The organism is Streptomyces sp. NPDC043908 (genome assembly GCF_056435525.1).
In genome coordinates this window covers 216,845-274,515 of sequence record NZ_JBWKEI010000012.1, presented here as the reverse complement: position 1 = coordinate 274,515, position 57,671 = coordinate 216,845, and the positions used below count along the sequence as shown (strand labels likewise).

Below are 57,671 nucleotides of genomic sequence, written 5' to 3'. Positions count from 1 at the left end.
GGATGTGGGTCATGCCGGGCGTGCCCTGGAGGATGTAGCCCTTCTTGAAGAGCTCGTAGTACGCCTCGAACGCGGCCTTGACGGCCGGGTGCTCCCAGGCCTTCGGCTCCAGGTTGTCGATGGCGTCCAGGACCTCCCGGCCGCCGATCTTGGCGATGAACGGGTAGAGCGAGAACGGCAGGTAGTACGGGTACTTGCCCGGGTAGGTCCAGCCCGCGATGCCCTGCTTCTTCGCCTTCGCGCACAGCGCGAGCATCTCGTCCCAGGTCTCGGGGTACTTCGCGTCGAGCTTGTCGAGCGCGGTCTGCGAGTACCACACGCCGTACACGGTGTACGCGTAGTAGAAGATCCAGCACTGGTCGCCGTCGAACTGGCCCATCTCGACGATGCCCGGCCGCAGCGTGTCGCGGACCTTCTTGTTCGGGTCGTCGATGGAGGGCGCGTCCAGGAGCGGGGTCAGATCGGTGAGCTGGCTCTTTCCGACCAGGACACCCATGTCCATCTGCTCGGCGCCCGAGTTGTCGATCAGGTCCGGCGGGGTGCCGCCGTTGAACTTCGGCTGGAGCTCCGACTGGATCTTCTGGGTCTTGTGGAAACTGATCTTCGCCTTCGGGAACGCCTTCTGGTAGACGGCGTTCGCGTCGGTGGCGTACTTGGTGCCGAAACCGCCGTCGAAGATGACGACGTCGAGAGGGGCCGACTCATTCACCGCGAGCGGGTTCTTGTCGGATTTGGTGCCCTTCTCTACCTTCTTGTCGCCGCCGCTGTCGCCGCTCGCGCAGGCGGACAGGAAGCCCATCGCCGGAACGCTGATCAGACCGAGCGCGGCGGACCGCTTGATCAGATCGCGACGGCCCAGGCCCTCATTGCTCTCGTGGGCGGAGGTGGATCCCATGCTCAAGTCCTCGCCTTCTCCAGGACTCAGGCGGTGTACCGGTCGCCCGTACCGAATCGCCTACAGGCGAAGGGCCCCGCCACCGCGGTCAGTTGTGCCGAAGCTTGGGTAGTGCAGGGTACGCAGCGGATACGTCGGATGTGCGGAGGATGACGTGCCGTTGCTTCCCCGACGTCCCCCGTCCCCGAGCACGCCGGTTTCCCGGCGGAGCGGACGCCGACAGGTATAGTCCACTTTCCGTCAACTGAGCAAGATCGAAAGCACGGTTGGACGGCATCCTTTCCCGAGTTGAGACCTCTTGGATATCTGATGGCGGAGCGCGGCGGGCCGGACCCCCGCGAGCCCCTCGCGGCGTCCAGGAACGCCCGGGCCATTTGCCCTCAACGCCCTTGACAGCACCGTCGACTTGCCTTCCTACTGGATCCTGCATTTTCTCTCTGACAACGTTGTCCAGATCGTATGACCGGTGCGCACCGGCCTTCGGCGCGCTGCCCTCTGTCATGCGCCCGCCAATGGAAAGGCCCCGTATGCTGCCCAGATCCCGGCTCCGCCAAGGGCCGACGGCCGCCCTCGCGGCGGCCTCCTTCCTGCTCGTGGTGACGGCCCAGGGAGCCGCGACCGCCCAGTCCGCCGCCGCCCAACCCTCCCGGGCCGGCCAGGAGTTCCGTACCTCGTTCGAGAACGGCCAGCCGCAGCCCGACTGGCGCGACACCGTGGAGAGGGGCCCGGACGGGAGCAAGCGCGCCTCGGGCGTCGACGGCGGCTTCGCGAGCGGTATACCGGGCAGTGTCACCGACCGGGTGACGGCGGTCCGGGCGAGCGCCGAGAACGACGGGTCGGGCGAGGTGAAGGAGAACCTCGTCGACGGCCAGCCGAGCACCAAATGGCTCGCCTTCCAGCCCACCGCCTGGCTGGAGTTCGACCTCGACAGCCCGGTCAAGGTCGTCACCTACGCCCTGACCTCGGCCAATGACGCGGCCGCGCGCGACCCCCGGGACTGGACGCTGAAGGGCTCCGCCGACGGCGCCACCTGGACGACGCTGGACACCCGCTCGGGCGAGACGTTCGCCTCCCGCTTCCAGACCCGGACGTACGGCTTCACCAACTCCACGGCATACGCGCACTACCGCCTGGAAATCACCCATAACAGTGGCGCCGACCTCACCCAGCTGGCCGATGTGCAGTTCTCGAACGGCGACACCAGCACCCCGGTCCCCGCGGACATGCGGACTCTGCCGGACCGCGGCCCCGGCGGCTCCCCCACCGCCAAGGCCAACGCCGGATTCACCGGAAAGAGGGCCCTGCGTTACGCCGGTACGCACAAGGCGGACGGCCGCGCCTACTCGTACAACAAGATCTTCGACGTGGACACCCGGATCGGCCGGGACACCGTGCTCGACTACAAGGTCTTCCCGTCGATGCCGGAGACCGACCCCGGCTACCCCGCCACCAACGTGTCGGTGGACCTCGCCTTCACCGACGGCACCTATCTGAGTGACCTCGGGGCCCTCGACGCGCACGGCGGACGGCTCACCCCCCAGGGCCAGGGCGCGGCGAAGACCCTCTACGTCAACCAGTGGAACGAGGTGTCCTCGCGCATCGGCGCGGTGGCCGCGGGCAAGACCGCGGACCGGATCCTGGTGGCGTACGACTCGCCCAAGGGGCCGGCGAAGTTCCAGGGCTGGATCGACGACCTCTCGATCGCCCCGAAGAAGCCGGAGAAGCGCCTCGCGCACCTCTCCGACTACGCGCTGACCACCCGCGGCACCAACTCCAGCGGCTCCTTCTCGCGCGGCAACACCTTCCCGGCGACGGCCGTCCCCAACGGGTTCAACTTCTGGACCCCGGTGACCAACGCGGGCTCGCAGGACTGGCTGTACGACTACGCGCGGCGCAACAACGCCGACAACCTGCCCACCCTCCAGGCGTTCTCCGCCAGCCACGAACCCAGCCCGTGGATGGGCGACCGGCAGACCTTCCAGCTGATGCCGTCGGCGGCGGCCGGGATCCCGGACGCCTCGCGGACCGCGCGCGCCCTGCCGTTCCGGCACGAGAACGAGAGCGCCAAGCCGTACTCCTACGGCGTCACCTTCGAGAACGGCCTCAAGGCCGAGATGGCGCCCACCGACCACGCGGCGGCCATGCGGTTCACCTATCCCGGTGACGACGCGAGCGTGCTCCTCGACAACGTGAACAACAACGGCGGCCTCACCCTCGACCCGTCGACCTCGTCCTTCACCGGCTACTCCGACGTGAAGAGCGGTCTCTCCCAGGGCGCCACCCGGCTCTTCGTCCACGGCGTCTTCGACGTACCGGCGACCGCGGGCGGAAAGCTGCCCGGGGGCGGCGGCGCCGACGTCACCGGCTATCTGCGGCTGAAGCCCGGCAAGGACCGCACGGTCACCCTGCGCCTGGCGACCTCGCTCATCAGCGTGGACCAGGCGAAGGCCAACCTCGCCGCGGAGATCCCGGCGGGCACGTCCTTCGAGCGGGTGAAGCGGCAGGCCCAGCGCGCCTGGGACCGGATCCTGGGCCGGGTGGAGGTCGAGGGCGCGAGCCACGACCAGCTCACCACCCTCTACTCCTCGCTCTACCGGCTCTACCTGTACCCGAACTCCGGCTTCGAGCGGGTGGGAGCCAAGGACGTCTACGCCAGCCCCTTCTCCCCCGGCACCGGCCAGGACACGCCCACCCGCACCGGCGCGAAGATCGTCGAGGGGAAGGTGTACGTCAACAACGGCTTCTGGGACACCTACCGCACGACCTGGCCCGCGTACTCGCTGCTCACCCCGGGGCGGGCCGGCGAGATGGTCGACGGGTTCGTCCAGCAGTACAAGGACGGCGGCTGGATCTCGCGCTGGTCCTCGCCCGGTTACGCGGACCTGATGACCGGGACCAGCTCGGACGTGGCCTTCGCCGACGCGTACGTGAAGGGCGTGAAGTTCGACGGCGAGGCCGCCTACGAGGCCGCGCTCAAGAACGCCACCGTCGCCCCGCCGGCCGCGGGGGTCGGCCGCAAGGGCATGGACACCTCGCCCTTCCTCGGCTACACCCCGACCTCGACGCACGAGGGCCTGTCGTGGTCCCTGGAGGGCTACCTCAACGACTACGGCCTCGCGAAGATGGGCCAGGCGCTCTACGACAGGACCCACAAGTCCCGCTACAAGGAGGAGGCGGCGTACTTCCTGGGCCGGGCCCGCAACTACGTGAAGCTCTTCGACTCCCGGGCGGCGAGCGCCGGGGCGGGCGCCCCCGGTTTCTTCCAGGGCCGGGACACCCAGGGCCGGTGGCGCGTGCCCAGCGCCTCCTACGACCCGCGGGTCTGGGGCTACGACTACACCGAGACCAACGGCTGGGGCTACGCGTTCACCGCCCCGCAGGACTCCCGGGGCCTGGCCAACCTCTACGGCGGGCGCGCGGGCCTGGCGAAGAAGCTCGACGCGTACTTCACGACGCCCGAGACGGCCTCCCCCGACCTCGCCGGTTCGTACGGCAGCGTCATCCACGAGATGACCGAGGCCCGTGACGTCCGGATGGGCATGTACGGCCACTCCAACCAGGTCGCCCACCATGTGACGTACATGTACGACGCGGCCGGGCAGCCCTGGAAGACGCAGGAGAAGGTCCGCGAGGTGATGAACCGCCTCTACACGGGCAGCCCCATCGGGCAGGGCTACCACGGCGACGAGGACAACGGCGAGCAGTCGGCCTGGTACCTGTTCTCCGCGCTCGGGTTCTACCCGCTGGTCATGGGCAGCGGCGAGTACGCCGTCGGCTCGCCCCAGTTCACCAAGGCGACCGTGCACCTGGAGAACGGCCGCGACCTCGTGGTCAGGGCGCCGGCTAACAGCGCGCGCAACCTCTACGTCCAGTCGCTGAAGGTGAACGGCAAGGCGTGGAACTCCACCGCGCTCCCCCACTCCCTGCTGGCCCGGGGCGGCACGCTGGACTTCGCGATGGGGCCGCGTCCGTCGGCCTGGGGCACGGGCGAGAAGGCGGCGCCGGTGTCGATCACGCAGGACGGCAGGGTTCCGGTGCCGCCCTCCGACGCGACCGAGGGCGGAGGTCCGCTCTTCGACGACACCTCGGCGACATCCGCCTCGTTCGGCTCCGCCGAGCTGCCGGTGGCGTCGGCCACGCGCGCGGCGCAGTACACCCTGACGTCCGCCGACCGGTCGAAGGCCCCCAAGGGGTGGGTCCTCCAGGGCTCTTCGGACGGGACGAAGTGGGTCGATCTGGACCGGCGCTCGGGCGAGTCGTTCGCCTGGGACCAGCAGACCCGGGTGTTCACCGTGGCTCGGCCCGGCACGTACGGGCACTACCGCCTGGTGCCGGCGGACGGACCGGTGACGCTGGCCGAGATCGAGCTGCTGCGCTGACGGTCCCATCCGGGGGCCCCACCCCGTGGGCGCGCGTATCGAGTTGGCTGCTTTTACCTCAAGCCGATTGACATGTAAAGGAGTCATGGCAGGATTCCGGTGAAACCCGTGGCGCGTCTCGTCTGCTGAGGCGCGCCACGTCGCATCTGAGCCTCATGGATCATGGAGAACTACGTGGCCAAGAATCTGGCCAAGGATTCCGCGACTCGCGGGACTTCCGGGACCTCCGGCAGCAAGCGCAGCCGCATAGCCGCGCGGCTCGGCGCCGTCGTGGCCGCCGCCTCCCTCGTCGGCGCCGGTGCGACCGCGGCCGCGGCGGTCGATCCGCCCAAGCCCTTCAAGGCCGCCCCGAAGCCCTCCGCGCCGTCGCTCACGCGCTCCGGCGCGGTCGTTGCCGCGCCCAGCCCCGAGGCCCCCCAGTTCGACCTGTTCGCCGCGGACCGCGCCAACACGCTCTACGGCTACATCCGCGACGGCGGCGGCGCCCTCAGCCCGCGCGCGAAGATCGACACGGGCTGGGACGCCATCAAGTGGTCGGCCCAGGTCGACCACGACGCCGACGGGTACGCCGACGGCTGGTGGGAGTGGGACAAGAACGGCACGATGTACTACGCCGCGGACGACTCCGACACTCCGTGGACGGTCGGCGGCGGCTGGAACACCTACAACCTGGTGCTCTCCCCCGGCAACCTCGGCGGCGCCGCCGCGGGCGACCTGCTCGCCCGCGACAGCGCGGGCACGCTCTACGTGTACCTGGGGTACGGCAACGGCAAGCTGGCGACCCGCTACAAGGTCGGCGGCGGCTGGAACGCCTACAACCAGATCGCCGGCAACGGCGACCTGACGGGCGACGGCAAGAACGACCTCGTCGCCCGCGACGCCTCGGGCACGCTGTGGCTCTACAAGGGCACCGGCGACTACAAGGCGCCCTTCGAGGGCCGCACCCGGATCGGGGGCGGCTGGAACACGTACAACGCGCTGTTCTCCATGGGCGACCTGGACCTGGACGGCACGACCGACCTCGTCGCGCGCGGCACCGACGGCTCCCTGTGGCGCTACTCGGGCACGGGCAACGCGGCGGCGCCGTTCGCGGGCCGCAAGAACATCGGGACGAGCGGCTGGAACACCTACCGGCTGTTCTTCTGACGTCCTGACGTCCTGACGTGTGACGCGAGGGCCGCACTCCCGGAGACGGGGGCGCGGCCCTTCGCCGTTGCCCCTCCGCACTCAAACAGGTTGACACGTAAGGGAGTTGTGTAAGGATCTCGCTGATCACGTGACGTGTCCGGCGCGCGGTTCCACAGGCGCGCCCCGGGCCGCGTCATGGCTCATCGACCCCATGGAGAGACACGTGGCCAAGTCTTCAGGCCGTACGCCCGGGCGGACGGCTTCCCGTCTCGCCGCCGCGGCCGTCGCCGCCGCCCTCGTCGGCACCGGCGCCACCGCGTTCGCGGCCGATCAGCCGGCCCCCTCGGCGAAGGCCTCGGTGAAGGCCGCGACCGCCAAGGCCGTCGCGCTCGCCGCGGCCAAGGGCAAGCGCGGTGTCACCACCTCCGACGACCCCAACGGCGCCTACCCGGTCTTCGCGCTCATCGGCGTGGACCGCTCCGGCAACAGCTTCTCCTATCTGCCCGACTCCGAGGGCGGCTTCGCGTCCCGGATGCTGTTCGAGGAGGGCCAGGGCGGGGTGAAGAACGGCGCCCAGGTCGACAACGACGCCGACGGCGTCGCGGACGGCGTCTGGAAGTGGGACGCCAACGGCACGATGACGTACGAGCCGCTGCTCGAAGTGGAGACCACCACCGTCGGCGGCGGCTGGAACATCTACGACACGCTGCTCTCCGCGGGCAACCTCGGCGGCGCGGACGGCGGCGACCTGCTGGGCCGCGACGCCTCCGGCACGCTCTATCTGTACCTGGGCTACGGCAACGGCAAGCTGACCTCGCGCTACAAGGTGGGCGGCGGCTGGGGCCAGTACACCGCCCTCGCCGGGAACGGCGACCTCACCGGTGACGGCAAGGCCGACATCGTGGCGCGCGGCGGCGACGGCACCCTGTGGCTCTACAAGGGCACCGGCAACTACAAGGCCCCCTTCGAGGGGCGCACGAGGATAGGCGGGGGCTGGAACATCTACAACGCCATCGTCTCCTCGGGCGACGTGGACCTGGACGGCACCACCGACCTGCTCGGCCGCGACGCCTCGGGTGCGCTGTGGCGCTACTCGGGCACCGGAAACGCCGCGGACCCGTACAAGTCGCGCGTCAAGATCGGGAGCGGCGGCTGGAACACGTACCGGCTGCTGTTCTGACGCCGTTCCGGCGGCTTCGAGCCACACGCGATAACCGGAGGGCCGTATTCCCGTAGGGGAAATGCGGCCCTTTTGGGCGTTTTAGGGATACGGATGGTGAACGAGGGGCGAGAAATAGCTGTTGTCTTGATCCCCTTTGTCGCCAAGCGGGTTGACAGGTAAAGGAGTCGTGAAACGATTCCGCTGAACTCGTGACGCGACTCGACACCCGAGTCGCACCACGTCTCATTCACGACCAATGGAGACATACGTGGCCAATATCTCTGGCCGTAAGCGTGGACGCATAGCTTCGCGTCTCGCTGCCGCGGCGGTCACCGCCGCCCTCGTCGGCACCGGCGCCACCGCCTTCGCCGCCGACAACCCCTCGGCGAAGCCGTTCAAGGCCCCGACGGCGAAGCCGGCCAAGCGCGCGCTGACCGGCGCCCAGGCCGCGGACCCGGGCGACGCGCCGGTCTTCGGCCTGTACGGCATCGACAAGTCCAACACCGCCTGGTACTACGCGCCGGACGGCAACGGCGGCCTCGAGTCGCGCACGGGCTTCGAGGGCAACGCGGGCTGGGCGTTCAAGTGGGTCGGCCAGGTCGAACAGGACGGCGACAACGTCGTGGACGGCGCCTGGCAGGCCGACTACAACGGCAACCTGTACTACGCCCCGGCCGACGGCTCCAACCCGATCACCATCGGTGGCGGCTGGAACACGTACAACGCCCTGCTCTCCCCGGGCAACCTGGGCGGCGCGGGCGCCGGTGACCTCCTGGGCCGCGACTCGTCGGGCAACCTGTACCTGTACCTGGGCTACGGCACCGGCAAGATGACGTCCCGCTACCTGGTGGGCGGCGGCTGGGGCCAGTACACGGCCCTCGCCGGCAACGGTGACCTCACGGGCGACGGCAAGGCCGACATCGTGGCGCGCGGCGGCGACGGCACCCTGTGGCTCTACAAGGGCACCGGCAACTACAAGGCGCCCTTCGAGGGCCGCACGAAGATCGGTGGTGGGTGGAACACCTACAACACGATCTTCTCGCCGGGCGACCTCGACCTCGACGGCAAGACCGACCTCGTCGGCCGCGACGCCTCGGGCGCGCTGTGGCGCTACTCGGGCAACGGCAACGCCGCGGACCCGTACAAGTCGCGCGTGAAGATCGGTACGGCGGGCTGGAACACCTACCGACTGTTCTTCTGATCGACCGGTCTGACCAACTCGGTCTGATCCAACTCGGTCTGATCCGATCCGGTCCGATCCGGTCTGATCGGGTCTGATGGGATCTGGCGGAGGGCCGTACCGCTTCGGCGGTGCGGCCCTTCGGCGTTGCGGGGACGGCGCCGAAGCGGTCGTGACGATTCCCGCACATATCTGTTTGGAAGATGTGAGAAAGCCGTGAAACGATCTCACTGATCCTATGGCGGGCCCCCCTGGTGGGACGCGCCATGTCTCAACAACTCCATGGAGAAATACGTGGCCAACACTTCTGGCCGTAAGGGCGGGCGCATAGCCGCCCGTCTCGCCGCCGCGGCCATCACCGCGGCGCTCGTCGCGACCGGCGCGTCCGCGGTCGCGGCGGAGAACCCCGCCAAGTCGGCCGGCTCGGCCGCCCCGGCGGCGAAGGCCCCCTCCTCGCTGCGCTCCGGCGCGGTGGCGGCGACGGCGCCTTCCCAGTTCAGCCTCTACGGCATCTCCAGCAACGGCACCCAGTACGGCTACGGCCCGGACGGGAACGGCGGCCTCGGCAACCGTGAAGAGCTCGGCCACGGCTTCGGCACAGACCGCGACGTCGTCCAGGTCGACAGCGATGGCAACGGCGGCGACGCGACCGGCGTCTGGTTCCGTGGCGCGGACGGCTACCTGGGCTACATGAAGTGGAACCAGTCCCCCGAGCTCGTGGGCGGCGGCTGGAACACCTACAACCGCATCTGGTCCGTGGGCAACCTCGGCGGCGCGGCCGCGGGTGACCTGCTGGCCCGTGACGGCAGCGGCAACCTGTACATCTACCTCAACTACGGCAACGGCACGCTGACGTCCCGTTACAAGGTCGGCGGCGGCTGGGGCCAGTACACGCAGATCGCCGGCAACGGCGACCTGACCGGTGACGGCAAGGCCGACATCGTGGCGCGCGGCGGCGACGGCACCCTGTGGCTCTACAAGGGAACGGGCAACTACAAGGCCCCGTTCGAGGGCCGCACCAAGATCGGGGGCGGCTGGAACACGTACAACAGCCTCGTCTCCATCGGTGACATGGACTTCGACGGCAAGACCGACCTGGTCGCGCGCGGCAACGACGGCACCCTGTGGCGCTACTCGGGCACGGGCAACGCCTCGTCCCCGTACAAGTCCCGCGTCCAGGTCGGCAGCGGCGGCTGGAACACCTACCGCATCCTGTTCTAGTCCCACCGGCACTTCTCTGAAGCGCCACGCATGACGATGGGCCGCACCCCTCACGGAGTGTGGCCCATCGTGTTTTCTCAAGGAAGCCAGGAGGTCAAGAGACCTGACGCCACAGGGATACGCCGTCGACGAAGGTGGACTGGCCAGTGCCCTTGTAAAGCTTCAACGACTGCGACGCGATCCACAGTCTCACCAGGTCGGGCTTGCCATCTCCGTTGACGTCTCCGCCGAGCAGAATGCTTGTGTTGCTCCACGACGTATCCGGCCATACGGAGACGCCATTGTCGAACAGCCCCTGCGTATTCCCGTGGTAACCGCGCAGTCCGCCGTCGCTGGTGATGGCCACGATGTCATCGCGACCGTCCTGGTTGAAGTCGCCGGTGGCGATCTGCTTCGTGGGCTTCCATGTGCTGTCGCGCCACACCTGGTGCCTCTGCCCAGCGAGGACACCGTCCGGGTTCGTGGCATACGTGTACAGCGAACCGTCGCCCGAGACGCCGATCAGTCCATCACGAGTCGAGCCGTTCGCCCTGTACCGGGCGACCTGAAGCATGCTCTTCCATGAGGTGTCCGGCCACATTTGCTTCCCCTCTGCAAGGCCGCCATCCGCCCTACCCAGGTACAGCTTCAGAGCCCCGTCGCCGCCGACAGCCGCGATATCGGACACACCGTCGCCGTTGTAGTCACCGGCGATAATCCGCTTGTTCGACCCCCAATTTCCATCCCACCGCCACAACGGACGACCGTACTCGAGATTGCCATTGGCGCTCGCATAGAAGGCATTGAGCGATCCGTCATCGAAGACCACCGCTATGTCCGTGCGGCCATCACGGTTGAAGTCCGCAGTCGTCGTCAGGGTGTTCAGATTTGGAGGCTTGGGACGCTGGCGGGTCTTCTGGACCCAGTCATTCATATCGTCAACCCGAGTCTCAAGTGCTCCCGTACGGGCCTCACTCTCACCCAGGCAACCACCCTGCCAGGAGCGGCTGTTGATGCCGACCAATTCGACCTTACCGTCCGCCTCGCGGAAGGCCGGTGCGCCGGCATCGCCCTTACAGAGACTGGCGTCAGTCCCGCTCTTCTTGTCGATACCGAAGTTCACGCCGTCAGTGGATCCCACCGTGAAGGAACCAGTGTGGGGGCGGTCAGGCACCCACTCGCCCTTTGTCCGGCCGAAGCCCACCACTCGCAGTGACTCGCCGTCGACCGGGGCGGTGGTGGCGAGCTGAATCGGGGCGGCCCCCTCGCCGCGGCGGAGTGCCGGCTCGAACCCGGTGTACTTGCCGCCGCCATTGATGATGCCCGTGTACATCCTGGCCATAACCAGGTCGCGCCCCTTGGCAGGAACCAGCTCGGCGATGGTTCCCTCGACATTGAGGATCGGTCTGGGGCTACCACCCTCCTGGGTGACCCTGGTTTTCATCTTGGGGGCACCTGCGGGGATATCAAATCCCTGCTGCGGGTTCTCGGCAAAACAACTGGCCGCAGTCAGCACCCATTGCGGGTCCACCAAAGCACCGGAACAGGTCCGCTGGCCTTCTCCGATATGAATCTTGACAGCGAACGTGTACGTCCCGTCATCGATGGGTGTTCCTGCTAACGCCTCAGCCTGGGGGCTGAGGAGTGTTCCGGCAAACACAACCGCAGCCGAAAGACCCGTTACCCAGGTCCAGTGCGAACGTCTGGCAGTCATCTTCATCTTTCTCGTCAAATGCTTGATTCGGCGTTCTACAGCCGACCGACGGCAGGACTGAGGCACTCAGCCAGTCACCCGCAGCTCAAGGAGCGCGGTGGGCTCAGCACCGGCCCCCTCGCCCACAGACTCGAAGTGACCGGGCTGCACATCAACGGTCTGATGTGTCTTGCCGCCATCCGCTGTCAGGTCGGCGGTGACAGGGTGGTCCTTGGTCTCCACGGCCCAGACATCCGCGATTTTCATGGCCAGGTAGCCGCTCTTACCGATGACACGGAAGCAAACATCCTTACTGTCGTTGCTCCGTGTCCACACCCTGATTTGCTGCGGTGAGCCGTCACAGGAGTCGGCGAGCACGATATGACCGTCCCCTTTTATCAGGGTGATCTTCCTGTCCGCCTCGATCCTGGCGGAGCCGGGGTACGCGAAGTCCTCGACCCCCGAGGGCGGCAACTCGCTTGTGGCCTGCACAGCGGGAGCAGACGGGGAGCTGGCTGACGCCAGGGCGGGAACGCTGACCACAGCCGCCAGCGCAACAGCACTTCCAGCCATTATCAATCTACGAATAAGAGAGGTCACCGGTGTCCTTTCAGGCATGGGTGACCATGGACTGCGCCCCCCACGCACTTCTGTCGAAATAGAATCCCCGAGCCAATATCCGGCGCGCAACCCACAGTGTCAAGGTGATCTGATTCACACGGCTTCGCGACTACCTGAATCTAGCCATTATTGGAACCAGTAACTCCCCCCTCCAGCGCATAGGACTCGCCTCATTCAAGCCAACCTTACAGCTGTTCCTGCCAACAAGCAGGGAGCGGCGAACAGGCCTCAGATGAACGGCTAAGCTCTCGGCGCCGGAATACGGCAACTGACGATCTCAGTAACCGAAATGAGTGTCGCCTTGAAACGAAAAGCGGGCCGGAAGGCCGGAACCCGAAGTCCCTCCGTCGTGATACGCGCCTTAAGTATCAGCCTGTTGTCCACGCTCCTCGTGACTGCTCTCGTGGAACCCGGATCAGCGGGGGCAGCTGCGGCCACCACCGAGACGGACCCCGGACCCATTGCTCCTACGGCGCGAGGACAGGTCCTGGAGCTGTGGAAGACCGGTGGAACCGGGATGAAGGCGGCAGCGGAAGTCGCGCTCCTCGGTAGCGACTCTGACGTCAAGTACTTTCTTGAACAGGTTAAGGACAAGGAAGAGTTCGCAGATAATCGGGTCGCAGCCGGCCAGCTCATAAGCGTCGGCGGGCGAGGAGTGCAAGAGGCGGCTCTCAAAGCACTCAACGGCACCCCCGAGGAACTCAAGTCTTTCTTGAAGGATGGCTGGAAAGACCCCTGGGAGCAGGACCAGAGAGTGCGAGTGGCCCAAGTCGTCAACTCCGGTGGCCGTGGAGTCCAAGAAGCCGGACGAAAAGCTCTCAATGGCACGGCTGAGGACATCAACGCCTTCCTGGAACAGGGTCAGTACTCCCAGCGCGACCAAGACGACCGTGTCCAGCTGGCGCAAATCCTTAGCACGGGTGGCGCCAATGTGGTGGCTGCAGGCCGTGTCGCGTTGAATGGGACACCGGAGGACATCCGCGAGTTCTTACAGGTCGGGCAATACGTGGCCCGGACACGCGACCAGGAGCACGCCAGCGTCGCTCAACTCGCCGACCAGGCCCGGGAAGCAGGCCGCCAAGCCGCAGCGGAGACGGAAGCAGCCAAGGATGCGTCGGCCCGCGCTGTCACCGCATCAAAACAGGCGAAGAAGGACGCCGAGAAGGCCGCCGCCGAGACGGCGCTCGCCAAGAACGATGCCGTTAAGGCAGCGGCGAAGGCGAAGGAGGCGGCCAATGCAGCCAATCAGGCTGCCTCGGCTGCGCAACAGGCAATCGACGCAGCCCGAGCAGCCAATAGCTCCGCTCGCATAGCGGCCAATGCGGCGTCTCAGGCTGCAGCCGCGGCGGCAGGTGCGGCTCAGGCCGCCTCCAGAGCTCAGAGCGCGGCCGCTGCGGCAGCCTTGGACAAGACCAAAGCCTCGGTTGCACGCCAGGCAGCTGAGAGCGCGCGCACTGCAGCCAAAGGCGCGCACTTGGCGGCAGATGCGGCCAGCCAGGCGAGCGTCGCCGCGTCAGCGGCTGGGGATGCCGCTCTTGTTGCTCTGAGTGCGGGCGGGAATGCCGACGCTGCGGCTACAGCCGCAGAGGAAGCCAGCCAATATGTCAACCAGGCCGACAGCAGCTCGGCCGAGGCGAAGGAAGCTGCCGCAGCGGCCCGCCGACACGCGAGTGAGGCCAACCGCGCCGCTCTCGCCGCCGAGTCGCTGGCACGTAAGGCTGCTTCTGCAGCCGGCCAATCACGCGATGCTGCGAACTCAGCCGCTGCACACGCCGAGAACGCGGCCAAAGCAGCTGACGACGCAGCCACGCATGCCGGTGAGGCGGACACAGCGGCTACACGGTCAGAAGCCCATGCAAAGGCAGCGACCCAAGCCGCTAACTCAGCTAGCACAGCTGCGGCCCGGGCCCAGTCCACTCATGATCTGGCACGGCAGATCGAAGCCGAGGCGTTGACCGCTCGCACGAACGAAGGTATCGAACGCGCGAGAGACCTCACAACTCAGGAGGAGAAGCGCTCGAAGGACCGGGAAAAGAAGGCTAAAGAAACTGAGGACCTCGAGCGTGAGGCTCTGCGCTTGGCAGACGAAGCCGCCCGGCCCGATGCCGACCCGAAGGATGTTGCTGGCCAGGGCCGGAAAAGTGCGTTCTTGGCGATGCGACTGCGCGGCCCGTGGAGTGTAGCTGCCGCTGAAGCTGCGCTCGCAGGTTCAGGCGAGGACGTCGCCGAGTATGTCCGCAGTGGCTGGAAAGATGCGGCCGCAGACGATCAGCGCTTCCAGGTCGAGGAACTGGCCGAGGAAAGCCCTCTCGCATCGGTACGCGCCGCCGCCGAATCGGCACTCAAGGGTGATTCCACAGAAATTGCCGAGTTCCTGGCTACCGGCCAATACCGGGTATCTGCCCAGGACCTCAGGGTCCACATCGCTCGGATCATCAACGGTGCTGGGCCCGGCGTGCAGAGGGCTGGCCGAGCAGCGCTGGAGTCCGGGGACTTCCTGAAGTACCGAGATTTTATTGCGACAGGGCAGTACGCCGCCCGCACTCAGGACGAACGAGTTCGTGCTGCCGTACTGATTGACCATGCTGGCCCGCAGGTCAAGGCGGAAGCCCGGATCGCCTTGGAGGGCCCAGCTCAGCAACTGCATGCCTTCATCGAATCCGGGCAGTACAGAGCACAGCAGCAGGATCTGCTCGCTACTACCCACATTGCACGGGTACAACAGCTGATCGCGGAGGCTGCCAAGGTCGCGGCCACCGCGCAACAAAATGCCGCCGAAGCCCGCGAAGCCGCCTTGCTGGCCAGAAAAGCGTCCGATGAAGCGCAGATCGCTGCCCAGGAAGCCGAACAGAAAAAGCGTGAGGCTCGATACTACGCCGATCAGGCTTCCAAGTCCGCCAAGGAAGCCGAAGCCTCCGCAGCGCAGGCAGCCGCCTCCGCGAAGTCGGCACGCCAAGCCTCCGACGAGGCACAGGGAGCAGCGAGCAGGGCAACCACGTCATGGGTGGAGGCTGCGGTATCTGCCGAGCGGGCACACGCTTCCGCCGCCAGCGCGTGGACAGCAGCCACCGAAGCCCGGGCCATCGCCAATGCAGCAGGCAAGGATGCCAAAGCTGCTATGGATGCGCTTAAGGACGTCTTCCACACTGTCAAAGTAAAGCTCCAGACCGAAGAAGAAGCACGCCGAAAGGCCCGAGCGGAAGGGCGAGTTTCCCCGGAAAGATACCGATGTGGATTCGACGGATGCGAGCAAGCCCGCAACAATCCCGCCCGCTTCTGCCAGCACCACGAAGTGGCCTGTGAAATCATCAACATGGGGCCTGCCTTCGAAGCTGCGATGAACAAGGCAGCGTACTACGCCAATTTCATCTTGCATCTCAGTTCACTGGCTAGTTGCGTGGACTATGACCTCGACGCCTGCGGAGAACTGACTCAGCAGCTCACCTTCAAGTCCAAGATGGCGGCACTCCTCAGGTTCACGGACGAACTCCGCAGCAAAACCGGAGGAAGGCCAAGCGGCTGCCTCAATTGCTTCGTCTCCGGCACCAAAGTCCTCATGAAGGGCCGCCAGACTAAGGCCATCGAAGACGTTCGACCTGACGACGAGGTCCTCGCCACTAATCCACTTACGGGCAAGACGGGCCTTCGTAAAGTCACCCGACTGATCATCACTCAGGATGACAAGCTTTTCAATGAGCTGACTCTCTCGACCGCCAGTGGGCCCCACAAGATCATTGCCACCTACGAGCACCCTTTCTGGAGCCCATCTGAAGACCGCTGGGTCAAGGCGAAAGATCTCACACCTGGCTCAACCCTCCTGAGCATCCACAGGAAAACGGTCCGGGTGGCGTCCAACCGTCCATTCAGCCAGCATGCACGTACGTACAACCTGACCGTAGCCGACCTGCATACGTACTATGTACTCGCCGACGACACGCCGGTGCTGGTGCATAATTCCAACTGCGATCACATCGCGCTCGGCCTAAGCGCAACACGGGATAACCCCTGGGCGCTCGAGGAATTCGCCATGGAACGGGGAGCAAGCGCCTACTCCGATTGGCCCGGTAAAGGCCCCTGGTACAAGAAGCTGGAAGAGTTCCTGGCGCCAGAATCTAATACGCGCATATCATTCAACCTGGACGACATCACGGATCCCATCGCGTCTGCACGCGCTGGCGATTCAGTTGACCCGAGCGGATTTGAGGGTCTGACGAACTGGGAACTCTCCCGGATCAGAAATTCCCCTCACGCATGGAACAGAATCACTTGGTATCGAAAGGGGCGCATCGTTGACAACCCATTCCACTAGGAGTGCCGACCGTGAGGTCTGGTTCAGGTCCGAGCGCACCTTCACCCTCTGGCGCTATGGGGTGGGGCACTCACAGCTACTCCTTCGATCGGTACCGGACGGCATGGACACGACCCGTCTGGACCTGCTTTTCGAAGGGGTACGTGCTGTCCAACTGGTCACGCGCTACGAAACGATGGAGATTCGCCCCACCGGCGAAGAAGAAGCCCGACAGATCCTAGAACTGGTCAAGATGGACGACCGGTGGCGGGAGAAACACCTCGTCGTCTCGCTTCGCTCCAGGAGCGGATCCGGGTTCGTCGTGTGCCGGAAAATCATCGCCGTGGACAGCGGAGCGGACCCTGCTCAGCCGGATGGGGAAACCGGAGAGCCCATCACCGTCTGGACTACCTAGCGAAGGCCAAAGGGCCGCACCCCCGGGAGGGGGTGCGGCCCTTCCTGCTGGCCGGGTCCGCTAGCCGCGGATCAGGTTCCGCAGCACGTACTGCATGATGCCGCCGTTGCGGTAGTAGTCCGCCTCACCGGGGGTGTCGATGCGGACCACCGCGTCGAACTCCACGCCCGTGTCGGTGGTGACCTTCACCGTGCGCGGGGTCGTGCCCTCGTTCAGCTCGGTGACGCCCGTGATGGAGAAGGTCTCCTCGCCGGTCAGGCCCAGGGAGGCGGCCGTGGCGCCCTCCGGGAACTGGAGCGGCAGGACGCCCATGCCGATGAGGTTCGAGCGGTGGATGCGCTCGTAGGACTCGGCGACGACGGCCTTGACGCCGAGCAGCGCCGTGCCCTTGGCGGCCCAGTCGCGGGACGAACCCGAGCCGTACTCCTTGCCCGCCAGGATCACCAGCGGGATGCCGGCGGCCTGGTAGTTCTGCGACGCGTCGTAGATGAAGGAGACGGGGGCGTCCGCCTGGGTGAAGTCGCGGGTGAAGCCGCCCTCGGTGCCCGGCGCGATCTGGTTGCGCAGGCGGATGTTGGCGAACGTGCCCCGGATCATGACCTCGTGGTTGCCACGGCGCGAGCCGTAGGAGTTGAAGTCGCGGCGGTTCACGCCGTGCTCCGTGAGGTACTTGCCGGCCGGGGTGTCGGCCTTGATCGCACCGGCCGGGGAGATGTGGTCGGTGGTGACCGAGTCGCCCAGCTTGGCCAGGACGCGCGCGCCCGTGATGTCGGTGACCGGCGTCGTCTCCATCTGCATGCCCTCGAAGTAGGGGGGCTTGCGGACGTAGGTGGACTGCGGGTCCCACTCGAAGGTGTTGCCGGTCGGGATCGGCAGCGACTGCCACTGGGCGTCGCCCGCGAAGACGTCCTGGTAGGACTTGTTGAACATGTCCTCGCCGATGGCGTTCGCCACGACGTCGTTGACCTCGGCCTCGGTGGGCCAGATGTCCTTGAGGAAGACCGGGTTGCCGTCAGTGTCCGTGCCGATGGCCTCGGTGGTGATGTCGACCTTCATCGAGCCCGCGATGGCGTACGCGACGACCAGCGGCGGGGACGCCAGGTAGTTCATCTTGACGTCGGGGTTGATCCGGCCCTCGAAGTTGCGGTTGCCGGAGAGCACCGAGGTGACCGCGAGGTCGTGCTCGTTGACCGCCTTCGAGATCTCCTCGTCGAGGGGGCCCGAGTTGCCGATGCACGTCGTGCAGCCGTAGCCGACGAGGTTGAAGCCCATCTTGTCGAGGTAGGGCGTCAGACCGGCCTTGTCGAAGTAGTCGGTGACGACCTTCGAGCCCGGGGCGAGCGTGGTCTTGACCCACGGCTTGCGGGTCAGGCCCTTCTCCACGGCCTTCTTCGCGACGAGCGCCGCGGCGACCATCACGTACGGGTTCGAGGTGTTGGTGCAGGAGGTGATCGCGGCGACGGTGACGGCGCCGTGGTCGATCTCGTAGGTCGAGCCGTCGGCGGCGGTGACCGTGACCGGGTTCGACGGGACGGCGGCACCGGTGCCCTCGGCGTGCTGCGGGGCGCCCGCGCCGTTCTCCTGGCTGCCGTAGGCCGGGGCGTCGGAGGCCGGGAAGGACTCGTCGCTCGCCTCGTCCACCGGGGAGGCGGCGGTGCCGGCCTGGGTGGTGGGGACCTCGACGTAGTTGAGGACGTCCTTGGCGAACTGCTCGGCGGCGTTGGCGAGGACGATGCGGTCCTGCGGGCGCTTGGGGCCGGCGATGGAGGGGACGACCGTGGAGAGGTCGAGCTCCAGCTTCTCGGAGAAGTCGGGCTCGGCGGCCGGGTCGAGCCAGAGGCCCTGCTCCTTGGCGTACGCCTCGACGAGCGCGACCTGCTGGGCGTCGCGGCCGGTCAGACGCAGGTACTTCAGCGTCTCGTCGTCGATCGGGAAGATCGCGGCGGTGGAGCCGAACTCCGGCGACATGTTGCCGATGGTGGCGCGGTTGGCGAGGCTCGTGGCCGCCACACCCTCGCCGTAGAACTCGACGAACTTGCCGACGACGCCGTGCTTGCGCAGCATCTCGGTGATCGTGAGGACCAGGTCGGTGGCGGTGGTGCCCGGGTTCAGCTCACCGGTCAGCTTGAAGCCGACGACGCGCGGGATGAGCATCGAGACCGGCTGGCCGAGCATCGCGGCCTCGGCCTCGATGCCGCCGACGCCCCAGCCCAGCACACCGAGGCCGTTGACCATGGTGGTGTGCGAGTCGGTGCCGACGAGGGTGTCGGGGTAGGCCTGGCCGCCCCGGACCATGACGGTGCGGGCCAGGTGCTCGATGTTGACCTGGTGGACGATGCCGGTGCCCGGGGGGACGACCTTGAACTCGTCGAAGGCGGTCTGGCCCCAGCGCAGGAACTGGTAGCGCTCCTTGTTGCGGCCGTACTCCAGCTCGACGTTCTGCGCGAAGGAGTCCTTCGTGCCGAACTTGTCGGCGATGACCGAGTGGTCGATGACCAGCTCGGCCGGGGCCAGCGGGTTGATCTTCGCCGGGTCGCCGCCGAGCTCCTTGACGGCCTCACGCATGGTGGCGAGGTCGACGACACAGGGCACGCCGGTGAAGTCCTGCATGATCACGCGGGCCGGCGTGAACTGGATCTCCTGGCTGGGCTGCGCCTGGGAGTCCCAGCCGCCGAGCGCCCGGATGTGGTCGGCGGTGATGTTCGCGCCGTCCTCGGTACGGAGCAGGTTCTCCAGCAGCACCTTCAGGCTGTAAGGGAGGCGCGCGGAGCCCTCGACCTTGTCCAGCCGGAAGATCTCGTACGACTCGTCGCCCACCTGCAGCGTGCTGCGGGCGTCGAAGCTGTTCGCCGACACGACAGTCTCCTTCATATATGTGCGCGTTCCACCGCATCCTGCCGCCACGCGGGATAGCCAGTCCGCTAAGGTAAGGCTAAGTTAGGTCACCCTTACCGCCACAGGGGCGATATGTACGGCCGCGGTGCGCCTCGGCAGATATCTCGATGTCGAGATAACTCTAGTACATGGGCGCCCCCTGGTCATGCGTGGGCACGCGCTCCGGCATGCCCCGGGGGCCCGGGGCGCGTCCCGCGCACGGCGCGACACGCCGGGCACGTGGCCGATGGTGACAGCAGGCCGTCACCGTCGGCCGCCATCGCGACGAACATCACGTAAGGACAGACGACGCAGAGCGGGACGAGTGCGGCGAAGTCGCACGCGTTCCTCGGCATGGGCCGGGCGGACGGGGGTACCGGCACCCGGGTGGAGTCGGACGCGCGCCCTCCGGTTGCCGGGCGGCGGCCGTGGCCGCAGCATCGGAACTGACGGTGTTTCACCCGGACCGCGCACACGGCCTTCACTCCAACCCCACCCGGACGGCGCACCCCAACAGCACTCTCATCTCATATGTGAGATAACCTGTCGCCATGTCAGACGACTACCTCGTACGCATCGGCAAGCTCATCCGTGACGCCCGTCAGCATCGGGGCTGGACACAGACGCAGTTGGCCGAGGCTCTGGGAACGAGCCAGAGCGCCGTGAACCGTATCGAGCGCGGCAACCAGAACATCAGCCTTGAGATGATCGCCCGCATCGGTGAAGCACTCGACAGCGAGATCGTCTCGCTCGGCTACGCCGGGCCCATGCATCTGCGGGTCGTCGGCCGGCGCCGGCTCTCCGGCTCCATCGACGTCAAGACCAGCAAGAACGCCTGTGTGGCACTGCTCTGCGGCTCGCTCCTCAACAAGGGCCGCACGGTCCTGCGCCGGGTCGCGCGCATCGAGGAGGTCTTCCGGCTCCTGGAGGTCCTCAACTCCATCGGCGTGCGCACCCGCTGGATCAACGACGGCGTCGACCTCGAGATCGTGCCCCCGGCCGACCTCGACATGGACGGCATGGACGCGGAGGCCGCCCGCCGGACCCGGTCCATCATCATGTTCCTCGGTCCGCTGCTGCACCGCATGGACCACTTCCGGCTGCCGTACGCGGGCGGCTGCGACCTCGGTACGCGCACCATCGAGCCGCACATGATCGCCCTGCGCCGCTTCGGCCTGGACATCACCGCCACCGAGGGCATCTACCACGCCGAGGTCACGCGGACCGCCCCCGACCGCCCGATCGTCCTGACCGAGCGCGGCGACACGGTGACCGAGAACGCGCTGCTGGCCGCCGCCCGCCACGACGGCGTCACCGTCATCCGCAACGCCTCCTCCAACTACATGGTCCAGGACCTCTGCTTCTTCCTGGAGGCCCTGGGCGTACGGGTCGACGGCGTCGGCACCACCACGCTCACCGTGCACGGCGTGCCGAACATCGACGTCGACGTGGACTACTCGCCCTCCGAGGACCCGGTCGAGGCGATGAGCCTGCTCGCCGCCGCCGTGGTCACCGAGTCGGAGCTGACGATCCGTCGGGTGCCGATCGAGTTCCTGGAGATCGAGCTCGCGGTCCTGGAGGAGATGGGCCTGGACCACGACCGCTCCGCGGAGTACGCCGCCGACAACGGCCGCACCCGGCTGATCGACCTCACGGTCCGCCCCTCCAAGCTGGAGGCGCCGATCGACAAGATCCACCCGATGCCGTTCCCCGGGCTCAACATCGACAACGTGCCGTTCTTCGCGGCGATCGCGGCGGTGGCCCAGGGCCAGACCCTCATCCACGACTGGGTCTACGACAACCGCGCGATCTACCTCACGGACCTCAACCGCCTCGGCGGCCGCCTCCAGCTGCTCGACCCGCACCGGGTACTGGTCGAGGGCCCGACCCGGTGGCGCGCGGCGGAGATGATGTGCCCGCCGGCCCTGCGCCCGGCGGTGGTGGTCCTGCTCGCGATGATGGCGGCCGAGGGCACGTCCGTGCTGCGCAATGTGTACGTCATCAACCGCGGCTACGAGGATCTGGCGGAGCGGTTGAACTCGGTGGGCGCGCAGATCGAGATCTTCCGGGACATCTAGGAACATCCGATGCCATCGCGGGGCCGCGTGGTCCCCGGTCCCTGAGAGCGTCCCCGCCGGGCGGTCTCAGGGGCCGGGGGTCGTTCCGCCCTGGAGGCGTTCCAGGTCCGCGGGGCGGACCTGGATGGCCAGCAGGGCGATCACCGCCGCCACGATCGCGAAGACCGCGGCCACGATGAAGGCGGTGGAGACCCCGGAGGTGAGCACCTGGTCGCTCCAGGGGCGCGGGAGCTCTCCGGTGCGCCGGAACGTCAGCCGCTCGGCGGGGCTCGCCTGGCGCAGGAACTTCGCCACCTGGCCGTCCGCCTCGTTGCGGCTCGCCGTGCCGAAGACGGTGACCAGGATCGACAGGCCGAGCGAGCCGCCCACCTGCTGGGTGGCGTTGAGCATGCCGGAGGCGGCGCCCGTCTCGTGCACGGGCACGCCCGAGACGGCCATCAGCGTCAGCGAGACGAAGTTCAGGCCCATGCCGAGGCTGAAGACGAGCATCGGGCCCAGGATGCTGCCCGCGTACGTGGAGTGGATGTCGGTGAGCGTCAGCCAGGACAGGCCCGCCGCGGCCAGCACCGAACCCGTCACCATGAACGGCTTGGGCCCGTACTTCGGCAGCAGTTGCGAGGCGATGCCCGCGCCCACCGCGATGACGGCGCTGACCGGCAGGAAGGCGAGCCCGGCCTTGAGGGGGCTGAAGTCGAGCACGTCCTGGACGAACAGGGTGAGGAAGAAGAACATGCCGAAGATCGCGGCGGCGAGGCTCAGCATGATGCCGTAGGTGCCCGCCCGGTTGCGGTCGGCGAACATGTGCAGCGGGGTGATGGGCCGCTCCGAGCGCCGCTCCACCAGGACGAACGCGACGAGCAGCAGCACGGCGGCGCCGAAGGACCCCAGGGTGTACGGGTCGCGCCAGCCCTCCTGGGCGGCCCGGATGAAGCCGTAGACCAGCGCGGTCATCCCGAGGGTGGAGGTGAGCGCGCCCAGGAGGTCGAAGTGGCCGGGGTGGCGCTCGGACTCCTTGATGTGGCGGGGCGTGGCGAGCACGATGAGCGCCGCGATCGGCACGTTGACGAAGAACACCCAGCGCCAGTCGAGCCATTCGACGAGCATGCCGCCCGCGAGCAGGCCGATCGCGCCGCCGCCCGCGGAGACCGCGGCGAAGACGCCGAACGCCCGGTTGCGCGCGGGCCCTTCGGTGAAGGTGGTGGTGATCAGGGCCAGCGCGGTCGGTGAGGCGATGGCTCCGCCGACGCCCTGGAAGGCGCGCGCGGCCAGCAACTGGCCGGAGTTCTGGGCGAGTCCGCCCAGCAATGAGGCGATGGCGAAGAGCACGACGCCGAAGAGGAAGACGCGGCGCCGGCCGAGGATGTCGCCGGTCCGGCCGCCGAGCAGCAGCAGCCCGCCGAAGGTGAGGGTGTAGGCGCTGACCACCCAGGCCAGTCCGGTCGTGGAGAAGCCCAGGGCGCTCTGGATGTGCGGGAGGGCGATGTTCACGATGGTGATGTCCAGCACGACCATCAACTGGCACGAGGCGATGACCAGGAGCGCGATCCCGTTGCCGCCGCCCGTGCGGTCGGGGGCGGCGGCGTCGGTCGTGGGTGCCGGCTGTGGACTCGTCATGGCAGGCCTTGCCCTCGGGTGAGGGACCCCTCGCTGAGGGGAAGTGGACGGTCCCGTCCACTTTTCGACCGTAAACCCGGCCCGGGGCCGTGACCAGTCGATCAAGGCGCGCGCCCGGTCCGGGCTGCGCGGGTCAAGGCCCGGCGCGGGCGCGGGTCTTCACCGCCGCGAAGCCGTTTCCGTACGGCGTCACCAGGCGCTCGTCACCGTCCGGGCGTCAGCGGTTGCCCAGCGTGCGCTTGGGGCGCGGCTCCACCGGCTCGTCGCGCGCCTGCGCCCAGAGCGAGCGGACGTGGCCGAGGTGGCGGGCCATGCACTCCTCGGCGCCGCTTTCGTCGCCCGCCACCATCAGGTCCAGGAGTTCGAGGTGCTCCTCGGCGGAGGAGATGAGCTGGCCGCGCTCGTCGAGCCGGGTCAGTCCGTACAGGCGGGAGCGCTTGCGCAGGTCGCCGACGGTCTCCACGAGCCGTTCGTTGCCCGCGAGGCCGAGGAGCTGGAGGTGGAAGCGGCGGTCGGCGTCGAGGTAGCCGATGAGGTTGTGCTCGCGCGCGTGGGCGACGATCTCCTCGGCGACCGGCCGCAGCGCCTCCAGCTGCTCCACGGTCGCAAGCCGCGTCACTCTGCCCACGGTGGGCACTTCGATCATCGCGCGGAGTTCGGTGTACTGGTCGAGGTCGCGCTCGCTCACCTCGGTGATGCGAAAGCCCTTGTTGCGTACGGGTTCGACGAGCCCCTCGCGCGCCAGGTCCAGCATCGCCTCGCGGACCGGGGTGGCCGAGATGCCGAAGTCGGCGGCCAGTCCCGGGGCGGAGTAGATGGCGCCGGGGCGCAGTTCACCGGCGACCAGGGCGGCGCGCAGGGCGTGGGCGACCTGGTCGCGCAGCCGCTCCTGGGCCGTGATGAGATTGCGCTGCTTCAGGTCGCCCATGGCACTTCCTCCGTGAATCCGCGGAGGCTCAGCGTACAATGTCACGTTGCCCTGTCGGGCTGCCCCGTACGCTCCCGTGCGCGGTGCAGCGCCGCCGCCACGGCCAGATCCTCCCAGGCCATGCCCACGCTTTTGAAGAGGCGGGGACGGTCGGAGGGAACCGTCACCCGCCCGTGGACGAGGTCGGCGAGGGTCGCCGCGATCCGGCCGGGCCCGATCGCCCCCTCGGTCAGCGGGATCAGCAGGTCCCCGGCCTCGCGCAGGGCCGCCGCGCGCGACTCCACATAGACCGCCGAGCGCCGCACCAGGGCCGTGTCGGTCTCGCGGGCGTCCGGCTCGTGCGAGCCGACCGCGACGACGGTGGCCCCGTCCGCGACGAGCCGGCCGTCGAAGAGCGGCTCGCGGGCGGTGGTGCAGCAGATGACGAGATCGGCGTCGCGGACGTCGTCCGCGGTGCCCGCGTCCGCGTCGACGCCCAGCGTACGGGCGTACGCCACCAGCGCCGCGCGGGCCCCGGGGTCGCGGGCGACCACGGTGACGGCCTTCACCCCGGCCACGGCCAGCGCCGCCCGCAGATGTCCGTACGCCTGCGGACCCGCGCCGAACAGGACCAGGCGGGCCGCGTCCGGCGCCGCCAGGTGGGCGAGGGCGACGGCGGAGACGGCCGGGGTGCGCAGGGTCGTCAGGGCCGCGCCGTCCAGGAGGGCGAGGGGCAGCAGGGTCGCGCCGTCCAGGAGCAGATAGCCGCCGGTGATCCGGGGCAGGCCGTGCGCGGGGTTGGCCGGGGCCACGCCCGCGATCTTCACGCCCGCGTACGCCCCGGAGGCGGCGGGCATCAGGAGCAGTTCGCCCGCCGCGACCGGCAGGTTGACGCGCGGCGGGGCCGACTCGGGGTCGAACCCGTCGCGCAGGGCGTCCGCCACCGCCTCGGCGGCGGCGAGGGGCGTGAGCAGGCGCGCGATCTCCTCGGCACCGACCAGGGCGGGGGCCTGCGGCTGTGCGCCGGTCACAGCAGGAAGCCCGCCGGGAACGGGTCGGACGGATCCAGGAAGTACTGGGCCGTGCCGGTGATCCAGGCGCGTCCGGTCACCGTCGGGACCACCGCCGGAAGTCCGCCGACCGTGGTCTCACCGACGAGCCGCCCGGTGAACTCCGTACCGATGAAGGACTCGTTGACGAAGTCGCGGTGGAGCGGCAGTTCGCCGCGGGCGTGCAGCTGCGCCATCCGGGCGGAGGTGCCGGTGCCGCACGGGGAGCGGTCGAACCAGCCCGGGTGGATCGCCATCGCGTGCCGGGAGCGGACCGCGTCCGAGCCGGGCGCGGCGAGGTAGACGTGCTTGACCCCGCCGATCTCCGGGTTCCGGGGGTGCACCGGGCGGTCGGTGGCGTTGATCGCGTCCATGATGGCGAGTCCGGCGGCGAGCAGGTCGTCCTTGCGCGCCCGGTCGAAGGGCAGCCCGAGGTCGTCGAGGTGGACGAAGGCGTAGAAGTTCCCGCCGTACGCGATGTCGTAGGTGACCGTGCCGTATCCCGGCACCTCCACCTTGCGGTCGAGGCCGAGGCAGAAGGAGGGCACGTTGGTGAGGGTGACGGACTTCGCCTCGCCGTCCTCCACCCGCACGTCGACGCTCACCAGCCCGGCCGGGGTGTCGAGGCGGACCGTGGTGACCGGCTCGCTCACCTCCACCATGCCGGTCTCGACGAGCACGGTGGCCACGCCGATCGTCCCGTGACCGCACATCGGGAGCAGCCCGGACACCTCGATGAACAGGACGCCGTAGTCGGCGTCGGGGCGGGTGGCCGGCTGGAGGACCGCGCCGCTCATGGAGGCGTGGCCGCGCGGCTCGTACATCAGCAGGGTGCGCAGGTCGTCGAGGTGGTCGAGGAAGTGGAGGCGCTTCTCGGCCATGGTGGCGCCCGGGATCACCCCGACGCCGCCCGTGATGACCCGGGTGGGCATGCCCTCGGTGTGCGAGTCGACCGCGTGGTAGACGTGACGGGTGCGCATGGTCAGCGGAGTCCTTCCGCGAGGGCCTTCTCGGTGGCCGCGCGGACGGCGGCCTCCCGCTCCCCGACGAGCGCCGCGCGCGGCGGGCGGACCGGGCCGCCCGGGCGCCCGGCGATGTCCATGGACACCTTGATGGCCTGCACGAACTCGGTCTTGGAGTCCCAGCGCAGCAGCGGGTGCAGTGCCTTGTAGAGCGGCAGCGCGCTCTCCAGGTCCCCGGCGACGGCCGCGCGGTAGAGCTCGGCGCAGGAGGCGGGCAGCGCGTTGGGGTACCCGGCGACCCAGCCGACCGCGCCCGCGAGGGCGAGTTCGAGCAGGACGTCGTCGGCGCCGATCAGCAGGTCGAGTTCCGGGGCGAGTTCGGCGATCTCGTAGGCGCGGCGCACGTCCCCGCTGAACTCCTTGACGGCGACGATGCTCCCGTCGAGGTGGAGCCGGGCCAGCAGGGCGGGGGTGAGGTCGACCTTGGTGTCGATGGGGTTGTTGTACGCGACGACCGGCAGCCCGGCGCGGGCGACCTCCGTGTAGTGGGCGCGCACGGCGGCCTCGTCGGCGCGGTAGGCGTTGGGCGGCAGCAGCAGGACCGATCCCGCGCCCGCTTCGGCGGCCTGCTCGGCCCAGCGGCGCGACTCGGCGCTGCCGTACGCGGCGACCCCGGGCATCACCCGGGCACCGTCGCCCGCCGCCTCCACCGCGACGTCGACGACGCGGGCGCGCTCCTCGTCGGTGAGGGTCTGGTACTCGCCGAGGGAGCCGTTGGGCACGACACCGTCGCAGCCGTTGTCGATCAGCCAGCGCACATGCGCGGCATAGGCGTCGTAGTCGACGGACAGGTCCTCGCGCAGGGGCAGCGCGGTGGCGACCATGATGCCGCGCCAGGGCAGCCGGGCGGAGGAGGAAGAGGAGGCGGACTCGGCGGTCTGGGCAGACGTCATGGGGGCTCCCTAGTGTGGTGTGTGACATTTTACTGAAAGACGTACGACGGCCACAAGGGCACGCGCACGGATCGCGCGGGGATCGCGCATCCGGCGCGTGCGGGTCGCGTCTCGGCGTGTACGGGTCGGGTACGTATACGGCCCGAAGGCCGCGGTCAGCCTTCGGTGGGCGGCAGTTGGGCGAGGTGGCCGAGCTCCACCGGGCAGGACAGGGGCCTCCGGTCCTCGCTCGGCCCGCCGCCCGCGAGACAGGTGACCGCCTGGCCGCACATCCGGCCCTGGCACCAGCCCATCCCGGCCCTGGTCAGCAGCTTCACGGTGCGGGCGTCCTGCGCGCCGAGCTCCGCCACGGCCTCCTTGATCCGCCCGGCCGGGACCTCCTCGCAGCGGCAGACCAGGGTGGCGTCGTCCAGCCACCCGGTCCAGCCGTCGCCGGGCCGGTGCGCGGCCGCCATCGCCCGCGCGAACCGGCGCAGCCGCGCCCGCCGCCGCACCAGCGCGGAGGTCCCGGCCGGGCGCGGAACCCCCTTGAGTTCGTACGCGATCGCCGCCGCCGCCAGTTCGCCCTCGGCGAGGGCGAGTTGAGCGCCGCCGATGCCGCCGGTCTCGCCCGCCGCCCAGATGCCGGGGACGGAGGTGCGCTGCGCGGGATCGAGCTCCAGGGCGAGGGTGCCGTCGGCCGTGGGCCGGGTGGCGCAGCCGAGTCCGGTCGCCAGCTCCAGTTGCGGGACGAGCCCGTGGCCGACCGCCAGCGCGTCGCACGGCACCCGGCGCCCGGTGCCCGGCACGGGCCGCCAGTCGCGGTCGAGCCGGGAGACCGTCACGGCCTCGACGCGGTCGGTGCCGTGCGCGGCCGTCACCGCGTGCCGCGTCAGCAGCCGCACCCGGTGCCGCAGCAGCCCGCCGCCGTACAGCGCGCCTTCACCGAGCTTGCCGGGATTGCGGACGAGCGCGGGCAGTTCCGTCGCGTACGAGGTGTACGCGGCCGCCTCGACCACGGCCGGGACGGCGGCGCCGGCCGACGCGAGCGAGGCGGCGACGGCGAGCAGCAGCGGACCGCTGCCCGCCACCACGACCCGCCGGCCGGGCAGCACCAGGCCGGACTTGAGCATGGCCTGCGCGCCGCCCGCGCCGACGACACCCGGCAGGGTCCAGCCGGGGAAGGGAAGTTGACGCTCGTACGCGCCGGTGGCCAGCAGCACGGTCCGCGCCCGGACCGTGGCCGGGGCCTCCTCGCCGCCGGGGCCGCTCGCCACGGCGTGCAGCAGCCACTCCCCCGTCGCCGCGTCCCGGACGACCGTCCAGACGTGGTGGGAGGCGAGGTGGGTGACGCGCCCCGCCCGCCGGTGGGCTTCGAGCCGGGACGCGCGCGTGGCGAACGCCTGCCAGTCGTGGTGCAGCGCCTCGGGCCGGGCGGCCCCCAGGCCGGGTGCGGGGTGCCGGTAGAACTGCCCGCCGGGCCGCTCCCCCGCGTCCAGGACCGTGACGCTCAGACCGAGGTCGGCGGCGGCGACGGCGGCCGCGAGCCCGGCGGGCCCGGCACCGACGACGGCGAGGTCGCGGGGGGCGGAGGAAGCTGGGGAGGCGGAGGGTGGTGGCATCCGGGCGGAGTCGGCGGCCCGGGAAGACCCGAGCGGCCCGAAGGGCTCCACCGGCCCGGAGGGCTCCACCGGCTCAGAGGGTGAGGTCGGCATGGCCCGTGCCTTCCTGAGTGGTGATGACGTCGCCGGGGCGCGCCGCGACGAGGCAGGCGCGCTGGTTGGGGCGGCCGTTGACGGTCGCGAGGCAGTCGTAGCAGGCGCCGATCCCGCAGAAGGCGCCCCGCGGTTCGCCCTGGGCGCGTGTGGTGCGCCAGGAGAGGATCCCGGCGGCCCAGAGCGCGGCGGCGATGCTCTGCCCGGGCAGGGCGGTGAGCCGGCGGCCGTCGAAGGTGAGGGCGAAGGCCGGGTCGGGCCGCGCCCCGACGAGGGCGGCGGGCGAGGGGGCGGTACGGCCCGGGGTGTCCCCGTCCGAGGAGGCACGCCCTGCCAGCCGGTCCGGTGCGAGGCCCCCGGTGAGTCTGCTCCACCAGCGTGGACGGGACGCCCCGGAACCCCGGCCGCCCTGCGTCTCGTACGGCCTGCTCATCGGGCGCCTCCCCGCTCGTGCTCGTGCTCGCCCTCGCCCGGGTGCCGCCGCGTCTCGAACCGGTCGGGCCGGAACGGCCGCAGGTCCAGGGCGGTCCGCTCGCCCCGCAGCGCCGAGGCGATGAGCAGACCGGTGGCCGGGGCGAGGCCGATGCCGGCGCCCTCGTGTCCGCAGGCGTGCAGCAGCCCCGGCACCCGGGGGTCGGGGCCGATCGCGGGCAGGTGGTCGGGCAGGTAGGGGCGGAAGCCCGCGTACGTACGGATCGCGCGGACGCCCGCGAGGACCGGGAAGAGCGCGGCGGCCTGGGCGGCGAGACGGCGCAGCGCCTCGGTGGACAGGGAGCGGTCGAAGCCCACCCGCTCGCGCGTCGCGCCGATGAGGACCGGGCCCGAGGGCGTCCCCTCGACCACCGCGGAGGACTGGAGCGCGGCCGAGCCGCTGGCCACGTCCGCGATGTAGTCGGCGGCGTACACCTTGTGCCGCACCAGGCGCGGCAGCGGCTCGGTGACCAGGACGAAGCCGCGCCGGGGCAGCACCGGCAGGGTGGTGCCCGCGAGGGCGGCGACCTCGCCGCCCCAGGTCCCGGCGGCGTTGACGACGGCCGGGGCCCACAGCTCGCCCTCCGGGGTGCGGACGCCCCTGATGCGGCCGTCCGGGCCGGTGAGGACCTCGCGGACCTCCTGCTCCAGATGGACCTCGGCGCCGAACTGGCGTGCCGCGCGCAGCAGTTGGGCCGCCGCCTGGGCGGGCTGGACCTGGGCGTCCTGCGGGTAGTGGAAGCCGCCGGGGAGGCCGGGGGCGAGGTGGGGCTCCAGGTCGTACAGCCGGTCGGCGCCGATCTCCCGCGCCTGCACCCCGGCCTTGCGCTGTGCCTCGGCGAAGGCGCGCAGCGCTGCCAGAGCGGTCTCGTCGGGCGCCACGACGAGACCGCCCTTGGGCTCGTACTCGATCTCCGGTGGGAGGACGTGGGCGAGGTCGCGCCAGAGTCGGGTGGACAGCAGCGCGAGGTCGAGCTCGGGGCCCGCCTCCTTGTCGGAGACGAGCAGATTGCCTTCCCCCGCACCCGTGGTGCCGCCCGCGACGGGACCGCGGTCGACCACCGCGACGCGGAGTCCGGCGCGCCCCGCGTAGTACGCGCAGGCCGCGCCGACGACTCCGGCGCCGACGATCACAGCGTCCAGGGGGTGTCTCTTGGGCACCACAGTAATATGTCACATTCTTCTAGAGGGGCCAAGGGGCCTGAAGAGGCGGGTGATTCGGGGAGTCGGGGGCGGGGAACCAGGGGCCGGAGCGGTCGGAGTCGCCCCGGCCCCTGGAGTCGGCCGCGCGGGGGTCGTCAGCTGCGCAGGGGGCCCTCACAGGTGTACGTGGAGGTACCGCCCCTCTTGTCGGCCCAGATGTCGACCGCCCCGAAGGAGCAGTTCATGTCGGCCAGGTTGTTGCCACCGTGTGCGGCCCGGTCCAGCAGGAAGGAGTCGACCGTCTCGGACATGTCCTGGAAGACCTTGTCCGCGTTGTTCGCGTCCCCCAGGCGTGCGGTGATCCTGCCGGTACAGATGAAGCGGTGCGACTTGGGCGAGCCGTTGTCGACGCAGTCCGGCTTGCTGTAGGTGCTCCTGGTGAAGGCCGCGCGGACGTCGGAGACCCGGGAGTAGCGCAGCTTCGCGTTGGGCGTGTACGTGGTGTTCGGCACGAAGAGCGTGTCGACCTTGGCGATCTGCCGGTCCAGGAACGTGTCGTACGCCTTCTGGACCTCCGCGTCCCGGCCCATCCGGTCGCGCCAGGCGTCGAAGCCGGCCGGGTCGTCGGCGCGCAGGCGCGCGTACATCTCCCGCAGCTGCGAGGGGCGTTCGTTCCACAGGAACTCGAAGAACGTGCCCGCGTAGTTGTAGAAGCGGAAGCCGTCGCCGTCGTACGTGGCGTGCAGCAGCTGGTTGACCGTCATGCGCGGTCCGCCGCCCGCCGTGTCGTTGATGATGCCCTTGACGAGCGACTTGCGCACCGCGATGCCGTCGTCGCGGGTGCCGCCGTCGAAGAACTCGGCGGTCCCCTCGTCCATGGCGGTGGTGCGGTCACCGGTGTACCAGGCGCCGCTCCCGAACGTTCCGGGCACCGCCCAGCGGCCGTTGAGGTAGTGGGTGTACTCGTGCCGGAAGAGCTCTTCGAGGGTGAGCGAGGAGTCCTGCGGCACCCGGCGCTGGTAGGTGTAGAAGGTCGCGCCCTCCTCGATGTACATGCCGCCGTTGTTGGTGGAGTACCCGGTGAGGAAGGGCTGGTAGACCTCGTAGTCGGAGCGCGAGGCGTACAGGTGGATGTGGAGCGTGGTGTTGGGGTCGCCCGCGAGCGGCTTGTCGGTGCCGAGCACACGGAAGAACTGCGACTTGACCTGCTTGCTCGCGTAGTAGAGCTGGTCGATGGTGGCCTTGTCGAGGGCGGTGCGGACCTGGATGGCGCCGTTGTCGTAGGTGTACGTGTGGGTGAGGAGCTGCTTCTCGATCTGGTCCTTGCACACGTTGTACGGGGCGCACTGGCCGTAGACGTTGAGCCAGCTCGCGAGCGACAGCCAGGGGGCGCTCATCTTGCCGAAGTTCGCCGCGGTGGTCGGCAGCAGGGTGCCGAGGTCGGGGACGATCTGGCTCTTGACGGCGTCGATCTGGCCGAAGCGGCCGTACTCCGACAGTGCGTCGCGGACCACCCAGGCGTTGGCCGTGCCCTTGAGGTGGGTGTAGCCGGAGAAGACGCGGAAGGCGGCGCGGTAGGCGGGGTCGGCGGCCGCGGCGGCGTGGAACGCGGCGTCCTTGTTGCCCGGGTAGACGCCGAGGTAGTTGACGGAGAGCGCGGCGAGCGCGGCGCCGCCCCAGTCCGCGCTGGTGGCGGTGCCGGCGCCGGGGGCCATGGTGGCCAGGACGCGCTTGATGAGCGGGAGTTGGTGCTGGCGCAGGCCCGGCGCGCTCGCCGCGTAGAGCGCCTCGCGCAGGGTCTGGGCGTTCTGCGGGGTGGCGTCGAAGGTGTGCGCGGCGGAGCCGAGGGCGGCGACGGCCTCGGCCACCGCGTCGACCGTGGGCCGGTCGGTGGTGTCGATCTCGTCGTGCGAGTAGTCCTGGTACGCGACGGCGTGGAGGTAGGTGAACAGCTCCAGCAGATGGCCGCTGTTCTTGCCGTCATGGTCGGCGGCGAGGCTGGTGGCGCGGTGGGCGACGGCCTGCACATGGGCGTCGGACATGACCGGTGCCAGCCGCGCGTCCCAGGTCCAGACGAGCCCGCGCAGACAGCCGTCGGCGGTGACGGCCGGGTCGGTGAGGAAGTCGGCGAGGCCCTGCGGGCTCAGCCCGGTGATGCCGTCGAGGGTGCACGGGACCCCGGCGGCGCGCAGCGCGGAATGGGCGGCCGGGGGGACCGCGCGGGTCTGCGGCCCGGCTATGCGGCCGTCCTGGCCGCGGCCGGGCGCGGGCAGTTGGCGGACCGTCTGCCGGGGGGCCTTGGCGAGGTGTTCCACCTGGTCGAACGGGTTCGCGCCCGTGTTCGCGGGCGGGGTGGGCCGCGCGGTGAGGGAGGCGGGGAGCGCCTGCGGGGCGCCGGCCTGCGCGGGGTGCGGCGCCTGCGCGGCCTGGGCGGCCTGCCCGGCGGTGACGAGCAGGGTCGCCGCGACGGCGGCGGCGAGGAGCGGCTTGCGCGCTGATCTGAGCTGTGACACCGAAAGGCTCCTGTGTGGGAGGTGACTTGGGGGGTGGCGCTGCGGTGCGTCGACACGTGCGGGTGCTGGGCCGCGGCTCCCGGGGCTGGGCACGCCGAGGCGACCCCCGGCGAGGGGTGCGTCGTGGTGGATCGCCCTGTCCCGTACGGCACTTGGGGAACGGAGGAGCCGTGACTGTGAGCTGTAACATAGTAATGTGAAATTGCACTGACAAGACTTGTGCGGCCCCTATTTCCCCGCGGGTCGCCTCGGGGCCCTCCGCCGCAGGTCGGGACGCCCCCCGATTCCCGCCCGAGGTCAGTCCAGGACCGCGAACCCGTCCAGCTCGACCCGCGCCTGCTCGTCCCAGAGCCGCACCACGCCGATCACCGCCATCGCCGGGTAGTCCCGCCCGGCCAGCTCGCGCCAGATCAGGCCGAGTTCGCGGGCCCGGGCGCGGTAGTCGGCGACATCCGTGGTGTACACGGTGACCCGGGCCAGGTCCGCCGGGGTGCCCCCGGCGGCGGTGAGCGCGGCCAGGAGGTTGGCGAGCGCGGTCCGGAACTGCTCGGCCAGCGTCTCCCCCACCACCGTGCCGTCCGTGTCGAGCGCGGTCTGGCCGGCGAGGAAGACCAGCCGGCCGCCGGTGGCGGTGACCGCGTGGCTGAAGCCGGTGGGCGGCGAGAGCTCGACGGGGTTCACCCGGTGCAGGCTCATCGGTACAGCTCCCTCGCGATGATCGTGCGCTGCACCTCGGTGGCGCCCTCGTAGATCCGGGGCGCGCGCACCTCGCGGTAGAGGTGTTCGAGCAGATGGCCGCGGCGCAGCGCCCGCGCGCCGTGCAGCTGGACGGCCGCGTCCACGACGTACTGCGCGGTCTCGGTGGCGAACAGCTTCGCCATCGCCGCGTAGCGGGGGACCTCCGGCGCTCCCCTGTCGTACGCGGCGGCCGCCCCGTAGACCAGCAGGCGCGCCGCCTCCGTGCGGGTCGCCATCTCCGCGACCTGGTGGGCGACCGCCTGGAGGTCCTTGAGCGGGCCGCCGAAGGCGGAGCGGTGCGCGGTGTGCGCGACGGTCGCGTCGAGGGCCGCCTGCGCCATCCCGACCGCGAACGCGCCGACGCTCGGCCGGAACAGGTTCAGCGTGCCCATGGCGACACGGAAGCCCCGGTCGGGTTCGCCCACCACGTCGTCCGGGCCCACGCGCACCCCGTCGAAGACGAGCGTGCCGACCGGGTGCGGGGAGAGCATGTCGAGGGCGGCCCCGCTCAGTCCGGGCCGGTCCGCGGGGACGAGGAAAGCGGTGACACCGCGCGCCCCGGCACCGTCGGTGGTGCGGGCGAACACGGTGCAGAAGTCGGCCTCGGGGGCGTTGGAGATCCAGCACTTCTCTCCGCTGAGCCGCCAACCGCCGTCGTGGGACTCGGCCTTGAGGGCGAGGGCGGCGGCGTCGGAGCCCGCGTCCGGCTCGCTGAGCGCGAACGCGGCGACGGCCCGCCCGGCGGTCACCTCCGGCAGCCAGCGGGCGCGCTGGGCGTCGGTGCCGAAGGCGGCGACGGGATGGGCGCCCAGGCCCTGGAGGGCGAGCGCGGTCTCCGCCTCGGTGCAGGCGTACGCCAGTGACTCGCGCATCAGGCACAGGTCGAGCGCGCCGGAGGTGAACAGCCGCTCCAGGAGCCCGAGCTCGCCGAGGGCGGCGACGAGTGGCCGGTTCACGCGTCCCGGGTCACCCTTGTCGGCAAGAGGACGCAGGTGTTCCGTGGTGGTGGCGCGCAGGTGCGCGCACCACTCCCGCTGCTCCGGCTCCAGCGCGAATGCGGGCATGGCGGCCCCTCTCGTGTCGCGTCCAGTCTCGCTGTGCACCCGCCGGGTCGCGGCCCGCGACTCGGGTTCCGCGACTCGGGGTCCGTACCGGGAGGCGGCCGGGACCCGCTCTTATCGCGAACCGTTGACTGTCGTCATCCAAACGATACGCTCCAGAGGCGACAAGGGGGCGATCCCGTATGGAGCTGAAGACCTCAGCGCATGCCGACACGTTTTCCCGCGACCATCTGCCGCCCGCCCACCAGTGGCCGGACCTGGTCTTCGACCTCCCCGAGCTGCGCTACCCCGAGCGGCTCAACTGCGGCGCCGAACTCCTGGACCGCACGATCGAGCGGTTCGGCGCACAGCGGCCGGTCTTCCGTACGGGAGAGGGGACCGTGTGGACGTACGGGGAGCTGCGCGCCCGGGTCGACCGGATCGCCCACACGCTCACCACCGGCCTCGGGGTGGTCCCGGGCAACCGGGTGCTGCTGCGCGGGCCCACCACGCCGTGGCTCGCGGCCTGCTGGCTGGCGGTGATGAAGGCGGGCGCGGTGGCCGTCACCGTACTGGCCCAGCAGCGGCCGCAGGAACTGGCCACCATCTGCGAACTCGGCCGGATCGGGCACGCCCTGTGCGACGCGCGGTCGCTGGAGGACCTGGAGAAGGCCGCGGTACCGGGTCTGCGGATCACGCCCTACGGGGGCGGGACGGCCGATGACCTGCTGCGCCTGGCCGACGCGCCGAGCGCCCGGGAGCCGTTCACGGCCGTCGCGACGGCGGCCGACGACGTCGCCCTGATCGCCTTCACCTCGGGCACCACCGGCCGCCCCAAGGGCTGTATGCACTTCCACCGGGACGTGCTGGCCATCGCGGACACCTTCGCCCGGCACGTCCTGCGCCCCCGCCCCGACGACGTCTTCGCGGGCAGCCCGCCGCTCGGCTTCACCTTCGGCCTGGGCGGTCTGGTGATCTTCCCGATGCGGACGGGCGCCTCCTCCCTGCTCCTCGAACAGGCCGGCCCCAAGCAGTTGCTGCCCGCGCTCGCCCGGCACCGGGTCTCCGTCCTGTTCACCGCGCCCACCGCCTACCGGGCGATGCTGGACGAGCTCGACGGATACGACGTGGGGGCGCTGCGGCGCTGTGTGTCGGCCGGGGAGAACCTGCCCGCCGCCACCTGGCGCGCCTGGCACGAGCGGACCGGGCTGCGCATCATCAACGGGATCGGCGCCACCGAGCTGCTGCACATCTTCATCTCGGCGGCCGACGACGCGATCAGACCGGGCGCCACCGGCAGACCGGTGCCCGGCTGGCACGCGCGCGTCGTGGACGCCTCGGGCCGGGAGGTGGCGGACGGCGAGCCCGGCCTGCTCGCGGTGCGCGGGCCGGTCGGCTGCCGCTATCTGGCCGACCCCCGCCAGACGGAGTACGTCCAGGGAGGCTGGAACCTCACCGGCGACACCTACGTACGGACGAGCGACGGCTACTTCCACTATGTCGCCCGCGCCGACGACATGATCATCTCGGCCGGGTACAACATCGCGGGCCCGGAGGTCGAGGACGCCCTGCTGCGCCACCCCGACGTCGTGGAGACCGCCGTGATCGGCCGCGCCGACGAGGCCCGCGGCCAGGTGGTCGTCGCCTACTGCGTGCTGCGCGAGGGCGTGGTGGGCGGCGAGGCCATGGCCGGGCTGCTGCGCGACCACGTGAAGGCCGAACTCGCCCCCTACAAGTGCCCGCGCGAGGTCGTCTTCCTCGACGCCCTCCCCCGGACGCCGACCGGCAAGCTGCAACGCTTCCGGCTGCGGGCCCTAGAGTGATCACGTGGCCGAGCAGCACACACCCCGATCCCTGATCGTCACCCTCTACGGCGCCTACGCGCGCGAGACGGCCGGCTCCCTCGCGGTCGCCGAGCTGATCCGCCTGCTCGCCGCCGTGGGCGTGGACGCGCCGTCCGTACGGTCGTCGGTCTCCCGCCTCAAACGGCGCGGGCTCCTCGTGCCCGAGCGCACCGCGGGCGGCGCCGCCGGGTACGCCCTGTCCGCCGACGCGCGCCAACTGCTCGACGACGGCGACCGCCGCATCTACCCGCACGCCCGCTCACGCGCGCGTGAGGGCTGGGTCCTGGCCGTCTTCTCGGTCCCCGAGTCCGAGCGCAACAAGCGCCATGTGCTGCGCTCCCGCCTCGCGGGGCTCGGCTTCGGCACGGCGGCGCCCGGGGTGTGGATCGCCCCGGCGCGGCTGTACGACGAGACCCGGCACACCCTGGAGCGGCTCCAACTCGCCCCGTACGTCGACCTGTTCCAGGGCGAGCACCTGGGCTTCGCGCCGACCGCCGAGGCGGTCGCCCGGTGGTGGGACCTGGCGGCGATCGCCAAGCAGCACGAGGAGTTCCTGGGGCTGCACGAGCCCGCGCTGCGGACCTGGGAGGCACGCGCGCGGACCTCGTCCGAGGTGCCGCCCGAGGAGGCGTACCGGGACTACCTGCTCGCCCTGGACTCCTGGCGCCGCCTGCCCTACGCCGATCCCGGTCTGCCCCCCGCCCTGCTGCCGCCCGACTGGCCGGGCGAGCGGTCGGCCGAGGTCTTCCGCCGGCTGCACGCCCGGCTGCGGGACGCGGGTGCGGCGTTCGTCCGGGGGCCGGGCGACGCCTGAGAGGGGCGCGGCCCGCCTCAGTAGGATGGCGAAGTGACCGATGAGGACGGGCGCGCCCGCAGGCGCGGACAGGGCGAACTGGAGGCCCAGGTCCTGGCGGCGCTGCGGAACGCGGCCGGGCCGGTGACCGCCGGCTGGGTGCGGGAGCGGATCGGCGGAGCACTCGCGTACACCACCGTCGTGACCATCCTCTCCCGGCTGTACGCCAAGCAGTCGGTGACCCGGGAGCGCGCGGGGCGCTCGTTCGTGTGGACCCCGGCGGCCGACGAGGCCGGGCTCGCGGCGCTGCGGATGCGCAAGGTCCTGGACGGCGAGTTGGACCGGGGCGCGGTGCTGGCCAGCTTCGTCACCGCCCTCTCGCCCGACGACGAGCGGCTGCTGCGCGCGCTCCTCGACGGCGCGGAAGCGGAGACCGGGGACTGACGCGGTGGGTGTCTTCGTCTTTCTGCCGCTGGTCCTGCCCCTGACCGCCTGGCCGATCGCCCGGCTTGCCGAGCGGCAGCTCCATCCCCGCGCGGCGACCTGGCTGCTCACGGCGGTCGGCGCCGTCCTCGCGCTGTGCAGCACCCTGTGCCTGCTGCTCCTGATGGTGGTGGGCACCGCGCAACTGCCGGGCAATCCGCTGCCCGACGCCTGGGCCGACCCCGAGGTACGGGCGGTGCTGCCCTACGACGAGATGGTGGGCCGGGCGGCGATCCCGCTCCTGGGAGCGGTCGCGGGGGCGTGCGCGCACCTGGTGTGGGTGCACCGGCGGGTGCGCACGCGCGCGTCCCGGGCCCTGGCCGGGCTGCCCGCGGCCGAGGACGGGCCGACCGTGCTGCCGGACGACGCGCGCGCCTACGCGTACGCCCTGCCGGGCGGACGCGGCGCGGCCGGGGCACGCGGGCGGATCGTCGTGTCGCGCGCGATGCTGACGTGCCTCGACGCGGGCGAACAGCGGGCGCTGATCGCGCACGAGGAGGCGCATCTGACGGCGCGGCACCACCGCTTCCTGCTGGCAGCGGGCTTGTCGGCGCGCGCGAACCCGTTTCTTCGCCCGCTGCGCACCGCCGTGGCCTACACCGCCGAGCGCTGGGCGGACGAGGACGCGGCGCGGACCGTGGGCGACCGCCGGACGGTGGCCCGGGCCATCGCCAAGGCCGCCCTGGCGTCCGGCCCGATGGCGACGGGCCGGGGCGCCGCGACCGCCCTCGCGGGGTTCGCGACGGCCGGGCCGGTGCCCCGCCGGGTGGCGGCGCTGCTCGGCCCGGTGCCGCCGGCTCCCGCGCTGCCGCCCGCGTGGACGGCGGCCGGGCTCGCGCTGTGGACCGCCGCGGGGGGCACGGCGGCCTCGGCGCTGGCGTCGGCGAACGCGACCGTGACCCTCTTCACGGTGCTGCGGGCCGCGACCGCTCTGTGACCGGCCGCCCCCGGACCGGCCCGCGCACGCGAGTGCCGCGCCGCCCCTACAGGTCGAACTCGGCCGGTGCCAGGCCCAGCGTGAAGCACGCCTCGCGCACGACGGCCTGCTCCGTCTTGTCGAAGTCGCCGTCGGCGCCGCCGATGACGATGCCTATCTGCACCACCGCGCGCGCCTCGGCGGGCTTCTTCTTGGCCTTGGCGACCTCCTGCAACACGCTGACCTTGCCGAAGTCGAAGTCGGCGGCGAGCTTGTCCAGGTAGTCGTCGAAGCGGCGCTGGAGGTCGGCCGCCGGGAAGTTCTGCAACACCTCGTTGGTGGAGATGAGCTGGGCGACCCGGCGCCGCTCGGACGGGTCCACGGTGCCGTCGGCCGCGGCGACCAGGGCGCACATCGCCATGCCGGCATCACGGAACGCGCCGCTCTTCAGGTCGTTCTTCTTGGCGAGCAGCTGCGTCTGCATGGTCGACGCGGACTCCTTGAAGCGGTCCCACAGGGCCATGAGGTCTCCATCGGTTCTCGGTAGCAACTTCTACAACACTGTAGAAACTGACCGGCGGGCGTCATGGTTCCCGTGGCGCGTCATTTCTCTGAAAGCCGCCCCGCGCGGGGCTGCTGGGGCTCACTCCAGCGTGAGCCGGGGTCTGGGCGCGTCCGTGCGGCCGGTGGGGGGCCTGCGGCTGCCCGCCCGGTACGGCGCCGGCCAGGGCGCCCCGGGCCCGGTGTACTCCTGCTCGGCGGCGGCGTGCAGGGTCCAGTGCGGGTCGTAGAGGTGGGGCCGGGCCAGGGCGCAGAGGTCGGCGCGGCCCGCGGGCAGCAGCGAGTTCACGTCGTCCCAGGAGGAGATCGCCCCGACCGCGATGACGGGCACGCCGAGCGTGTTGCGGATCCGGTCGGCGTACGGGGTCTGGTAGGAGCGGCCGAACTCGGGCCGCTCGTCGGGGACGACCTGTCCGGTGGACACGTCGATGGCGTCGGCGCCGTGGGCGGTGAACGCGCGGGCGATCTCGACGGACTCCTCGGCGGTGGTGCCCCCGGGAGCCCAGTCCGTGGCGGAGATGCGCACGGTCATCGGCCGGTCGGCCGGCCAGACGCCCCGCAGTGCGTCGAACACCTCCAGCGGGAAACGCAGCCGGTGGGCGAGGGAACCCCCGTAGGCGTCCGTGCGTTGGTTGGTGAGAGGGGAGAGGAATCCCGAGAGCAGGTAGCCGTGGGCGCAGTGGAGTTCGAGCAGGTCGAAATCGCAGCGGGCGGCCCGCCGGGCCGCCGCGGCGAACTGCTCCCGGATGCCGGTCAGCCCCGTACGGTCGAGCGCGTGCGGGACCTGGTTGACGCCGGGGCGGTAGGGCAGGGGTGAGGCGGCGGTGAGGGGCCAGTTGCCGTCGTCGAGCGGCTGGTCGATGCCCTCCCACATGACTTTGGTCGAGCCCTTGCGCCCGGAGTGGCCGAGCTGGACGCCGATGGCGGTGCCGGGCGCCTCCCGGTGCACGAAGTCGGTGACCCGGCGCCAGGCCTTCTCCTGCTCGGGGGTGTAGAGACCGGTGCACCCCGGAGTGATGCGGCCCTCGGGGCTCACGCACACCATCTCGGTCATGACCAGGCCCGCGCCGCCGAGGGCACGGGCGCCGAGGTGGACGAGGTGGAAGTCGCCGGGCAGGCCGTTCTCGGCGGAGTACATGTCCATGGCGGAGACGACGACACGGTTGCGCAGCCGGAGTCCGCGCAGCCGGAAGGGGGTGAACATCGGGGGCGTGCCGGAGGGGCAGGGGAAGTCGCGCTCGACCGCGCCGGTGAAGCCGGGGTCGCGCAGCCGGAGGTTGTCGTGGGTGACCCGGCGGCTGCGGGTGAGCAGGTTGAACGCGAACTGCCGGGGCGACTGGTCGAGATAGAGCGCGAGTTCCTCGAACCAGCGCAGGCTGGCGGCGGCGGCGCGCTGGGTGGACTCGACGACGGGCCGGCGCTCCCGCTCGTACGCGGCGAGGGCGTCCGGCAGGTCGGGCTGTTCCTCGACGTAGGCGGCCAGCGCGAGGGCGTCCTCGACGGCGAGCTTGGTGCCGGAGCCGATGGAGAAGTGCGCGGTGTGGGCGGCGTCGCCCAGCAGCACGGTGCGGCCGTGGGACCAGCGGGCGTTGACGACCGTACGGAAGACGGTCCAGGAGGAGTTGTTGCTCCGCAGCGGCCGGTTGCCCAGGGCCTGCGCGAAGATCTTGGCGCAGCGGTCGACCGACCCCTGCTCGTCGAGCTCGTCGAACCCGGCCCGCCGCCACACCTCCTCGCGCATCTCCACGATGACGGTGGAGGAGCCGACGGAGAACGGATAGCCGTGCAGCTGCATCACGCCGTGCTCGGTCTCGGCGATCTCGAAGCGGAAGGAGTCGAAGGCGAAGTCGGCGGCCAGCCAGATGTAGCGGCAGCGGTGGCCGGTGATACGGGGCGCGAAGTGCTCGGCGTACGCCTGGCGGGTGGTGCTGTGCACGCCGTCGGCCGCGATCACCAGGTCGTACGCGGTGGCGAGTTCGGCGGCGGGCGGCGCCTCGGTGCGGAAGCGCAGGTCCACGCCGAGCGCGCGGCAGCGCTGGTGCAGGATCTCCAGGAGCCTGCGGCGGCCGAGCGCGGCGAAGCCGTGCCCGCCGGAGGTGAGGGTGCGGCCGCGGTGGACGATGTCGATGTCGTCCCACCGGACGAACTCGGCCTTCAGCGCCTCGTACACCACGGGGTCGGCGTGCTCGATCCCGCCGAGAGTCTCGTCGGAGAGGACGACTCCGAAGCCGAAGGTGTCATCGGGGGCGTTGCGCTCCCAGACGGTGATCTCGCGTTCGGGCCGGAGCCGTTTGAGCAGGGCGGCGGCGTACAGCCCGCCGGGGCCGCCGCCGATGACCGCGATCCGCTGCGGCCGTGCGGCGGGGACGAGGACGGGGGCGGGGCCGCTGTCCCGGGGCCCGGGCACGGCTCAGCGCCCCTGCCACTTGGGGGGCCGCTTCTCGGTGAAGGCGGCGTGGAACTCGGCGTAGTCCTGTCCGTTCATCAGCAGGGCCTGGGTGGCGGCGTCGAGTTCGACGGCGGCGGCGAGCGGCATGTCGAGTTCGGCGGTGAGCAGCGCCTTGGTCTGGGCGTGGGCGAGTGCGGGCCCGGCGGCGAGGTGGCGGGCGAGCTCGGCGGCGCGCGCGTCGGCCTGTCCTTCGCCGGTGAGCTCGCTGAGCAGGCCGATGCGTTCGGCCTCGGGGGCGCGGACCGGTTCGCCGAGCATCAGCAGCCGGGTGGCGTGGCCCAGCCCGACGACACGCGGCAGCAGATAGGCCGCGCCCATGTCACCGCCGGAGAGGCCGACCTTGGTGAACAGGAAGGCGAACCGCGCGGTGGGGTCGGCGATGCGGAAGTCGGCGGCGAGCGCCAGCACCGCGCCCGCACCGGCGGCGACGCCGTGGATGGCGGCGACGACCGGGAAGGGGCATTCGCGCACGGCCCGCACGACCTGGCCGGTCATGCGGTTGAAGTCGAGCAGCTGGGCGGTGTCCATGGAGAGCGTCGCGCCGATGATCTCGTCGACATCGCCGCCGGAGCAGAATCCGCGCCCCTCGCCCGCGAGCACCAGGGCGCGCACGGCCCGCTCCCGGGAGAGTTCGGCGAGCAGATCGCGGAGGTCGGCATAGGCACCGAAGGTGAGCGCGTTGAGCTTCTCGGGACGGGCCAGGGTGACCGTGGCCACCCCGTCCTCCACGGAAAGCCGCAGGTGGCGCCAGTTTTCGGTGCGGGAAGCGGAGCTGGGGAACGGGCTCATGGAGGGCGGCCTCCTCGGCGTGCTGCCAGATGCCTGCCTTTCGAAGGTATCACTCCTGCGTGACCGTCGTCACGAGCACGCGATACGTGGCAGACCGAGAGGGGGGTGAGGGCAGGAGGAGGGCGTGCGGACAGGTGCGCGCGCCTGCTCTCACGGATGCCCGCGGAGGCGTGACGCGCGGGGCGGGGCGACCAGGGGCGACCACAGGGGGCCAGCGGTCCACATGTCCCTGTCACCGCCCGCCGGCGGTCTCTATCCGCCGCTTGCTCGGGTTCGTAAGGTTGAAGGGAGTAGTAGCGTCCCGCGCGTCCCCCCGCGCCCCGGACGACTCCACGCGACCGAAACGGAAACCCCAGCCGTGCCCGACCCCTCCGGCACCGCCCGCGAACCGGCCGGCGCCCCGACCTCGTGGCGTATCCCGCTCCCCCACACCAACGCCGCCGTCCCCATCGCCCGCGCCCTGATCCGTACCGCGCTCGCCGACATCGACGCCCCCGCCGACAGCGACACGGCCGAACTGCTCACCGCCGAGCTGGTGGCCAACGCCGTCGAGCACACCGCCGCCGACCAGCCCATCGAGCTGGTCGTCGAGTTGTTCGAGGCGGGCTGCCAGGTCGAGGTGCACGACCGCTCCCCGCTGCCGCCGGGAGACCTCGGCGCTCCCGCGCCGCGCGGCGATCTCGACCCATGGCAGGAACACGGCCGAGGTCTGCTGCTGATCCGCACCCTCAGCTCGGCCTGCGGCCACCGCCCCACCGCGCACGGCAAGGCGGTGTGGTTCACGCTCCCGGCGCGGCCGCCCCCGCCGGACTTCCCGCGAGGGTCGCGACCATGACGGCCTTGATGGTGTGCAGACGGTTCTCGGCCTCGTCGAAGACCACCGAGTGCGCGGACTCGAAGACCTCGTCGGTGACCTCCAGCTCGGCCAGGCCGTACTGCTCGTGGATCTCGCGCGCGACGGCCGTGCCGAGGTCGTGGAAGGCCGGCAGGCAGTGCAGGAACTTGACGTCCGCGTTGCCGGTGGCGCGCAGCACGTCCATCGTCACCGCGTAGGGCGCCAGCGCCTTGATCCGCTCGGCCCAGATCTCCTTGGGCTCGCCCATCGACACCCAGACGTCGGTGGCGACGAAGTCCGCGCCCGCCACCCCTTCGGCGATGTCCTCGGTGAGGGTGATCCGGGCCCCGCTCCGCTCGGCCTCCCGCTCGGCGAGGGCGACGACGTCCTCGGCCGGCCAGTACGCCCGGGGCGCCACGATCCGTACGTCCATCCCGAGCAGCGCGCCGGTGACCAGGTAGGAGTTGCCCATGTTGTAGCGGGCGTCACCGAGGTAGGCGAAGGCCGTCCGCTCCAGGGGCTTGTCGGTGTGCTCGGTCATGGTGAGCACCTCCGCGAGCATCTGGGTGGGGTGCCAGGCGTCGGTGAGCCCGTTGTAGACCGGTACGCCCGCGTGCGCGGCGAGGGTCTCGACCGTCTCCTGGGCGTCCCCGCGGAACTGGATCGCGTCGAACATCCGCCCGAGCACCCGGGCGGTGTCGCGAGCCGACTCCTTCTTGCCGATGTGCGATCCGGCGGGGTCGATGTACGTGGTGGAGGCGCCCTGGTCGGCGGCCGCCACCTCGAACGAACACCGCGTACGCGTCGAGGGCTTCTCGAAGATCAACGCGATGTTCCGTCCCCGCAGCCGCTGCACCTCGGTGCCCGCCTTCTTGGCGGCCTTGAGCTCGGCGGCCAGCTCCACCAGAGCGCGGAACTCCTCGGCGGTGAAGTCCAGCTCCTTGAGGAAGTGGCGGCCTGCGAGGTCTGTCGCCATGGTGACTGCTCCTGGGTGACGGAAGGCGGGAAGCTGTAAGTATATGCGATTGGTCGCATCACTATACGGCATCGCGTTCGACGGGACAGCTCATGCACCGCGGCCCGCCCCGCCCCCGCCCCAGCTCGCTCCCGGGGATCTCGATCACCTCGATGCCCTCCTTGCGCAGATGCGTGTTGGTGGTCACATTGCGCTCGTACGCCACCACCACGCCTGGCTCGACCGCCAGCACGTTGCAGCCGTCGTCCCACTGCTCGCGCTCCGCCGCGTGCACGTCCTGGGTGGCCGTCAGCACCCGGATCCCGTCCAGACCGAGAGCGGCCGCTATGGCCCGGTGCATGTGCTCCGGCGGATGGTCCGTCACCTTCAGCTCCTGCTCACCGGCGCCCGGCTCGATCGTGTACGAGCGGAGCATGCCGAGCCCGGCGTACTGAGTGAAGGTTTCTCCATCGACCATCGTCATCACCGTATCGAGGTGCATGAACGCCCTGCGCTTGGGCATGTCCAGCGCCACGATCGTGCGGGCGGAACCGGCCGCGAACAGCCCGCGCGCCAGCATCTCCACGGCCTGCGGAGTCGTCCGCTCGCTCATCCCGATGAGCACCGCGCCATTGCCGATCACCAGCACGTCGCCGCCCTCGATGGTCGAGGGGTAGTCGCTCTGCCCCTGCGACCAGGTGTGGAAGGGCGCCGCCCCGGGACCGGCGAAGAGCGGGTGGTGACGGTAGATCGCCTCGAAGTGGACCGTCTCCCGCTGCCGGGCCGGCCAGCGCATCGCGTTGATGGACACCCCGTCATAGATCCAGGCGGAGGTGTCACGGGTGAACAGGTGGTTGGGGAGCGGACCCAGCAGGAAGTCGTCCAGGTCCATCGCGTGGAACCGCACGGACACCGGCTCCGCGTGGCGCTCCAGGAACTCCCGCTTGGTCATCCCGCCCACCAGCGCCTCCGCCAGCTCCGCGGCGGAGAGCTCCTCGAAGACCTCCCGCAGATGCCCGGTGGCCAGCGGTCCGTACTCCTTCTCGTCGAAGACCCGGTCGAGCACCAGCCGTCTCGCCGGCGGGATCGCCAGCGACTCGCGCAGCAGATCGCCGAAGAGATGCACCTCGACCCCGCGGTCGCGCAGCACGTCCGCGAAGCCGTCGTGCTCCTGCCGGGCCCGGCGCACCCACAGCACGTCGTCGAAGAGGAGAGCGTCCTTGTTGCTCGGAGTGAGCCGCTTCAGCTCCAGATCGGGCCGGTGCAGGATGACGCGGCGCAGCCGCCCGGTCTCGGAGTCGACATGGAATCCCATGCTTCCATCCTGTCCCGCGAGCAGCCCGCTCACCCGGCGAACCCGCCCCTTGCCTCCCAGCAGGCGAGCGCTCCTGGGGACGGAACCGCCTGGCTCCGCCCCCAGGGCGTCACAGCCTGGGGTCCACCGGCTCCGACTCCAGAGCCAGGACCGCGAAGACCGCCTCGTGGACACGCCACAGCGGCTCCCCGGCCGCCAGCCGGTCCAGCGCCTCCAGACCCAGCGCGTACTCCCGCAGCGCCAGCGAGCGCTTGTGCCCCAGCGACCGCTGCCGCAGCCGGTCCAGGTTCTCCGGGCGCGTGTACTCCGGACCGTAGATGATCCGCAGATACTCGCGTCCGCGCACCTTGATGCCCGGCTGCACCAGACGGCCCCTGCCGTCCCGGGCCAGCGCCTGGAGCGGCTTGACCACCATGCCCTCGCCGCCCGCTGCGGTCAGCTCCAGCCACCAGTCGACACCCGCCCGCACGGACGCCTCGTCACCGGTGTCGACGACCAGGCGCCGGGTGACCTGGAGCAGACCCGTCGCGTCGTGCTCGACCAGACGGTCCAGCCACGCCAACTGCTCGTCGTGCGGCACCGCGGCCAGGCTGCGCCCCTGGACGGCCAGGATCTGGAACGGAGCGAGCCGCACCCCCTCCAGCCCGTCCGTGGTCCAGCAGTAGCGCCGGTACGCGTCGGTGAACGCCGCCGCGTCCCGCGCCCGCTCACGCTGGCGCGACAGCAGCCCCGACACGTCCGCCCCACGCTCCGCCGCCGCCTCCAGGGCACGCACGGCACCCGGGAAGACCGCCCGGGACGCGGCACCCACCGCCGCGTACTGCGAACGCAGCAGCCCCGAGGCCTTCAGCGACCACGGCATCAGCTCGGCGTCGAGCAGCAGCCAGTCCGCACCGAACTCCTCCCACAGCCCCGCCGCGGACACGGCCGCCCGCAGCCTGCCAAGTACCTCCTCGGTGACGGCCGTGTCGTCGAAGAACGGGCGACCGGTGCGGGTGTGCAGAGACCCCGTCGGCCCCTCCACCCCGAACCGCTCACGCGCCGCCTCGGCGTCACGGCACACCAGGGCGACCGCCCGCGAGCCCATGTGCTTCTCCTCGCACACGACCCTCCCGACCCCGTCCGCCGCGTACTGCGCGAACGCCTCCGCCGGGTGCTCCAGGAACTGCTCGTCACCACCGCTGCCGCCCCGGGCCGCCGCGCGCGAGGTCGCCGTGGGCGCCATCGTCGGCGGCAGATACGCGAGCAGCCGAGGATCGACGGCGAACCGGCTCATCACCTCGAGCGCGGCCGCCGCGTTCTCCTCGCGCACCGCCACATTGCCCAGCTGCCGGGTCTCCACGACCCGACGCCCGTGCACGTCGGCCAGGTCGAGCGGCCGTCCGTCCTGGCCACCGGGCGCCTCGGTGGCCAGCGGACGGACCGGCTCGTACCAGACCTTCTCGGCGGGCACGTCGACGAGCTCGCGCTCGGGCCAGCGCAGCGCGGTCATCCTTCCGCCGAACACCGCACCCGTGTCCAGACAGATGGTGTTGTTGATCCACGATGTGTTCGGGACGGGCGTGTGGCCGTAGACGACCGCCGCGCGACCCCGGTAGTCCTCGGCCCAGGGATACCGCACGGGCAGGCCGAACTCATCCGTCTCGCCGGTCGTCTCCCCGTACAGAGCGTGTGAGCGGACACGCCCCGACGTGCGCCCGTGGTACTTCTCGGGCAGACCCGCGTGACAGACGACCAGCTTGCCGCCGTCGAGCACATAGTGGCTGACGAGCCCGTCGATGAACTCCTTCACCTGTTCCTTGAATCCATCGTCCTCCCTGTCCAACTGCTCGATGGTCTCCGCCAGTCCATGGGTGCGCTGGACCTTCTTGCCACCCAGAAAACGTCCGAGCTTGTTCTCATGGTTCCCCGGAACACACAGAGCGTTACCATCGGCCACCATTTTCATCACCCGCCGCAACACGCCCGGGCTGTCGGGGCCCCGGTCGACGAGGTCGCCGACGAAGACCGCCGTGCGGCCCTCGGGGTGCGCACCGTCCACGTAACCCAGCTTGGCCAGCAGCGTCTCCAGCTCGGAGCGGCAGCCGTGGATGTCGCCGATGATGTCGAAGGGGCCGGTGAGGTGGGTGAGGTCGTTGTAGCGGCGCTCGATGGTGATCTCGACGCTGTCCACCTCCGCCTCGGAGCGCAGCACATGGACCTTGCGGAACCCTTCGCGCTCCAGGCCCCGCAGCGAACGCCGCAGCTCACGGCGGTGGCGCGCGATGACCTGACGGGGCATGCCGGCACGGTCGGGCCGAGCCGCGTTGCGGGCGGCGCAGACCTCCTCGGGCAGATCCAGGACGATGGCCACCGGCAGCACGTCGTGCTCCCTGGCCAACTGGACCAGCTGCCTGCGGCTCTCCACCTGCACACTGGTGGCGTCCACGACCGTCAGCCGCCCGGCCGCGAGCCGCTTGCCCGCGATGTAGTGGAGGACGTCGAACGCGTCGCCGCTGGCGCTCTGGTCGTTCTCGTCGTCGGCCACCAGACCGCGGCAGAAATCGGACGAGAGGACCTCGGTCGGCTTGAAATGCCGCCGCGCGAACGTGGACTTGCCCGATCCGGTGGCGCCGACGAGGACGACGAGGGAGAGGTCGGGGACGGGGAGCGTGCGCTTGGGGGGCGTGGGCTCGTTCTCGGTGTTCATGCGGCGTTCACCTCGTTCGCGGTCTTGGTCATCTCGAACACGGCCATCTGCGTGGGCGGCCCCACCTCGGCGTCGTCCGGCCCGACGGGCAGGAACTCGACCGCGTACCCATGCCGTTCGGCCACCGAGGCGGCCCAGTCGCGGAACTCCGCGCGCGTCCACTCGAACCGGTGGTCACCGTGACGCACATGCCCGGCCGGCAGCGTGTCCCAGCGCACGTTGTACTCCACGTTCGGTGTCGTCACGATCACCGTTCGCGGCCTCGCCGCGCCGAACACCGCGTACTCCAGCGCCGGCAGCCTCGGCAGGTCCAGATGCTCGATCACCTCGCTGAGCACGGCCGCGTCGTACCCCTTGAGCCGCTTGTCCGTGTACGCGAGCGAGCCCTGCATCAGCGTGATCCGCCCCGACTGTCGCTCACCCATCCGCTCCAGACGCAGTCGCCGTGCGGCGATCGCCAACGCCCGCATCGAGACGTCCACCCCCACGATCTCGGTGTACCGGACGTCCTTCAGCAGCTCTTGCACCAGCTGGCCCTGGCCGCAGCCCAGGTCGAGCACCCGGCCGGCCCCGGCCCGGGTCAACGCCGCCAGGATGGCGTCGCGCCGCTGCACGGCCAGCGGCACGGGCCGCTCCTCGGTGTCGCTCGTCTCGTCCACCGCGTTGTCGATGGCCTCGACCGCGATGTCGTCGGCCTCCGCCAGCCGCACCAGTTCCAGGCGCTCCATCGCCTGCCGCGTCAGCCCCCAGCGCCGGGACAGATAGCGGCTGGTGATCAGCTTCTGCTCGGGGTGGTCGGCCAGCCAGCCGTCACCGGCGCGCAGCAGCTTGTCGACCTCGTCGGGCGCGACCCAGTAGTGCTTGGCGTCGTCGAGCACCGGGAGGAGGACGTACAACTGCCGCAGCGCGTCCGCGAGCCGCAGCTCCCCTTCCAGCACGAGCCGTACGTAACGGGACTCGCCCCACTCCGGGAACTCGGCGTCCAGCACGATGGGCTCCGCCGAGACCGACGCCCAGCCCAGCGGCCCGAACAGCTTGTGCACGAGCTCGGCACCGCCGCGCGCGGGCAGCGCGGGCACCTCGATCCGCAGCGGCAGCGGTGCCTCGGCCCGCTCGGGCAGGGCGTTGCACACGCCGCGCAGGGCGCTCTTGAAGACGGTGCTCAGCGCGACGGACATCAGCGACGAAGCCGCGTACGGCCGGTCGTTGACATACTGCGCCAGCGCCGAATCGGGAGCTCCGCCACGGCCCTTGCCCTTGCCCCGCCGCACCAGCGCCACCGGATCCACCTCCAGGAGCAGCGCGGCCGTGCAGCGCTCGGCGGTCGCCTCGGGGTAGAGGACGTGCGCGGTGCCGTGCGCCGTGGAGAACGCCTGCGCCTTCCCGGGATGCTTGTGCAGCAGAAAACCGAGGTCGGTGGCGGGGCGTTCGGGGGAACCGGTCGTGGTGATTGTCAGGAACACCTGTCGAGTATCGCCCGCTTTCCACGGCTCCTACCAGGCATTTTCCAGGAGGTGAGTCGTGGGGGTGGCGTTACGGGTGGGCCCGGGACTGGAGTTCGGACCGGGGGTTCGAGCTTGGAGTTCGGACCCGAAGTTCGGACCCGGGGTTCCGGCCTGGAGATCGAGACTGGAATTCGGACTTGGAGTTCGGGCGTGGAGTTCGGGCGTGGAGTTCGGAGCTTGAGTCCGACCCGGAGTTCGGGCCTGCCGAAAAACGCGAGGTCCGAGGTGGGCCCAGCTCAGCCGGCTCCCTCATGCCGTTCGCGCTACGTACTCCGCCAGCCGCGCGATCTCCGTCGGTCCCACTCGGCAACAGCCGCCCACCAGACGGGCGCCCGCAGCCTGCCACGCCTCGACGCGGGACGGGTCGAACGTCGCGTCGCCCCGCCACGCCCCGGCCCGCGCGTCCCACCGCTCCCCACTATTCGGGTACACGACCACCGGCTTGCCGGTGACCGCCGCCGCGAGCTGCACCGCGTGGTCCGCGTCGGCGGGAGTACAGCAGTTCACACCCACGGCAATCACCTGGTCCCGGCCCGCCGCCAGCGCGAACGCCTCCTCCAGTGGCTGACCCGCCCTCGTCCGCATCCCCTCCACGCTGTACGACAGCCACGCCGGTACTCCGCACCCCTCGACCACCCGCAGCAGCGCCTCGGCCTCATCGGCGTCGGGCACGGTTTCCAGCGCGAGCACGTCCGGCTCCGCCGCCACCAACGTCTCGACACGCGGGCGGTGGAAGCGCTCCAGCTCCCTCACCGTCAGCCCGTACCGGCCCCGGTACTCACTCCCGTCGGCCAGGAAGGCACCGTACGGCCCGATGGAGGCGGCGACCCAGACGTCGGCTTGGGCTTGAGCTTGGGCGTCAGCTTGAGCTTGAGATACGACTTCGGGGGGTCCCCCCTCCCCCTCCCCTCCCCCCACCCCCGCCCTCTCCCCCGCCCTCCTCGCCAGCTCCACGCTCCGGGCGAGCAGCGTCGTCGCCTCGTGGCGGGACACTCCCCGGTCGGCGAAGCCCTCGTACGTCGCCTGGTAGCTGGAGGTGATCAGTACTTGTGCGCCCGCCCGCACATACGCCTCGTGCGCGGCCTCGATCTGCCCTGGATCGTCGGCGAGCAGCCGCGCTGACCAGAGCGCGTCGTCCAAGTCGCAGCCCTGCGCCGTGAGTTGGTTGGAGAGACCGCCGTCGAGGAGCACGGTCCGCGTGGCCAGCGCTTCGGCCAGGGAGCGGGCGGGCCGCACGGTCAGGCCCCGTTCAGCTGGGACTGGACCTGGGTGGAGATCAGTTCGAGGTGATCGAGGTCGTCCAGGTCCAGGACCTGGAGGTAGATCCGGGATGATCCGATCGCCTCGTACGCGCCGATCTTCTCCACCACTTCGGCGGGTGAGCCCGCCAGTCCGTTCGCCTTGAGTTCCTCCACCTCCCTTCCGATGGCCGCCGCCCGGCGCGCCACCTCGGCGTCGTTCTTTCCTACGCAGACGACCAGGGCGTTGGAGTACACCAGGTCGTCGGGGTTGCGTCCGGCGCTCTGGGCGGCGGTGCGCACCCGGCCGAACTGCCGCTCGCTGTCGGCCAGGGAGGCGAACGGGATGTTGAACTCGTCGGCGTATCGCGCGGCCAGCCGTGGCGTGCGGACCGCGCCGTGGCCGCCGATCAGGACCGGCACCTTGGCCTGGGCGGGCTTGGGGAGCGCGGGCGAGTCGGTGAGCTGGTAATAGGTGCCGTCGTAGTCGAAGGTCTTGCCGGTCTCGGTGGCCCAGAGCCCGGTGATGATGGCCAGTTGTTCCTCCAGGCGCGCGGACTTCTCCTTGGGGAAGGGAATGCCGTACGCCTTGTGCTCCTCCTCGAACCAGCCCGCGCCGAGGCCGAGTTCGACGCGGCCGCCGGACATCTGATCCACCTGGGCGACCTGGATGGCGAGGACGCCGGGCAGGCGGAAGGTACCGGCGGTCATCAGGGTGCCGAGGCGGATGCGGCTGGTCTCGCGGGCCAGTCCGGCGAGGGTGATCCAGGCGTCGGTGGGGCCCGGGAGTCCGTCGGCTGAGCCCATGCGCAGATAGTGGTCGGAACGGAAGAAGGCGTCGAAACCGAGGGCTTCGGTGGCTTTCGCGACGGCGAGGAGGGTGTCGTAGTCGGCGCCCTGCTGGGGCTCCGTGAAGATGCGAAGATCCATGCCTCCATCCTGCACCTTCGAACTGTCGTCAACCCCGCCCTTGCCGCATGCTCCCTGGCTGCCCAGTCGGGTGAATATCGTCCACCTGACGGGCCGCGCGGGCCCTGACCAGTGACTGTGGCGCTGAGTGGTCGTTGGCTCGGGCGGAGCCGGACCGCCCGGCCCGTGCGCCGGCGGCCGCTGTCGGCGCTTCTGTCGAACTGCCGCCCTCGCAGCCGCGCGGGAGGGCTTGGGCCGAGGAGGCCTTCATGTCCCAGGAAGCTGTGCCGGAGCAGGCCGTGCCGCAGGAACCGGTCGGGCAGTCCGTGCCCGAGCAGCAGGGCGCGCCGAAGGGGCTGCTGCAGCAGATGGAGGAGTTGATGGCGGCGCTGACCGCGGATCTGTCGCAGCTCGACGCGGATCTGCAGTCGTCGGCCGAACGGGTGCCGGGCCAGGAGGCCGGCGGGCCGGTGGAGGACCGCTCCACGGGTGTGTGAGGGGTGATGCGGTGACTGCCGTCCGGTCATGACGGCCCCGCCGTGGAGTCGCGCAGCAGGCCTGGCCGTCTCTCCTGCTCGCGGACGGTGAGTCTGCGGAGCATTCCGCGGACCCGGTCGCTCGATTCGTCGGCGGCGTCGATCGCTTCGATGCACTGCCAGTAGAGGCCCTCTTCGTCGGTGGCGCAGGCGACGCCGACCAGGGCCATGCCGACGTCGCCGAGCAGGCTCCCGAGGCCGGTCAGGGTCTGTCTGGCGTCGCTGATTCCGGAGAGTTGGGTGGCGCGGACGCCGCCGAAGCGCAGCCCGGGGTGGTCGAGGACGCCGCAGCCCCGGCCGCCGGTCTCGCTGAGGCCGCGGGCCTCACCCCTGAGCTCCGGGGGCCCGGTGGCCGCCAGGTGACTGCCGATGGCCTGGGCGAGGGCTTGTGCCTGCCAGGCCTCGGCGACGATCTCCAGCGCCGCGGTGCTTTCCGCGAGCGCTAACCTGCTCATCCCGATGAGCCGTACCGCGTCCATGCGCCGCCCCCGTTCATACGACGATGCGTTTCCCCGTCACTACCTAGAGTGAGCTTCTGAGGCCAGGAAAGCCAGAGGAATTGGGAAATCTGTGGACGAGCAGGGGGTTTTGAATAACTCGCTCACTCCGAAGAGTGACCGTTTGGACTTTCTTCGGGGTTTTGCACAGGGGCGGGCCCGGTTTGTGCCTCGGGAGGGCGGCTTCGGGCCCGCTCCGAACCGGCCGGGGACTGCGGGGCGGGCGGGACGACAGGGGCGGGGACAGGGGCCGGGGCTGGGGCCGGGGCCGGGAAGCGGAGTTCGTTGCGGTCGATCTTGGCGGAGAGGGCGGCGAGCGGGTCGATGCCGAGGACCTGGCAGAGCTGGAGCAGGTAGGCGAGGACGTCGGCGACCTCGTCGGTCACCCGGTGGGCGCGGTCGGGGTCGTGCATGATCCGCTCGGACTGCTCGGGAGTCAGCCACTGGAAGATCTCGAGGAGTTCGGAGGCCTCGACGCTGAGGGCGCTGACGAGGTTCTTGGGGGTGTGGAAGGGCTGCCAGTCGCGTGCGGCCGCGAAGTCGGCGAGTCGGCGCTGGAGTCCCGCTACGTCGGGTTCGGTCACGGCTCCAGGTCTACCACTGTCGCCCCCGCCACTCCTCGGGCGTATCCGGCGTCCGCGAGGGTGCCGGTGAGGCGGATGTGGCCGCGTTGGCACATCTCGGCGGCCAGCGCGACCAGTTCGCGGGCCTGGCGGCGGTCGAGGCCGCGGTCGAAGCCGTCGCTGAGGACGGTGAGGGTCTGAAGGGCGGAGGGGATCTCGGCGACGGTGTCGACGGCGAGGACGCCGGGGCCGGTGAGCAGGACGAGGGTGAGGGCGAGGTAGCGCAGTTCGCCCTCGCCCAGGCGTGCCACGGGGGTGGGTGTCCGCTCGCCGCGGCCGACCACCGCCCGTAAGGTGCCGTCGGCCAGTTCTTCGGCGGCGAGCGCGGTGACCGGGCCGGCGCAGCCCGCGCGGGCCGCGGTGACGAGCCGGGCGTGCCGGATGGTGCACTCCTCGGCGGTGCGGGAGAGGATCTCTGCGAGGTTGTCGCAGCCGCGCCGGAGCCTTCCCTGGCCGGGCAGGACGGGTTCGCGCATGCGCTGCGGCTGGGGGTCGCAGGAGAACACGGACCGCAGGGCGACCACGACTTGTTCGGCGGCGGCGAGGACGCGCAGCTGTCCCTCGGTCTTGCCGGCGACGCGGAGCGGCAGCAGGGCGGTGCCGAGCCGGTCGTCGGGGAGCGGGGCGCGGGTGACCGGGACGGCTCCCGCGGTGTGCCAGGCGGCCTGCACGGTGGAGCGGCCGGGGTCGCGCAGGGCGGTGGACAGGAGCGTGTCGCCGTCACTGGTCAAACGTTCGCCGACGACGCGGAGTTCCGGCTCGGCCTGGACGGCGAGGTCGAGCCGGACGGGCCCGGCGGGTCCGTCGACGGTGCAGCCGATGCGGAATCCCCGCCGGCCCTGGGCGTCCGCCTCGGCCCGTTCGGGTACGCATCCGGCGGCGTCGGGGAACGCCGCGGCGAGGGTGGCGCCGGCGCCGAGCCGGGCCAGCGCCTCGTATGCCTGGAGGACGCTGGACTTGCCGCTGCCGCTCGGTCCCGCCAGGAAGGTGAGCGGGCCGAGCGGGAAGACCGCGCCGCGGTGCGACTTGAAGGCGGAGAGCCGCAGTTCGGTGACGGTGGGCCGGTCACAGGTTCCGTTCATGGAACGGACCGTACGAGGACGAAATCAGACGAACCGTTACGCCTCGATCACCTTCCTACGAATGAGGGACGGCTGCCCTTACCGAGGCCGCTTCGCCCTACGCGTGGGGGACGACGGCTTCGGCGATTCCCTCCACCTCGGTGCCGACGGGGGCCAGGAGGAAGACGTTGCGGTCGACGCGGTGCATTCCGCTGCCCAGGCCGAAGACCACACCGCTGCTGAAGTCGAGGATGCGCTTGGCGACTTCGGCGTCCGCACCCGTCAGATCGAGCAGGACCGGTGTCTGCGCCATCATGTACTCGGCGACCTCGCGCGCGTCCGCGAAGACCTGGACGCGCAGCACCACGAAGCGGCGCTGCTCGACGGTCGCGTACTCGTTGGGGATGGTGCGGTGGTCCACGCGGGAGGGCCACTCGTTGCGACTGCGCAGCGGAACGACCTGGGCGAGCCCCTCCCACTGTTCATCGGTGACGTCGTACCTGCTCACCGGACCACCTCGCCCCTGTGCTGTATCTGCATCCGGCCATGATGACGCCGCTCACCCGTTCAGCCCAACTCCGACACGGCTCTGAGCTGTGAAGTTGTCCCGGTCCGAGGCGTACTAACGTGCGGTGGCCAAGTCCACGGCGTCGGCCACCCGGGCGAAGAAGCGGGCATGGGCCGGGGCGCTGCACGGCGCTTCGGGGTTCCAGGGCAGCACGCGGGCACGGTCCTCGATCGTTTGCCAGTGCGGGTCGGAGCGCAGCCGCTCCACGGGCGTGGCGTTCACCCGTACGTCGCACAGCACGATCTCGGCGGGCAGGGCGGCGGTCTCCCGCCAGGTGAGCGTGGTCCAGCTCGCGCCGGTCGCGGCGGGCGGCTCCACCAGGTTCACGCCGTGCTCGGCCAGGGCGCGCAGCTCCGGCCAAACGCCGGGGCGGGCGACGTGGACCTGGTCGGACCCGGCGGCCGAGAGCGCGAGCACCCGGGGCCCGCCGGGGGGCTCCGGCCGCGCGCGCGTGGCGGCTGTCACCGCCCGCAGCCGGCGCTGTGCCGCTTCGAGGAGGCGGGTGCCGTCCTCGCGGCGGCGGTCGCCGCCCAGGGCGCGCGCGAGGTCCGCGAAGCGGTTCCTGATCTCCGCCAGCGAGCGTGCGTGCCCGATGTCGATGACGACCACCGGAACGTGTTCCTCCAGATGTTTGGCCGTCTCGGGGTCGAGGCCGTAGACCTGGCCGCCTCCGTAGCTGACGGCCACCACGAGGTCGGGTGTGCCCTGGAGCAGTGCGTCGAGGTCGAGCGCGGCGCCCGCGCCCAGGTAGCGCAGGCGGTTCAGGGGCAGGCCGCCCGCTTTGGCGCGGTCGGGGGTGGCGCCGTCGTGGAAGGAGCCGAAGACGGCTCCTGGGCCGACGCCGTGGTCCCAGAGCGTGGCTCCGGCCTGGATGTAGGCGGTGACCCGGGTGGGCACCCGCGCCGCCGTCGCCGTCTGCCCGCGGTCGTCCGAGAACTGCCAGACCGGCTTGTCCATGAGGTCACACGCCCCCTGTAGGTCGCTGTGCGCCAGCGTCGGGCCACGCTACGCCCGAGTCGTCCCGCCCCGCCAGGATCCGTAACCGCTCACCTGCCGGCCCTACCGGCGCGTCACCCCCTGGCGCGCTCCCGTCGTCCGCGCCCCGGCGCGGGAAGCGCTCGGCGCGCGGGGTGGCGTACGGCTGGTTAGCGTGGCAAAGGGGCCGTCGTCACACAGGAGAGAGCACAGTCATGGCCGCAGAACCAGAGGGCACTCCGTGCTGGGTCGATGCGATGTTCACCGACGTCGAGGGAGCGAAGAGCTTCTACGGTGACGTGCTGGGCTGGACGTTCGGCGAGGCGTCGTCGCAGTACGGCAACTACACCCAGGCGTACGCGGACGGCAAGGCGGTGGCGGCCGTCGTACCGCCGATGCCCGGCCAGGAGGGGCAGTCGGCGTGGTGTCTCTACCTGGCGTCGCCCGATGTCGCCGCCACGGCCAAGAAGATCAAGGACAATGGCGGCGAAGTGCTGATGGAGCCGATGCAGGTCGGCGGGTTCGGCTCGATGGCGATCGCCCGCGAGCCCAGCGGCGCCGTCTTCGGCGTGTGGCAGGCGGGCAGCCACGAGGGCTTCGAGGCCAAGGCGGTGCCCGGAGCGTACTGCTGGGCCGAGTTCTTCACCCGCGACCCGGCGAAACTGGACGCCTTCCTGCCCGCGGTGTTCCCGTACGGCGCCAAACAGATGCAGGACGACGCGGCGGACTTCCGGGTCTTCAGCGTCGGTGACGAGATGGCCCTGGGCCGTATGCGGATGACGGAGGAGTTCCCGCCCGAGATCCCCTCGTACGTGAACGTGTACTTCACGGTCTCCGACTGCGACACGGCGGTGGCGAAGGCGACCAAGCGGGGCGGGGTGCTGCGGTTCGGGCCGATGGACACGCCCTTCGGCCGGTTCGCGGCGCTCAGCGACCCGCAGGGCGCGTCGTTCTCGGTGATCGACCTCCAGACGACACAGGGCGAGATGCCGCAGATGGCCGACGTGTAACGGCGCTCGCGGCCAGGGGTGGGGGGGGGGGGGGGGGGGGGGGGGGGGGGAGAGGGGGGGGGGGGGGGGGGGGGGGGGGGGGGGAGGAGGGGGGGGGGGGGGTGGGGGGGGGTCCCGGAGGGG

Annotated in this window: 43 protein-coding genes and 1 pseudogene (1 of these 44 cut by a window edge); 15 read left to right on the top strand and 29 right to left on the bottom strand. The window is 70.6% G+C overall.

What is annotated here, in order from left to right; translation table 11 throughout:
* A protein-coding gene (gene ngcE / locus AC069K_RS26170; RefSeq protein WP_365111091.1) for an N-acetylglucosamine/diacetylchitobiose ABC transporter substrate-binding protein crosses the window boundary here: on the bottom strand, window positions 1-895 show its 5' portion. The gene continues 557 nt to the left of window position 1, outside the view; only the first 895 of its 1,452 coding nucleotides appear in the window; its start codon is at window positions 893-895; its stop codon lies off the left edge, out of view.
* 527 nt (window positions 896-1,422) lie between these two features.
* On the opposite strand from ngcE, the gene AC069K_RS26165 reads away from it, so the two are divergent.
* From AC069K_RS26165 to AC069K_RS26145, 5 genes are all read left to right on the top strand, one after another.
* Window positions 1,423-5,274 (top strand): GH92 family glycosyl hydrolase, encoded by a 3,852-nt coding sequence (locus AC069K_RS26165; protein ID WP_478620439.1) that lies wholly within the window; start codon window positions 1,423-1,425, stop codon window positions 5,272-5,274.
* Between the two features lie 162 nt (window positions 5,275-5,436).
* Window positions 5,437-6,420: an FG-GAP-like repeat-containing protein gene (locus AC069K_RS26160; RefSeq protein WP_478620436.1), complete on the top strand. Its 984-nt coding sequence runs from the start codon at window positions 5,437-5,439 to the stop codon at window positions 6,418-6,420.
* Between the two features lie 205 nt (window positions 6,421-6,625).
* Window positions 6,626-7,582 carry an FG-GAP repeat domain-containing protein gene (locus tag AC069K_RS26155; RefSeq protein ID WP_478620433.1) on the top strand — a complete coding sequence of 319 codons (957 nt, stop codon included), beginning with the start codon at window positions 6,626-6,628 and terminating at the stop codon, window positions 7,580-7,582.
* 250 nt (window positions 7,583-7,832) lie between these two features.
* Complete coding sequence (locus tag AC069K_RS26150) at window positions 7,833-8,765, top strand: FG-GAP repeat domain-containing protein (protein WP_358833378.1); 933 nt, start codon at window positions 7,833-7,835, stop codon at window positions 8,763-8,765.
* Between the two features lie 273 nt (window positions 8,766-9,038).
* Window positions 9,039-9,965 (top strand): FG-GAP-like repeat-containing protein, encoded by a 927-nt coding sequence (locus tag AC069K_RS26145; RefSeq protein WP_478620429.1) that lies wholly within the window; start codon window positions 9,039-9,041, stop codon window positions 9,963-9,965.
* 94 nt (window positions 9,966-10,059) lie between these two features.
* On the opposite strand, the gene AC069K_RS26140 is transcribed toward AC069K_RS26145, so the two are convergent.
* Window positions 10,060-11,664, bottom strand: a complete 1,605-nt coding sequence (locus tag AC069K_RS26140; protein ID WP_478620426.1) for an FG-GAP-like repeat-containing protein — start codon at window positions 11,662-11,664, stop codon at window positions 10,060-10,062.
* Window positions 11,665-11,724: 60 nt separating this feature from the next.
* Window positions 11,725-12,129, bottom strand: coding sequence for a hypothetical protein (locus AC069K_RS26135; RefSeq protein ID WP_478620423.1), 405 nt, complete (start codon window positions 12,127-12,129; stop codon window positions 11,725-11,727).
* Between the two features lie 589 nt (window positions 12,130-12,718).
* Here AC069K_RS26135 and AC069K_RS26130 point away from each other — a divergent pair.
* Window positions 12,719-16,567 (top strand): polymorphic toxin-type HINT domain-containing protein, encoded by a 3,849-nt coding sequence (locus tag AC069K_RS26130; protein WP_478620476.1) that lies wholly within the window; start codon window positions 12,719-12,721, stop codon window positions 16,565-16,567.
* 103 nt (window positions 16,568-16,670) lie between these two features.
* Window positions 16,671-16,961 carry a hypothetical protein gene (locus AC069K_RS26125; protein ID WP_478620421.1) on the top strand — a complete coding sequence of 97 codons (291 nt, stop codon included), beginning with the start codon at window positions 16,671-16,673 and terminating at the stop codon, window positions 16,959-16,961.
* 60 nt (window positions 16,962-17,021) lie between these two features.
* Here the strand turns inward: AC069K_RS26125 and AC069K_RS26120 are convergent, their stop codons facing one another.
* A complete protein-coding gene (locus AC069K_RS26120) occupies window positions 17,022-19,832 on the bottom strand; it encodes an aconitate hydratase (protein WP_478620418.1) in 2,811 nt (936 codons plus the stop codon).
* 554 nt (window positions 19,833-20,386) lie between these two features.
* Here AC069K_RS26120 and AC069K_RS26115 point away from each other — a divergent pair.
* A complete protein-coding gene (locus tag AC069K_RS26115; RefSeq protein ID WP_358833381.1) occupies window positions 20,387-21,913 on the top strand; it encodes a helix-turn-helix domain-containing protein in 1,527 nt (508 codons plus the stop codon).
* A gap of 66 nt (window positions 21,914-21,979) precedes the next feature.
* Here the strand turns inward: AC069K_RS26115 and AC069K_RS26110 are convergent, their stop codons facing one another.
* The 11 genes from AC069K_RS26110 to AC069K_RS26060 all read right to left on the bottom strand — a co-directional run bounded on the left by AC069K_RS26110 (window position 21,980) and on the right by AC069K_RS26060 (window position 35,021).
* Window positions 21,980-23,527 carry an MFS transporter gene (locus tag AC069K_RS26110; RefSeq protein ID WP_478620414.1) on the bottom strand — a complete coding sequence of 516 codons (1,548 nt, stop codon included), beginning with the start codon at window positions 23,525-23,527 and terminating at the stop codon, window positions 21,980-21,982.
* A gap of 217 nt (window positions 23,528-23,744) precedes the next feature.
* Window positions 23,745-24,455, bottom strand: a complete 711-nt coding sequence (locus tag AC069K_RS26105) for a GntR family transcriptional regulator (protein ID WP_365111071.1) — start codon at window positions 24,453-24,455, stop codon at window positions 23,745-23,747.
* 41 nt (window positions 24,456-24,496) lie between these two features.
* Window positions 24,497-25,465: an ornithine cyclodeaminase family protein gene (locus AC069K_RS26100; protein ID WP_478620411.1), complete on the bottom strand. Its 969-nt coding sequence runs from the start codon at window positions 25,463-25,465 to the stop codon at window positions 24,497-24,499.
* Window positions 25,462-26,463, bottom strand: coding sequence for a proline racemase family protein (locus AC069K_RS26095; RefSeq protein WP_478620408.1), 1,002 nt, complete (start codon window positions 26,461-26,463; stop codon window positions 25,462-25,464). Before AC069K_RS26095 ends, AC069K_RS26100 begins: the two co-directional genes overlap by 4 nt.
* Window positions 26,464-26,465: 2 nt before the next feature.
* Window positions 26,466-27,398 carry a dihydrodipicolinate synthase family protein gene (locus tag AC069K_RS26090; protein ID WP_478620406.1) on the bottom strand — a complete coding sequence of 311 codons (933 nt, stop codon included), beginning with the start codon at window positions 27,396-27,398 and terminating at the stop codon, window positions 26,466-26,468.
* Between the two features lie 155 nt (window positions 27,399-27,553).
* Complete coding sequence (locus AC069K_RS26085; RefSeq protein WP_478620473.1) at window positions 27,554-28,999, bottom strand: FAD/NAD(P)-dependent oxidoreductase; 1,446 nt, start codon at window positions 28,997-28,999, stop codon at window positions 27,554-27,556.
* A gap of 73 nt (window positions 29,000-29,072) precedes the next feature.
* Window positions 29,073-29,429 (bottom strand): (2Fe-2S)-binding protein, encoded by a 357-nt coding sequence (locus tag AC069K_RS26080; protein WP_478620470.1) that lies wholly within the window; start codon window positions 29,427-29,429, stop codon window positions 29,073-29,075.
* 92 nt (window positions 29,430-29,521) lie between these two features.
* A complete protein-coding gene (locus tag AC069K_RS26075) occupies window positions 29,522-30,724 on the bottom strand; it encodes an NAD(P)/FAD-dependent oxidoreductase (RefSeq protein ID WP_478620403.1) in 1,203 nt (400 codons plus the stop codon).
* 137 nt (window positions 30,725-30,861) lie between these two features.
* Window positions 30,862-33,219 carry a collagenase gene (locus tag AC069K_RS26070; protein WP_478620400.1) on the bottom strand — a complete coding sequence of 786 codons (2,358 nt, stop codon included), beginning with the start codon at window positions 33,217-33,219 and terminating at the stop codon, window positions 30,862-30,864.
* A gap of 297 nt (window positions 33,220-33,516) precedes the next feature.
* Window positions 33,517-33,915 carry a RidA family protein gene (locus tag AC069K_RS26065; protein WP_365111056.1) on the bottom strand — a complete coding sequence of 133 codons (399 nt, stop codon included), beginning with the start codon at window positions 33,913-33,915 and terminating at the stop codon, window positions 33,517-33,519.
* Entirely contained in the window at window positions 33,912-35,021 is a 1,110-nt protein-coding gene (locus AC069K_RS26060; RefSeq protein ID WP_478620397.1) for an acyl-CoA dehydrogenase family protein, read from the bottom strand. The genes AC069K_RS26065 and AC069K_RS26060 overlap by 4 nt, the downstream gene beginning before the upstream one ends.
* Before the next feature lie 179 nt (window positions 35,022-35,200).
* Here AC069K_RS26060 and AC069K_RS26055 point away from each other — a divergent pair, with 179 nt between their 5' ends.
* The 4 genes from AC069K_RS26055 to AC069K_RS26040 are packed head-to-tail and all read left to right on the top strand — an operon-like array spanning window position 35,201 to window position 39,054.
* Window positions 35,201-36,820, top strand: a complete 1,620-nt coding sequence (locus tag AC069K_RS26055; protein WP_478620394.1) for an AMP-binding protein — start codon at window positions 35,201-35,203, stop codon at window positions 36,818-36,820.
* 4 nt (window positions 36,821-36,824) lie between these two features.
* Entirely contained in the window at window positions 36,825-37,655 is an 831-nt protein-coding gene (locus AC069K_RS26050) for a PaaX family transcriptional regulator (RefSeq protein WP_365111047.1), read from the top strand.
* Between the two features lie 33 nt (window positions 37,656-37,688).
* Entirely contained in the window at window positions 37,689-38,078 is a 390-nt protein-coding gene (locus AC069K_RS26045; protein ID WP_365111044.1) for a BlaI/MecI/CopY family transcriptional regulator, read from the top strand.
* Window positions 38,079-38,082: 4 nt separating this feature from the next.
* Window positions 38,083-39,054, top strand: a complete 972-nt coding sequence (locus tag AC069K_RS26040) for a M56 family metallopeptidase (RefSeq protein WP_478620389.1) — start codon at window positions 38,083-38,085, stop codon at window positions 39,052-39,054.
* Between the two features lie 46 nt (window positions 39,055-39,100).
* Here AC069K_RS26040 and AC069K_RS26035 read toward each other — a convergent pair whose 3' ends face one another.
* From AC069K_RS26035 to AC069K_RS26025, 3 genes are all read right to left on the bottom strand, one after another.
* Window positions 39,101-39,556: a tellurite resistance TerB family protein gene (locus AC069K_RS26035; protein ID WP_478620387.1), complete on the bottom strand. Its 456-nt coding sequence runs from the start codon at window positions 39,554-39,556 to the stop codon at window positions 39,101-39,103.
* A 120-nt stretch (window positions 39,557-39,676) separates the two neighbouring features.
* On the bottom strand, window positions 39,677-42,001 hold the full coding sequence (locus tag AC069K_RS26030; RefSeq protein ID WP_478620384.1) for a bifunctional salicylyl-CoA 5-hydroxylase/oxidoreductase: 2,325 nt from the start codon (window positions 41,999-42,001) through the stop codon (window positions 39,677-39,679).
* A 3-nt stretch (window positions 42,002-42,004) separates the two neighbouring features.
* Window positions 42,005-42,832 carry an enoyl-CoA hydratase family protein gene (locus tag AC069K_RS26025; RefSeq protein ID WP_365111033.1) on the bottom strand — a complete coding sequence of 276 codons (828 nt, stop codon included), beginning with the start codon at window positions 42,830-42,832 and terminating at the stop codon, window positions 42,005-42,007.
* A 358-nt stretch (window positions 42,833-43,190) separates the two neighbouring features.
* On the opposite strand from AC069K_RS26025, the gene AC069K_RS26020 reads away from it, so the two are divergent.
* The gene (locus tag AC069K_RS26020) at window positions 43,191-43,667 is read left to right on the top strand and encodes an ATP-binding protein (protein ID WP_478620380.1); all 477 of its coding nucleotides are present in this window, start codon (window positions 43,191-43,193) and stop codon (window positions 43,665-43,667) included.
* On the opposite strand, the gene argF is transcribed toward AC069K_RS26020, so the two are convergent.
* From argF to AC069K_RS25990, 6 genes are all read right to left on the bottom strand, one after another.
* On the bottom strand, window positions 43,612-44,643 hold the full coding sequence (gene argF / locus AC069K_RS26015; protein ID WP_478620377.1) for an ornithine carbamoyltransferase: 1,032 nt from the start codon (window positions 44,641-44,643) through the stop codon (window positions 43,612-43,614). The genes AC069K_RS26020 and argF overlap by 56 nt on opposite strands.
* A gap of 61 nt (window positions 44,644-44,704) precedes the next feature.
* Window positions 44,705-45,937, bottom strand: a complete 1,233-nt coding sequence (locus tag AC069K_RS26010; protein WP_358831130.1) for an arginine deiminase — start codon at window positions 45,935-45,937, stop codon at window positions 44,705-44,707.
* A 109-nt stretch (window positions 45,938-46,046) separates the two neighbouring features.
* Complete coding sequence (locus AC069K_RS26005) at window positions 46,047-48,626, bottom strand: polynucleotide kinase-phosphatase (RefSeq protein ID WP_478620374.1); 2,580 nt, start codon at window positions 48,624-48,626, stop codon at window positions 46,047-46,049.
* On the bottom strand, window positions 48,623-50,089 hold the full coding sequence (locus AC069K_RS26000) for a 3' terminal RNA ribose 2'-O-methyltransferase Hen1 (RefSeq protein WP_478620371.1): 1,467 nt from the start codon (window positions 50,087-50,089) through the stop codon (window positions 48,623-48,625). The genes AC069K_RS26005 and AC069K_RS26000 overlap by 4 nt, the downstream gene beginning before the upstream one ends.
* Window positions 50,090-50,380: 291 nt before the next feature.
* Window positions 50,381-51,367, bottom strand: a complete 987-nt coding sequence (gene mmuM, locus AC069K_RS25995; protein ID WP_478620369.1) for a homocysteine S-methyltransferase — start codon at window positions 51,365-51,367, stop codon at window positions 50,381-50,383.
* A gap of 2 nt (window positions 51,368-51,369) precedes the next feature.
* The gene (locus AC069K_RS25990; RefSeq protein ID WP_365111297.1) at window positions 51,370-52,299 is read right to left on the bottom strand and encodes an LLM class F420-dependent oxidoreductase; all 930 of its coding nucleotides are present in this window, start codon (window positions 52,297-52,299) and stop codon (window positions 51,370-51,372) included.
* Between the two features lie 248 nt (window positions 52,300-52,547).
* On the opposite strand from AC069K_RS25990, the gene AC069K_RS25985 reads away from it, so the two are divergent.
* Window positions 52,548-52,775 carry a hypothetical protein gene (locus AC069K_RS25985; protein WP_478620366.1) on the top strand — a complete coding sequence of 76 codons (228 nt, stop codon included), beginning with the start codon at window positions 52,548-52,550 and terminating at the stop codon, window positions 52,773-52,775.
* Between the two features lie 26 nt (window positions 52,776-52,801).
* Here the strand turns inward: AC069K_RS25985 and AC069K_RS25980 are convergent, their stop codons facing one another.
* The 5 genes and pseudogenes from AC069K_RS25980 to AC069K_RS25960 all read right to left on the bottom strand — a co-directional run bounded on the left by AC069K_RS25980 (window position 52,802) and on the right by AC069K_RS25960 (window position 56,520).
* Entirely contained in the window at window positions 52,802-53,293 is a 492-nt protein-coding gene (locus tag AC069K_RS25980; protein WP_358831048.1) for a DUF6099 family protein, read from the bottom strand.
* 281 nt (window positions 53,294-53,574) lie between these two features.
* Window positions 53,575-53,895 (bottom strand): annotated as a pseudogene (locus AC069K_RS25975) (nucleotide pyrophosphohydrolase); the annotation flags it as partial.
* A complete protein-coding gene (locus tag AC069K_RS25970; protein WP_478620361.1) occupies window positions 53,892-55,016 on the bottom strand; it encodes an AAA family ATPase in 1,125 nt (374 codons plus the stop codon). The pseudogene AC069K_RS25975 and the gene AC069K_RS25970, both read right to left, overlap by 4 nt.
* Window positions 55,017-55,113: 97 nt before the next feature.
* On the bottom strand, window positions 55,114-55,503 hold the full coding sequence (locus AC069K_RS25965; protein ID WP_365111308.1) for a cell division protein SepF: 390 nt from the start codon (window positions 55,501-55,503) through the stop codon (window positions 55,114-55,116).
* 114 nt (window positions 55,504-55,617) lie between these two features.
* On the bottom strand, window positions 55,618-56,520 hold the full coding sequence (locus AC069K_RS25960; protein WP_478620357.1) for a substrate-binding domain-containing protein: 903 nt from the start codon (window positions 56,518-56,520) through the stop codon (window positions 55,618-55,620).
* Between the two features lie 233 nt (window positions 56,521-56,753).
* Here AC069K_RS25960 and AC069K_RS25955 point away from each other — a divergent pair, with 233 nt between their 5' ends.
* Window positions 56,754-57,548: a VOC family protein gene (locus AC069K_RS25955; protein WP_358831044.1), complete on the top strand. Its 795-nt coding sequence runs from the start codon at window positions 56,754-56,756 to the stop codon at window positions 57,546-57,548.
* Window positions 57,549-57,671: the final 123 nt, after the last annotated feature.

What these genes read in the sequence shown, in the direction of transcription:
- AC069K_RS26165 (WP_478620439.1), top strand. Translation starts at nt 1,423, where the DNA reads ATGCTGCCCAGATCCCGGCTCCGCCAAGGGCCGACGGCCGCCCTCGCG.
- AC069K_RS26160 (WP_478620436.1), top strand. Translation starts at nt 5,437, where the DNA reads ATGGAGAACTACGTGGCCAAGAATCTGGCCAAGGATTCCGCGACTCGC.
- AC069K_RS26140 (WP_478620426.1), bottom strand. Translation starts at nt 11,664, where the DNA reads ATGAAGATGACTGCCAGACGTTCGCACTGGACCTGGGTAACGGGTCTT.
- AC069K_RS26125 (WP_478620421.1), top strand. Translation starts at nt 16,671, where the DNA reads ATGGACACGACCCGTCTGGACCTGCTTTTCGAAGGGGTACGTGCTGTC.
- AC069K_RS26120 (WP_478620418.1), bottom strand. Translation starts at nt 19,832, where the DNA reads ATGAAGGAGACTGTCGTGTCGGCGAACAGCTTCGACGCCCGCAGCACG.
- AC069K_RS26115 (WP_358833381.1), top strand. Translation starts at nt 20,387, where the DNA reads ATGTCAGACGACTACCTCGTACGCATCGGCAAGCTCATCCGTGACGCC.
- AC069K_RS26110 (WP_478620414.1), bottom strand. Translation starts at nt 23,527, where the DNA reads ATGACGAGTCCACAGCCGGCACCCACGACCGACGCCGCCGCCCCCGAC.
- AC069K_RS26105 (WP_365111071.1), bottom strand. Translation starts at nt 24,455, where the DNA reads ATGGGCGACCTGAAGCAGCGCAATCTCATCACGGCCCAGGAGCGGCTG.
- AC069K_RS26095 (WP_478620408.1), bottom strand. Translation starts at nt 26,463, where the DNA reads ATGCGCACCCGTCACGTCTACCACGCGGTCGACTCGCACACCGAGGGC.
- AC069K_RS26090 (WP_478620406.1), bottom strand. Translation starts at nt 27,398, where the DNA reads ATGACGTCTGCCCAGACCGCCGAGTCCGCCTCCTCTTCCTCCTCCGCC.
- AC069K_RS26085 (WP_478620473.1), bottom strand. Translation starts at nt 28,999, where the DNA reads ATGCCACCACCCTCCGCCTCCCCAGCTTCCTCCGCCCCCCGCGACCTC.
- AC069K_RS26065 (WP_365111056.1), bottom strand. Translation starts at nt 33,915, where the DNA reads ATGAGCCTGCACCGGGTGAACCCCGTCGAGCTCTCGCCGCCCACCGGC.
- AC069K_RS26060 (WP_478620397.1), bottom strand. Translation starts at nt 35,021, where the DNA reads ATGCCCGCATTCGCGCTGGAGCCGGAGCAGCGGGAGTGGTGCGCGCAC.
- AC069K_RS26055 (WP_478620394.1), top strand. Translation starts at nt 35,201, where the DNA reads ATGGAGCTGAAGACCTCAGCGCATGCCGACACGTTTTCCCGCGACCAT.
- AC069K_RS26035 (WP_478620387.1), bottom strand. Translation starts at nt 39,556, where the DNA reads ATGGCCCTGTGGGACCGCTTCAAGGAGTCCGCGTCGACCATGCAGACG.
- AC069K_RS26025 (WP_365111033.1), bottom strand. Translation starts at nt 42,832, where the DNA reads ATGAGCCCGTTCCCCAGCTCCGCTTCCCGCACCGAAAACTGGCGCCAC.
- argF (WP_478620377.1), bottom strand. Translation starts at nt 44,643, where the DNA reads ATGGCGACAGACCTCGCAGGCCGCCACTTCCTCAAGGAGCTGGACTTC.
- AC069K_RS26010 (WP_358831130.1), bottom strand. Translation starts at nt 45,937, where the DNA reads ATGGGATTCCATGTCGACTCCGAGACCGGGCGGCTGCGCCGCGTCATC.
- AC069K_RS26005 (WP_478620374.1), bottom strand. Translation starts at nt 48,626, where the DNA reads ATGAACACCGAGAACGAGCCCACGCCCCCCAAGCGCACGCTCCCCGTC.
- AC069K_RS25990 (WP_365111297.1), bottom strand. Translation starts at nt 52,299, where the DNA reads ATGGATCTTCGCATCTTCACGGAGCCCCAGCAGGGCGCCGACTACGAC.
- AC069K_RS25985 (WP_478620366.1), top strand. Translation starts at nt 52,548, where the DNA reads ATGTCCCAGGAAGCTGTGCCGGAGCAGGCCGTGCCGCAGGAACCGGTC.
- AC069K_RS25980 (WP_358831048.1), bottom strand. Translation starts at nt 53,293, where the DNA reads ATGGACGCGGTACGGCTCATCGGGATGAGCAGGTTAGCGCTCGCGGAA.
- AC069K_RS25970 (WP_478620361.1), bottom strand. Translation starts at nt 55,016, where the DNA reads ATGAACGGAACCTGTGACCGGCCCACCGTCACCGAACTGCGGCTCTCC.
- AC069K_RS25960 (WP_478620357.1), bottom strand. Translation starts at nt 56,520, where the DNA reads ATGGACAAGCCGGTCTGGCAGTTCTCGGACGACCGCGGGCAGACGGCG.
- AC069K_RS25955 (WP_358831044.1), top strand. Translation starts at nt 56,754, where the DNA reads ATGGCCGCAGAACCAGAGGGCACTCCGTGCTGGGTCGATGCGATGTTC.